Genomic DNA, 57,671 nt, shown 5'->3' with positions numbered 1-57,671 from the left:
ATGGCGGCGTGGTCAGCGATCCCGCGTAGCTGTAATAAGCTTTGTTGTTAGGTAAGAGATTAGCCACATTAATCAGGCGATCGCTAACCGTTTTAGTTGTGCCAACATCAGGAATCTGCTCCCAAATTTCGGCGATTAGAGGATTTGACTTACCTTCATTGAGCATAACTCCAACCACTGCAAGTTTTCCTGTCTCATTACGATGGACAAGATGCAGTTCCATAGCTGAAGCGCGATCGTTAATTTCATGTTCGCTGGGAGTATGGAAATGGAACTGAAGTAATGAGTATTTCTCGCCATTAATATTCACAGTACTACCCTGAGCATAGTTCACCTGAATAGTATGACCATTGTTGACGACACTCAAGGGAGAAGGGTGATAATCAAAACTGATTTTTGCTGGACTATCTTCTATTGCATTTTTGATATTAATCGGAGATTGATCTTTACCTAATTCACACATAGTAAAATCGTTGCTGAGTTTCCCCCATTGAGTAGGATTTGCAGCACCGCCATAGCTCCAATGGGGTGAGTCTGCGGCTAAAACAGGTTTTGTGAGTAGTGCTAATGTCACCAGAGCGATCGCTACTAGAGCCATTAACTTTTTGCCATAATTCCTATTAAGGGTATCCATAGACTTACGATCTCTTCTGTTAAATTTCTGGGTAATCATGTCAAGTGGTTGTGTGATGAGCGCGAAGCGCTCATCACACAACCACTTGGCAGCAATATTAACTTCTGAAAGTTAAAGTCAATATATAACAACCATTGAGATTTGCACCGAATTGTTACAACTTAGAGTGTTCTGCGAACGAGTAATACCAAAACACAAAATGGCTACGCCATTTTGTGTTTTTAAAACCCTTACTGGGTTTGGTTTTCAATTCACAAAAGTGTTGTCACACTTTCGTGAATTGGTATAAAACGCGAACAAAGAATTTTTGTAAATAAGGGGCGAGCAGTACAAGTGAGATATGAGCAGCGCTAAGCGCTGCTCATATTTATAAGTGTATTTAGTGTGATGCGGCGCGAAGCGCCGCATCACACTATTTGGGTTTTATGTCTTAACAAGAATGGCGACAGCTATAAAGTTGTTCATGACTTTTTGCAGCTTGCAGAGCAAAGCGCTATAAAATGAATTTAGTAGTTATTTAAAAATTCACAAAAAATTAATTTATGTCGCTAACGCCTGCTTTATTTGGTCAACTCGCACAAGCAATGGGCGTATTTGTATTAGTTTGCGCCTTAATTACAGGACTAGCTGTAGCTTTTAAGTGGAGTTGGCGCTATCGAATGGTAGGAGCAACTTTGTTTTCAGTCGTCTTGGTTGTGGGGCTTTTTTCTCTGAGTTTTGAGCCAATTACCCGCTCATCTATTGAAGGAGCTGTTCCATTTAAGCTGGTCTACGATCGCTTTGGTCCCCAAGCCACGATCGCCGTTGCACCCACAATCACACCTGAACAGCTTGAGTCAACTTTAAAACAAGCTAGTAGTAACTTATTTTCTTCGGGGCGCAATGGTCAAGGTGAGTCACAACTAACTATTTACGCCAGAACCGTTGTTCATGTGCGTGAAGGAGTATCCAAGCCATTATATTTAGGACGTGTCAAGCGATCGTTAAGTTTACGGAATGATCCAAATATTGAATTAGATATATTTACCGATAAATTCGCAGAATTACCCAAAGATACAACTTCATAAAAAAGTAGAGAGATTACTAAGTATCTATCTGCTTTTTAGAGCATCTACTACTTTTTTAAGAAAGATATATAGCAGTCCTATCATTTGTGGATTTTTTCGGTTTGTGGAATGACACCCCGATGGAGTGTCATTCCACAAACCATTTAGAATTGCTATAGCACTTTTCAAGCAAGTGAGATGCAAAGGTTTACTTCCCCGCCGAAGGTGGGGAAACAAACCTGTACTTTACTAGACTGATAAACGCTATATGGTTTAATATCAATTCACGAAAGTGTAGTTACACTTTCGTGAATTGAAAACCAAACCCAGTAAGGGTTATAAAAACACAAAATAGCTTAGCCATTTTGTGTTTTGGTATAATTTAAGAATTATCCATGCAAGGCTTCTTCTAAAACTATGCGAGACATTTTCTCTGAAACATTATCAGCCTTGTTAAATTGTGTAAATCGTGTAAGCGAATCTGAGTTATTAACTAAAGAGCAGCAAGATGATTTGCAAAACATTAAGTCTCTTAGTGCAACTTTAGCCCTCTGCTTTAACAACTTAGATATAGAGACAAGTAGCCTGAGACAAAAAATCAAAGAGCTTAATCAATCTATACTAAGCATAGAATTGAATAATGAATATGAAGATGAGGGCTATACTTTATTAGCCTTGATTTTTGCGCGTTTAAGACATGCAATAAATCTTGATGAGTTGCTTGATTCTGTTGTTTTAGAAACATATCAATTGTTACAAAGCGATCAAGTTATTGTTTATCAACTAACCGAGCAATTAGAAGATATTCAACCAATTCAATACGAAGTTGTTAGTAATTCTCGTTACTCACTTCAGGGGCAAGCGCTCCCATCCATCTATACCGATTCCCAATGGCTCGAAACTTTTCAAAAATGTATTAGTCACGTTATTCACAATATTAACGATGAGGCTGTTGATCCTAAATTTTCAACATCACTAGCTCCGTTAGGCATCCATTCCGCAATTGCAATTGCTATTCCTAAAGGCAATAAACTATGGGGATTGTTAATAATTCATCAATATAATAATCCACGCAATTGGCATAACTGGGAGATAGAAATACTTGAAAAACTAGGAACTCAGCTAGCAATTTCTATTCATCAAATCCAATTACTTACCAAGTCTAATGAAGTTAGACTTGAGAGGGATCAAATAATTGCTAAGTTACACCATAACCAGCTTCATGACTCATTAACAGGTTTGCCAAATCGCAACTCATTTATGGAGTCCCTAGATTTAGCATTTGCAAAATTGCAAACTGATGCTAGTCGTAACTTTGCTGTTCTGTCTATAGATTGCGATCGCTTCAAATCAATTAATGATGATTTTGGTGTTGCCATTGGCAATAAGCTATTACAAGAAATTAGTAAACGCATAATTGCATATCGTAGTGCCAATATAACTATTGCCAAAATTGACAGCGATGAGTTTGCGCTTTTAGTTGAAAATATTGATAGAGACAATCTTGGTGGTGAAAGTTTTGCGATTGAATTAGCTGAGCAAATTTCCGAAAGTATTAAACAGCCATTTCTGATTGATGACAATCAATTTTTTATCTCTGCTAGCACTGGTATAGCTATTAGCGATGCTGATTATATCTATGCCAATGAAATTTTGCGAGATGCTCATATTGCTATGCATCATGCCCGTGGTCTTGGTCGAGGTAAGCAAGCCTTATTTAGAAATAATATGAATCAAGGGGCGAAAATACGCTGGCAGTTAGAATCGGATCTACGTCAAGCGATTGTCCATGAAGAGTTTTATTTAACCTATCAGCCAATAGTTTCATTACATCAACATAAGTTAACAGGATTTGAAGTTTTACTGCGTTGGATGCATCCATTACAAGGGCTGATTTCCCCACAGGAATTTTTACCAATTGCTGAAGAAACGGGGGAGATTATTCAGATTGGGTATTGGGTTTTTGAAACAGCTTGTAAGCAGTTATATCAATGGCAGCAAGCATTTCCTGATATTCTATCTCTCACCCTAGGAATTAATGTTTCCACAATCCAAGTTGTCCAGCCAGATTTTGTAGAACGCATTCAAGAAATAATTTTAGCTAATCAAGTTTTACCTAGCTTAATTAAACTAGAAATCACTGAAACAATTTTGATGGATAATATAGAAATCTCTTCTCAAAAACTTGAACAACTTCGAGAAATTGGAGTTCAAGTGTATATTGATGATTTTGGTACTGGTTATTCTTCTTTTAGCTATTTACAAAATTTGCCCATCGACGTTTTAAAAATAGATCGGAGCTTTACGAGTAAAGTCTCTACTGACGTTAAAAGCCAAAGAATTATTCAGTCAATTTTACGCTTGGCAAACAACCTTGGTATGGGAATTATCGTTGAGGGTGTAGAAACAGCTCAAGAGTTAGATTATTTTGAGGGGCTAGGTGGCAGTAGTATCGAGGTACAAGGCTTCTTTATTTCGCATCCTTTAGATAGTGAAAGGGCTACTCAATGGATTCAATCAAATATCTAATACCAAGTTAAGAAATAGCTACGCCATTTTTTAACTTTAAACCCTTACTAGGTTTGTTTTTTAATCCACAAAAGTGTCGTCACACTTTTGTGGATTTGTGTAATTTATAACAATGCAAGTTTTGCTTCAATCCAAAAGAGTAACGGCAGCGCTTAGCGCTACCGTTACTCTTTTAAAACGATTCACAAAAAAGAAGGTATGCGTTGCATACCTTCTTTTTTACAACTCCCCAGGCGGGATTCGAACCTGCGACCGATCGGTTAACAGCCGATTGCTCTACCACTGAGCTACTGAGGAAAGTAGCGGTTTTGCTGCGTCAATGACTTCAGCGTTAATAACTATAGCGTATAAGTGTGCCAATCGTGCAACCTTTTTCAAAAGTTTTTTAATTATCTAGTGAAAATGTCTAGCAGACTGGCTTTTATCCCAAAACAAGTTTTGCTTAGGACATAAAACCCAAGAATCGAGTGGCGGCGCGAAGCGCCGCCACTCGATTCTTGGGTTTTGGTTTGTACTAGCTAACTCTGTTTTTGCTATAAAATCCTTACTGGGTTTGGTTTTTAATTCACAAAAGTATTGCCACACTTTCGTGAATTGGTATTATCCCAAAAACAAGAAGTGAGGGGCGGCACTTTGCGCCGCCCCTCACTTCTTGTTTTTGGGGTTTTTAGTGTTGTGTAATCGGTTAGCTTTATGCTTTTATCTACATTACAAAGTGAAGCATGGGATTGAATATGACAAGATCTGCCTCTTTTACTGTTGGCTTAGTTTTATTGGTTACAAGCGCTTGTACGCCATCTACCATAAATAGCGAAAATCCTAACCAAACTAAACCAATAACAAACTCAAATACATGGCAAGACTATACCTCTGAGGCTGGAAAGTTTAGCGTGCAGATGCCGAACAAGCCAGAAGAGAGAGCTGAGGAGAGAAAAACTGAAATTGCCACAGTGAAGATGAATATGGCAGTTTCTGAGTTTAAGGATTCAGCTTACTTTGCTAGCTATGCTGATTTCCCTGAAAAATTTCCTGACGATGAAATTCAGCCGCGATTGGATGAAGCGATGAAAGGGATTGTGGGTGGATTGAAGGGTAAAGTGACAACTTCAAAGGAGTCTAAGCTGGGTAAAGCTTCATGCCGTGATTTTGAAGCTAGTGGGAAAATACAGGCTATTGAGGCTTTATTTAAAGGTCGCATTTGTCTTAGTGACAATCGTCGTTTCTATCAAATGTTTGTATTAGCTCCTGCAACTAAATTTTCAAATGCTGATGTTGATCGCTTTCTCGGTTCATTTAAAATTAACGAGTAATAACAAAACACAAAATGGCTTAGCCATTTTGTGTTTTTAAAACCCTTACTGGATTTGATTTTCAATTCACAAAAGTGTTGCAACACTTTCGTGGGTTGGTACAAATTAAGGAGGCGCAAAGCGTTTCTTTAGGTTTTAGAAGTTGAGCTTAAAGAAATAATCATCGAGCCAAGTACTACGGCGATCGCCCCTGTATAGCCCAATAAACTTAGAGGTGATGGTGGTAAAAATTGCGGAACAAAATTAGGCAGGATCGCCGACGCAGCTAAGGTGACAAGGGGCGCAAGGGTAATCACCGCACTGACCCGCGAGGCTTCCCAATGTTCGAGCGCAGCCGCAAATGCACCATAGGCAATCAAAGTATTGAAAGCGCAAAAAATGAGGGCGATCAACGGTAGCCCCGATAGAGTCAAGAGTCTATCGGGGTGAGCCATTGGTGCAAATAGCATAGCTGCACTGAGATAGAGACATAACAATACAGAAGTCGAAGGCAGATTAAGTAATAGCTGCTTTTGAGCAAGTCCATAAAAAGCCCAAACGATCGCCCCTAGGACTAGAAGAGTATTACCCCATAAATATGTGTCGAGGGTAGTAATGAGCGATCGCACTTGATCATGGGAAAAAAGCAAAAGCCCACAAACGAGAATTGCCACCCCACCCCATTGGCGATAGTTGTATTTTTCTTTAAAAATGACCAATGAAGCCATTCCCATCATCACGGGTGCGATTTGGGTAATTACTTGAGCATTATTGGCTGAGGTCTTACCTACGCCAATTAAAAACAAAATATAGTTGAGCGAGAGTCCGCCCACAGCTACTAAAAACAATGGTAAGGAAACTTTCTGCAATTGTTGCCATGTTGGCAGTTGCTGGCGTAGCGCTAAATATATTCCCAGCACAACCCCTGAAACAGTAAAGCGAAACCAAGTAACGGTGAAGGGATCTAGCTCTTGGAGGACAATCTTGAGAGCGATCGCTAAAAATCCCCATAGTAAAACTGTGAGCAACGATAGCGCTAGCCCTAAACGCGATCGCCCAGAAACTTGGTGTAAAAGCATTGAAATTTGGTCACATAAAATTAAAAGGGGCGCAATGCGTCCCCCTTTTAATTTTATGCAAAATTTTATGCAAACATTTCGACACTAGAGGAGTAAATCGGCTCAACATGAATGGCAATAACGCGCTTAGGACGGACTAACAAAATTTCATTTAATTCGGCCCGCACTGGAATGGGCATAAGATCATCCTCATTTGCCTTTGCCTTGAATTGCGATGCATACCAAGTTTTAACTTCTTCGATAGTTGTAAATTTTGTGGTGACTTCCTGTCCGCCTTCTAGCTTTAAATGCACGATGTATTCATTAGGCTTTCTGGGTTCTCTCGGCATCTCGATCTACTCCGTCTAGTTTTCACGTAATCATGCTGAATTATATAGCAAATGATAGTAGGGGCAATTCATGAATTGCCCCTACTATCATTTGCTACTCCCCCTCAAAGATTATTGGTGCAGCGCTTCGCGCCGCACCAATAATCTTTGGAGGCGCAATTAAATATAAAAAGCCAAAACTCATGATGTACGCGCAGCGTGCATCATGAGTTTTGGATCTAGTTTTTGATTATGCCCAGATACTGATCATTTGTGTTGCGATAATATTGATGGTCAAAACCAAACAATTTTTCAAATCCTTACAAAGTAAGGATTTGAAAAATTGTTTGTACATTAAACAAAGGAATCTAGAGTGAAAATTCATAAGTGGGCGATCGCCATATTATTGTGGGGTTTCCTGTTTAGGGCTGTATGCGCGATCTATCTCAACATCGGCTTTGACGAAGCTTACTATTACCTATATACCCAAAATCTAAACCTAAGCTATTTCGATCATCCACCACTAGTGGCTTTTACCGCAGGAATTGGGATCTGGCTGACGGGTGCGGTTACGCCCTTAACCTTACGAATTGGGGGCGTTTTACTGTATACGGGGACATTAATTTTTTCCTATTTGGCTAGTCGTAAACTGTTTGGTGATCGCACAGCCACTTTAACTCTGGCGATTTTGACCACAATTCCGATTTTCCAGATTGCCTTTGGTATTCTGACCTTGCCTGATAATGCCTTGATGTTTTTCTGGGCAGCTTGCTTATGGGTTGCCGCTACAGAATTTTTTCCGCCTGATCAAGTTGCTAATCAAGTTCATGATTACAAACCGACCTATCGCCTTGCCATTATTGGTTTACTAGTCGGTCTCGCATTTCTAGGTAAATATCATGGAGTGCTTCTCGGTGGCGGATTAGTACTATTTTGCTTGTTCAGCCGTCGCCATCGAGTAGCTTTATTCTCAGGATGGACTTTAGTAGCGATCGCTTTATTTGCGATCGCCATTTCTCCCGTGCTGATCTGGAATTACCAACATGAATTTGCCTCATTTCGCTTTCAGAGTGGGCGGGCTGTGCCTTCGCAGGGCTACAACCTAGAGCGATTGTTGGTAACCATTCTATTAGCGCTGGGTTATCTGTTCCCTACTTTCGGGTTTCCTTTATGGTGGACAAGTTTTCGGACATTGGGGGAGTTGGTAAAAGTTCCTACAAGACAAGAAAAAACTGATGAAAATAGCCATGAATTAGCGATCGCCGACGATATCTTACGTACCAAAAGATTGCTAATCCTCTGCGTATCAGCACCAATTTTCTTTGGATTTACTTTTATGGGTGGATTTATCCAAATCTTGCCCTCATGGCATATGCCAGGATTTTTTGGGGCAACACTTTTACTGGGCGAACGGGCTGCTCAAGTGCAGTTAAAGCGTCCCAAATTTATTCGCAATTGGCTTTGGGGATCGGGGGTAGTAATTTTGCCGCTGTTGCTAATTGGATTACTACATGTGCATTTGGGGATCGCGCAGAAAGGAGGAGATGCGGCGATCGCAGGTGGTTTCTGGGAAGCTAAAGATGATCCTTCCACCCAGATGATTGACATTGAGCAGTTACGTCAAGCCTTTGTTGATTCACCCATGCTCAAAGCAGAATTAGCAAAATCAGATTTTGTATTTAGCAATAATTTCTTTGTGGCAGGGCAAGTGGGCATGGCGATCGAGCCACTGGGCAAGAAAGTTACCTGTTTTGATGAAGATTTACGCGGGTTTGCCTATTGGAGCAAAGCTGAAGATTTTGTCGGTAAGACTTCGCTCTACATCACTTCCGAGCAATTTCTAAAAGATGAAAGATTCCCACAACCCTTAGATAAATATGCAGGTTACTTTCAATCGCTAGAAAAAATTGCGGATATTCCCATTAAACGTGGCGGTCAAGCAGTTCAAATTTTTCCAGTCTATCGCGCCTCACCCATGCTAAAAACCTATCCACGACCCTATGGATAAAAAGCAATAGCAGTGCGGGGCGAAGCACCGCACTGCTAACCCTAAATAAGAAAATAGCGGCGCTTTGCGCCGCTATTTTCTTATTTAGGGTTAGCAGCTTGCAACTCATTGAGTTGAATATTTTGGCTGCGAATACGACGGGATAGTAAGCGAATAATATTTACCGCAATATCAGGTGTTTCATCGATCGCTTCATATAGCTGTTGCTGCGTTAGCACCAGACAATCACAACTCGAAATAGCCGTTACCGAAGCCGATCGCGGTTCTGCATCAAACAGCGACATTTCCCCAAAACAACTACCCTTATCTAAAAGAACCAGATCCTTATCCCCCAAATGCACCCGCACTCGCCCCGCAACCACAATATATAGCGATCGCCCCTCTTGACCTTGGGCAAAGATCATTTTGCCAGACGGATAGGAAACCTCGTTCATGATCGAAGCAAGGCGTACCAAGAAGTCATCGCGCAATTCCTTGAAAATTGGAACTCCGCGCACCAATAGCAATCGATCAATACTGGTTAACATTGCCTAAGACTCCCCATACCCATTTGGTTTGCCGCCCATTCTGGCTTTTATCTCAGTATCTATATCATTACTGTCATGCAAATTATCACTTAGATTTAGGATGTTTTTGCCATTATTTTGAAAGTAGTAGGAAATAGCCCTTGCTTGGGCAAGCACCAAAGAATCACGATCCTTTAGTAGACGTGGCAAAACCTTAAGCAGCGATCGCGGCGAAGCAACTTGCAAATAAGAAATAACCGCCTCCCTCACAAATCCTGTGGGATGTTCTAGACATTTCAACATAGACTCCGCAGGCACACTCCAATATTGTGTCCGCGCCACATGAAAACAGCAAGCCAACGTCCAGTCTGATAGGCAATAACGCAAATCCACAAGTTGGTGTAACCGTTTAGATGGCAGCAGAGGCTCATAAGGATGAATGCTCGCAAGAACGCTTAATTTATCAGCGATCGAGCGATTGTCAACCACTGACAAAATAATTTGTTTAACGCTTAAGTCAACGGTATTGTCTAAGATTTCCATGCCGCGAGCCAAACTGCTCTTGGAGTCAGAAAGAATATTAAAAGCCGCCGCCTGAATTGCTGATGCTGAATAAAGTAATTTCATCATCAAGAAAATTCGTTCTAAGCTACCGATCGCTTCATTCTGCAACGACTCGATTAATAGACTAGCCTCTGTGGTCGAGAATTGCTCCACCGACAGATCGACTACACCCGCCCAAGCCTCAGTCATCACCCCCAGCTCTTGCACCACCATTTTCTCGATACCACTACGCCCGATCAGTTCAAGGATCGCTTCAATGCCTTGCTCTTGAGGTATGCGTATAAGCGTCCGCAAAATTTGTCGTCGATGCTTACCCCAAGATTTAGCCAAATTATTGGCTAGCACCGCAATGGAAGCCTGTGAGCCTATTTCACCCAAAATATCCCATGCAATTATGCGGACAGTGTCGGGGCTGCGATCGCTAAAGGATAGTTCTAGCAAAGAGGGAATCGCGTCATCACCAAGGGTTACTAAAGCCTCGTAAGCCGCTTTGCGCGTTGCTTTGTAATGTAAACCCCGAATAATCGATGGGAAATATTCGCTAGTACGAGTAGCAGCGATCGCTCTAAGCAAAGCACAACGCACTTCAATCGATGGATCTTGCAATAATTGCGGTACATAAAAACGCAGAGACTGCATAAAGGCGGCTTCAGCTAAAGCTCGACAACCTAACACCCGCTCAGGTTGTGATGAGCTGGTAATCATATGCCGCAAAGTATTAGTAGCTTCAGCAACCTGTGACGAAGCCCCCAGTCGCATCATCAAAGCCACCGCAGTGCCCCGAATAATCGGATTTTGTTCTGGGCCTAAATACTTGCGTAATCCATCAATATCACGATTTTTTTCATCGGCGATCAATACGTAGCGCAGACATAGAGCTTGTACCTGCGGCGATGCATTAGGAGACTGCATCACTTCGCGTATATAGGACAAATACTTAGACTCAGGATTTTCCAGCATGGCGGCAATGCTTTGCGCCTGCAAATCTGGGGTCATTTGTGACAACATCGGCGCAAGGGTCTCACCTACAGCTTGCGGCACAATTTGCGTCAATAGGTCAATACAGACCGATTGCTCCGTCTGGGTTTCGGCTCTAGTCATCGACTCCGACACCGCCCGACGCACTTCGCGAGTATCAACAGTTAGCAAGCTCAATTGCCCACGCTCCACACTCTGGATCAAAAGCTCCAGATATCCACGTCGCAATAACCAAATAACTATTACCCAGACAATAGCAACAAGGACAATTACTCCTGCAAACCACTGAGCAGAAATAGCATCACTGACATCATTAAGCCTAAAAATCTCACTGACAACCCAGATTAATACTCCTGCTCCACCCGTCGCCAAGGGATCGGCAATACCCCGCACAAAAGATTGAATCTGGCTACGAAATATGTCTGGTACAGCCTGAAAGAGTGTAGGTGCTGTCGCCGCCACAATCGTAAACCGAAATAATTCATCAAAGAATTTCAGAACCACAAAACCTGTCAACAGACCAAATGGAGCAAACCCTGCGATCATACCTGTGATGATGATGCCTATAGGGGGCATCAATACCGCAAAAAACACCCCAATTCGTTCAATAATTCGACTAGAGCCAAAAAGCTGGAGAGCCAGCTTAAAAACCCCCATAATTCCGCCAAAAATACCCAGAAAGCTGCCGATCGCTTCTTCAGTTTTTAGATGAATTTCCAGTTGTGACTGATACTGAAACTCAATCATAAAAAATAAAACTTGAGCAGCAATAAAGAAGCCAAACAACAGCCAAACATACTTGCGGATGTTGCCTTTTAGCGTACGGGTAGAAATTTCGCGATCTTCTTCACTGTTATAAACAGAGTTAGGAAAAGCTTGTTTATAGCGGGTACTCAGATAAAACAGTACGCCAGATCCGATCGCTAACATCAAACAAGTGGCAAGGGTCATATTCGTTGCCCCACCCCAACTTACCAACAGTGGATAGGAAAACCCCGCTACTATTTCCGCAACAATAATGCCTGTACTAATTAGGGGAAAAGCTCGTTTAATTTCCCGAATATTAAACAACTGGTTGGCTGCAATATCATTATTAATATTGCTTAGTACATAAATCCCCTCAACCCACAGGCGAATCCCGAATACCGCCGCCATATATATAAATGATTTGCCTTCTTGCATGAGTCCCATCCATGCCAAAGGCAATGGCAGAGCCAGCAAGCAGGATATGCCTAGCATCACCCAACGCAAAGGAAATATTTTTTGCAGCCATGAATAAAACACACCTAAAGCCGTCACCACAAAAGCGGTGGCAATGTATACCCAAGTCAGATTTTCGGCTGTGTAGGCTTGAAGGAACAAGGTAGAACTAGAATACTCAAGCCATACTGCTCCAATCGATGTTGCACCGTAAAATAAAAACATCAAAAATGTGCGTTCAGCTTCGTCTGGACGCAGGTTGACGATTTTTAGAAATCGGCGCATCGAAGAATTAGAGTTAGGAATGACGGGTGCAGTCATCTGGGTGTATTCATGGATGGTGGCGATCGTTTGACGATATGGTACTACAAGAACGCAAATCTGCAATGACAGCTATTTCGCCAATTACTTCAATTTCACAGGGACATCTCAATATTTGGGAAATTTGTCAGCGTAAATATCAATATAGTTTTCTAGAGGAGTTGAGTTTACCTGAAGCTGATTTGCAGAGCAAAAAAAATTTGCTGTTAGGCTCTAATTTTCACTTGCTAATGCAGCAAAAAGAGCTAGGACTAGATGTGACAGTACTAGCCAGTAGTGACCCCAAGTTGCAATCGTGGCTATTGGCTTTTGAGCATCAACCTCCAGCAATGATTGTTGGCGATCGCCTCTGTGAACATCGACGCACCTTAGAAAGGCAAATCGAAAGGTCGCTGCATCATAGTCAGAATAGTGATTATGGTCAAGGGTATTTTGTCTTAACCGCAATTTATGACTTTTTGATTTTGGGCGATCGCCAAGCCCAAATCCTCGATTGGAAAACTCATCAAATTGCGATCGCTGCGGAAAAATTAAAAAACAATTGGCAAACCCGACTTTATCTATATTTACTAGCTAAAACAACTAGTTATGCGCCTGAACAGTTATCAATGACCTATTGGTTTGCCAATACCGCCGAGTCAGTGATCATTCCCTATTCGCAGGTAGAGCATGATCAAACTGAAAAAAAATTACAGCATATTCTGGGGCAGATTGCCCAAGCTCAAGACTATCCAAAATTAGCAGTTGATAGTTCTGAGTGTGTTTACTGTGAGTTTCGCGATCGCTGCGATCGGGGTGATATGTTATCTAACTCTGCATCTAGTAATATCGCCGATATTCCCGAAATTATAATATAGCAATGTAAGAGATAGCTCGGACAAACATCAAAACCCAAAAGATGAGTGGCGGCGCTTCGCGCCGCCACTCATCTTTTGGGTTTATACCAATTCACAAAAGTATGACGACACTTTTGTGAATTAAAAACCAAACCCAGTAAGGGTTTTAAAAGCACCAAATAGCTCTGCCATTTGGTACTTTAGTATAACTATGAATTATTTTCCTGATCATCGATATTTTGCTTACCTCACGTCACCCGCGATCGCCTCAATGCCAGACAAGCAAAATGTGGTGATCATTCAACCCATGGGGGCGATCGAGCAGCATGGCGCACATTTACCATTGATTGTCGATGCGGCGATTAGTATTGGTGTGCTAGCAAAGGCTTTAGAAAAATTAGACCCTGCTATTCCTGCCTATGCTTTACCCCCTCTGTATTATGGCAAATCGAATGAGCATAGTACTTTTGCAGGTACAATCACGATGCGATCGCAGACAATGTTGGCGGTCTTAACGGATATTGCCGAAAGTGTCTATCGAGCAGGATTTCGGAAGTTGGCTCTGATGAATTCTCATGGGGGACAGCCGCAGATTTTGGAAATAATTGCTCGCGATCTCCATGAGAAATATCCTGATTTTGCGATTTTTCCACTTTTTACATGGCGCGTTCCCAATGTAGCTAAGGATTTATTGACTGAAAAGGAATTAGAATTTGGAATTCATGGTGGAGATGCTGAAACCAGTCTAATGTTGGCGCTTTTGCCTGAACAGGTACAAATGGATAAAGCTGTTACTGAATATCCCTATGGATTGCCTGAGCATAGTTTGCTCAGTATGGAATCGGCAAACCCCTTTGCATGGGTAATGCGTGATTTGACGAAAAGCGGCGTATTGGGGGATGCTAAAGCAGCGACCCTAGAAAAAGGTGAAAAGATTCTTGATTCTTTAGTTGATGGTTGGGTGCAATTGATCGAAGATATTTATAAATTTGAGCAACCGAAAGCGTATGGCAATCATCTCCTCTAAACCAAGTCCCAATCCTGAAGGCGATCGCCTTGCGAATCAGGTTGACTCTCCCAATCCATCGGCAGCAATTCCAGAAAAGGATAAAAAATCAACTCCCCGATCGCCTAAAAAATCCGCTAAAAAAGAAGTAACATCGCCAGAAATGCAACAGGCGTTAGATTTACTGCAAGCAGAAGCCACGCCAGAGGAGAAACTCGAAGATCAACTAGCAAAAGATGCTCCCGCTCAAGTTTCGGGCGACATTAATATCCGTCCCAAAAATCTCGAAGACTATATTGGACAGAAAGATTTAAAGGAATTGCTTCATATTGCGATCGCGGCGGCAAAGTCGAGGTCATCCGCTCTCGATCATTTGCTGTTATATGGTCCCCCTGGATTAGGGAAAACCTCTCTTGCTTTGATTATTGCTCAAGAGATGGGCGTGCAATGCAAAATTACCTCGGCTCCTGCCCTAGAGCGTCCCCGTGATGTCGCTGGTTTGTTGGTTTCTCTGCAACAGGGAGACATTCTCTTTATTGATGAAATCCATCGCTTACCGAGTGTGACCGAAGAGATTCTCTATCCTGCGATGGAAGATTATCGGCTGGATATTACGATTGGGAAAGGTCAAGGAGCAAGGATTCGCAGTGTGCAGTTAAATAAATTTACACTGATTGGAGCAACTACGAGAATTGGGGCTTTATCTTCACCATTGCGCGATCGCTTTGGCTTTGTGCAGCATTTTCGCTTTTATGAGCAGGATGAACTAACGCAGATTGTCTCTCGCAGTGCCAAGATCCTTGAGACTCCAATCCATGATGATGGCGCGATCGCGATCGCCGCCAGATCAAGGGGTACGCCTCGGATCGCCAATCGCCTCTTAAAGAGAGTGCGGGACTATGCCGAAGTTAAGGCTAAGGGTGAACAAATTACAGGGGCGATCGCGGAATCGGCTCTGGAGTTATTTAATGTTGATCCGAAAGGACTTGATTGGATTGATCGTAAATTGTTAACGGTTTTAATTGAGAACTTTAATGGTGGTCCCGCAGGTTTGGATACCTTGGCGGCGGCGACGGGTGAGGATGCCCATACCATTGAGGAAGTGTATGAGCCATATTTATTGCAGATTGGCTATATCAATCGCACGCCTCGCGGTCGGGTGGCTACGGCGGCGGCATGGAAGCATTTAGGTTATTCTGTGCAAACGGCGATCGCAGGTTTGCTGTAGTATGCGATTGCCCCTAATCGCATACTATAATAAATCACTGCAAAAAGCTTCTACTAATTCATCTTCAGTCATGCCAGTTTCTAATAGAACTTTCTTAACTGTGCGATCAAGAGAATCTATGGCGCTAGTATCAATATTATTTTGGGTAGCTCTTTTGGCTTCGGTGATTTCTTGACCTAGTAATTTCCATAGCTTGATTTTATGTTCAATATTTAGGGTGGTGACGGCTTCGGCTAGTAGTTCAAAGGGGATGTTAATTTGGGCGGTGGCAGTTGTCATAATGTTTTTTTACTCGCATGGTAAGGTTTCCTTAGACCCGTTTGTTGTAGGTAAACAGCGATCGCCTGACTAATCGTCCATAATCCAACCACATTGCAAATAGCTATCAAAAGTGAATTTATTGTGTATTTAGGTGGGTTGAGATACACTCTTAATCAGTGAATTTGCGGAGTGAGTGATGTTTAAAAAAGACAAGGACTCTAAAGATAAAGCAACCCAATCGATCAGTATTGGTGGTGGTACATTTACGAACTCGCCGATCGCTCAAGCAGGAGGAGATCTTCAGATCAGCCAGCAAATTGTCTCAAGTCCGACAAATACAGGATTGACGGTGGATGAGGTGTTGGGACTAATTGATCAATTTGCCGCTATTGTTCGTGAGTCGGATTTGTCGGAAAAGCAGAAAGAAAAAGTACTGCGTCATGTTGCTTCGGGCAAGGATGAAGTACAGGAAAAGGAACCAGATAAAGAGACTGTGAAGAAAGATCTGCAAAGAGCCACGAAGGTAATTAAGGATGTGGATGAAGCGGTTAGCGCTGGACAAGGTTTATGGCAGAAATTAGAGCCTGTTGTCACTAAGTTGGCGGGTTGGTTGGGTGTGGCGGTAAGTACTTTCTGGGCTTAACTTGATGTCAAAGGAACAGTCTCAGGAATCGGAGCAGGGAATTGAGATTGATAAGGCTTCGTTAACGGATTCTCCTATCGGTCAAGCTGGGAACGATCTGGTGCAAGGCGATCATAATTCCTTTGTTAAGCAGGTTTTTAATTTTGTGGGATTGTCTCAACCTGAGAAAATAGCGGGTAGGGATGAGGCGGAAACTTTTTTATCAGGGGAGGTGAAAACGGAGGTTAGATATCGACTGAGACATTCTTTGCATCGTGAAGTGGCGATTACTTTGGATAAGGAGATGCAGTTGGATCGGGTGAGAACTTGGAGCGCATCGGTAAAAATCGGAATGCGGGTAATCGAACAAATAGAAAACGGGACGAGCATTCTCAATGTATTTCAAAGAGAGGATGTGGCGGGGCGATTGCTGATTTTGGGTAAACCGGGGGCGGGGAAAACAACTACTTATTTGGAATTGGCGAATGATTTGCTAGACATTGCCGAAAGCGATCTAAAGCAACCGATCCCCATTTTGTTTAATCTGTCATCTTGGAAGGACAATGAGCAGAGCATTGCTGATTGGGTTGTAGCTGAGGCAAAAAGTAAGTATGGGGTTTCCATAGAAGCCGCTCAAAATTTACTCAAGCGTAAACGACTGTTGCCGATGTTGGATGGTTTGGATGAGTTGGAGCCACACCGTCAGGAGCCATGTGTTCTTGCCATAAATCAATGGATGGTAAGCGAACATCGTCCGAGATTTTTGGTGGTATGCAGTCGTAGTGAAGAATTTGATAGCTATAACGCCAACTTTCAACTGAATGCGGCGATTTATTTACAACCATTGAGAGATGTGCAGTTGGCAGAGTATTTTCAGGTCATTTCTCAACCCGATCTATGGCAAAAATTACAACAAGATTCTGAATTATTAGAAATTTTGAGAACGCCGCTCTTTTTGAGCATCACTTTGCTGGCAATGCGACAAATATCTCTGACTGAATGGGAACAGTTAGCAACTACTGATGAGCGTAAAACCTATTTGTTGTCGGCTTATGTGCGGCAAATGTTGGCGCGAGATATCGAGAATTGGTATTACAAAACAAAACCAATGCCTACCGAGGACCAAACGAGACATTGGCTGAGTTGGCTTGCCCAGCAGCTACAACAGAAGTCAAAGGATGAGTTTCTCATTGAAGGCTTGCAACCAACAGATTTAGAGAATCGTACGCAACAAAAAATTTATAACTGGATTTTGGGATTAATTTGGGGGGTAATTTTTGGGCTGATTTTTGGGCTGATTTATAACTGGATTTTTGGGATAATTGGTGGGGTAATTATTTGGCTAATTAGTGGGCTAATTGGTGGTCTGATTGATGGGCTGATTAATGGGCTAGTTTATGGACTGAATAGTGGATTTACAGAAAATCGGATAAAACCTTTGGAAACTTTTGAATTTTCTTTGGCACCTGCAAAGATCAGAAAATTTTTCCGTGTGCTGATTTTTTGGCTAATTTTCGGGCTGATTGTTGGGTTGATTTATAACTGGATTTTCGGGCTAATTTTCGGGCTAATTTTCGGGCTAATTAATGGGCTAATTTTTGGGTTGCAAGCTGATTTCGTGTCGAGAAAGCATCCAAATCAGGGGGGCTTTGCAACCTTCCAAAATACTATATGGGTTACATTGTTTTCAATTCCAATTTGGAGTTTTGGGATTTTTTTTATCAGGCAATTTAGAGGTATCCAAGTGATAAATCTATCTAGCTTAATTTTAGGGATTGTCATTGCTATAACATTTGGATTTTGTTTGAGTGGAGTCGAAGCCCTGAAACACTTTATTCTGCGCTGTCTCCTCTATCGCAATGGTTCTATCCCTTGGAACTACGCTCGATTTCTTAACTACAGCACCGAGCGAATGCTATTACAGCGCGTTGGTGGACGCTATCGCTTTATCCATCGTCTCCTCCAAGAGCATTTCGCCGCCCAGAGTAGTGATAAATAGGCGATTACACCGTAGATTTAGCGATCATCGATATAAAATATAACCACGATAAGAGGATGATCACTATAGCGATCGCACCATCCAACGCACTAACAGATAACCGTACATCGCTTTTTGATGCCACTGATCTTTTGGGAAAAGCAAAGCTATCCAATAGCAGGTATCACCAAAGATTACTTTCATAATTTGTGCTTATGATTCGTAAGAACGCTTAGGAGAACTATTCTAAATAGCCGAGATAAAGATCCCCGACTTTTTCTATGCAAGCGCAGCTCATTTTAGCAAGTCATAGAAAAAGTCGGGGATCTGGGCGATCACAGGTTACTTGAGCTTTCCCAATTACTCACTAGAAAATGCGATCGCCTAATCAAACAGGCTGCTTTTTTGGTTGCTTCCTCATTCAGTCGAAAAGGCGATCGCTAATAAACCAAACATCTAAAATCGCAATAAATTCACATTATTACGCAAAAAGCTGACCCACTCAATAGAATGAGATATTATAGGAGTAGCAATAGAGGCAAGCAGTTATGGTTGCAATAGTTGAGAAAGAAAAAGTTTTAAGTCAAAGCTTTATTCCGAAAGGATGGATATCAGCAACTTGGGAAGATTTCTTGCAGATATCTCAGGCAGTAAGCAATGACAAAGCAAAATTTTACTATTTTCAAGGGAGTTACTACAGTGAGAATTCGTTCAGTGCTGAGCATGGAGCGAACCATTACCTAACAAGTTTTTTAGTAAACCTTTACTGCATGATGTGCAAAATTCCTCTCAAGGGCTATACGAACTGTAGCTATCGCAAAGTGGGAATAAGAGAATGTCAGCCAGATATTTCTTATTATGTAGGCGATCGCACTCAGAATGCACCTCAAAGTAGTGCGATCGTCGATCTTGACGAGAGTTTACCCCCTGATATCGTGATTGAGATTGCCGATACCTCATTGGGCTACGACCTCGGCGCAAAGCGCTTACTATATGAAGAAGTGCGCGTCGGTGAATATTGGGTAATCGATGTCCAGAACATGAAAATCACTGCATTCCGTATTTTGCAAGGTTTAGGAAGTGAAAGGATTACAGAATCCTCAGTATTAGGAGGATTACGATTGAGTTTATTAGAAGAAGCTTTACAACGTAGCCGTGAAATAGATAATACCCAAATTGGTTCTTGGTTTATGGAACAGTTAGGTTAAAGTGATGGATTTTCCCTGATTGCTTTTAATTTCTTTCCATACTCGTTAGGGAACGCGATATTTAATAAAAAAGCAGTCTGTTTAACAGGCTACTTTTTTATTAAATATCGCTTGAAAAGCTCAATAAAAAATATCTGATAAAATATAGCTGATGATAGTTATAGGCAAACTTAAAAACCCATGCATCAGGAGAAGCCAGAGCGTGACCGTCACTATTCCCATCAAATCTATTGACCTACGACATGGTAGTGCGATCGCCATTCACTCTTTGAGTTGGCGTGATTGTGAAGACATCCTTAATGAGCTAGGTGAAGATCGCCATACTCGCATTGCATACTATCAAGGCACTTTAGAAATTATGTCCCCATTATCCAGACATGAACGTCCCCATCGCCTCGCGGGTTATATTGTGACGGCAATTTTAGACGCACAGGGTCGAGATTGGGAAGATTTTGGCTCAACGACCTTTTATCGAAAAGGAATGGCTGGTGTGGAACCTTATACTTGTCTGTATGTTACCAATGCGGCTTTAGTACGCGATTGTCAAGAACGTATTGATGTGGATATTTATCCGCCGCCTGATTTAGCGATCGAGTCGGATGTCACCTCTAAGACCTTATTATCTGCTTACGAAGCGATCGCCGTGCCTGAAGTTTGGATTTATCGTAATGATAGTTTGCAGATATTTTTGCTCACTAATGGACATTATCTGGAGTCAGAGAGTAGTCTGCTTTTTCCAGATATGGCAATCAAGACATTGATTCCACAGCTTGTTAATCAAGCGATCGAGATCGGCACAAGCGCCATGTTAAGAGAGTTTCGTAAATCTCTAATAGGAGTATGAAAATGACTACAGTGATTCAATCGCCAGTGATAGAGACAGTCACATCACAGCGAATGACATTGGCGGAATTTTTGGCAAGTCCTGAGTCCGATCAGAATTATGAATTTATCGACGGTCAAGTCATAAGAAAAATGTCGCCAAAAAGATTTCATGCATCTTTACAAGCAGAATTATTGATTTTTTTGCGAACTCTGTTTGAGGGCAAAGGTTATGTTTATCCTGAATGGGGGATAGTGCTAACACGCAACGATCAAGATTGGTGTCCCGTTCCTGATTTGACCTATATTTCGATAGAGAGATTGCCTAGTGATGTCGGTAATGAAATGTGTCCAGTACCGCCAGAGCTAGTAATTGAGATTATGTCAGAAGGACAGACTTTTAAGGAATTTGTGGCGAAGGCTGGTGATTATTTGAAGGCTGGGATATTACGAGTATGGGTTATCGATCCGATGAGCAGAACTTTCACAGTGTTCTATCCCGATCGCCCACCTGAAACTTATCAAGGCGATCGCCTATTAACCGATGAGTTATTCCCAGATTTAGCAGTGACAGCCGAGCAGTTTTTTGTAAAAGCAAGAATTTGAGAATTAGAGACAAGTAATTATGGTAGCAACGTATATTGCTGCACAAAAGTGTTGATACACCTTCGTAAATAGGTATTAATCCCACCATAGTGGAACCGTTTTATTGATCACAAGCGATCGCTTAAGTAGCTCAAATCCATAATCATCATCAGTGAGATCAATATCTTTAATCAAAGTTTGGATATCTTCAGAAAGCTCCTTGCCGAATCCTTCTGTAATAGCGATCGCTTCAGCCATACAGCCAAAATGTTGATCAATAGTATCTGGACAGAACTCATAAATCTCCACGGCTAAGTCTGTTAGGTCTTCAGGCAAATTATTAAAAGTTACTGTTACTGAATCAAATTCAATATCGCTCAGTTCAATTCCATACTTTGCATCCCAATACTTGAATTGCTCAATGAGATCTTCAGTACTAAGTTCGTAATTATCGCCATTTGTACCGACTTCTCTTACCTGTTGATATTTATCCATATATTTAGCGCGGTTGTGGTAAATTATGCCCTGAGCCAACGGGTTGTACCATCTTTTTGATCAACGAGGGTAATCCCTAAAGCTTTTAACTCATCTCGAATGCGATCGCCTTCTTGATAATTCTTCGCTTTCTTAGCTTCAATTCTTTGTTGAATTAGCGATTCTATTTCTGTATCACTAATGTTCTCCACCTTGACTTGGCGATCGCTAATATCCGCAACAAAACCCAAAATACTGGTCATATAACTAAGAGCTTGCCAATCTTGAAATAGAACTTCAGAACTTGCAGCAGTTTTACCTGCATGGGATAGTGAGTTGCGCTCTGAGCGTAATTTCTTGGCTAGTTCAAACACATGGGACATCGCCACAGAAGTATTAAAATCATCCTCCATCGCTTCTTCAAAACAGGCGATCGCTTCTCCCACATCGCTTCGAGCAGGAATCTCTATGTTTTCCCATCCTAACTTTGCACCAAAATCTGCGGCAAACAGCATTCCATCGCGAATGGTTTCCCAACCCTTTGTTGCCGCATTAATCGCCTCTTCGGTAAAGTCAATCGGTTGACGATATTGCGCTTGCAAGATAAATAAACGGATTGCCATTGGGTCAAAATGAGTAACCAGATCCCGAATAGTTGTGAAATTATTTAGCGATTTCGACATCTTCTCGCCATCAATATTCACAAATCCGTTATGCATCCAATAGTTGGCAAGTGGCTTTGCATAAGCCGCTTCGGACTGAGCGATTTCATTCTCATGGTGGGGAAACTGTAAATCTGTGCCGCCAGCATGAATATCAATGGTTTCACCCAAACGCGATCGCACCATTGCCGAGCATTCGATATGCCAACCAGGTCTTCCATTTCCCCAAGGTGATGACCAAAAAGGCTCATTGGGCTTAGCCGATTTCCATAAAGCAAAGTCAAAGGGATAGCGCTTTTGTTCTTCCTGTTCATCAACTCGACCACTTGCCCCTGCTTGCATATCTTCAAGTTTGCGTCCCGACAGCTTGCCATAGCTAGGAAACTTCTGCACAGCATAATAGACATCTCCTCTAGATGAATAGGCATAGTCGCGATCGATCAACTGCTGGATCAAATCGATAATTTCGGGAATCGTCTCTGTAGCACGGGGATAATCATCGGCTTGGGCAATATTCAGCTTTGCCATGTCTTCATCGTAGGCAGCGATATACTGCTCTGCGATCGCCTGCATTGTGGTGTTGTTTTCCTGCGCCTTTTTCAAGATTTTGTCATCAATGTCCGTAATATTCTGAACATACTTAACTTGATATTTTGTCGCCAAATAGCGCCGAATCATGTCCCAAACCACATAGGCTCTAGCATGACCTAAATGGCAGTAATTATAGACAGTTACACCACAAACATACATTTTCACAATCCCCGTTTCGATGGGAATAAAGTCTTCTTTGCGTCTGGTGATTGTGTTATAAATGCGAAGGGTCATGGATTTGAGTGTTTTGTGGTGATCTAGGCGCGAGGCAATTATACAGCAAAGCCATAGCGTAAGGGCAATTCATGGATTGCCCTTACGCTATGGCATGAAGCACCGCTCTAGTTTAATAGGGGGAAAGCTTTGTAATAACAATCTTTAACCTTCAACAAAATTAAAGCTAGTGTCACCGACTTCAGATAAACTAATAACTGAAAGTGACTAAAAGTGTTATGACGACTGTTTCTGAGAACCTGAAAATTACCCAAAACGGCACACAAAACGCTAAAGCCGAACCAATTATCGATGGTAGCGAAAACCTTGGTGTAATCGTCAGACGCAAAACCCGACCCGTACAAGTGGGCAATATCACCATTGGCGGTGGCTCTCCTGTCGTGGTTCAGTCGATGATTAATGAAGACACCCTTGACATTGATGGCTCCGTTGCAGGAATTCGCCGCTTGCATGAAATTGGCTGCGAAATTGTGCGTGTCACTGTCCCTAGCATGGCTCACGCTGCGGCTCTTTCAGAAATCCGTCAAAAGCTCAAACGTACTTACTTTGATGTGCCTCTAGTAGCCGATGTCCACCACAACGGCATGAAAATAGCTCTCGAAGTTGCTAAGCATATCCACAAAGTCCGCATTAACCCAGGGCTATATGTATTCGAGAAACCCAAAGCAAATCGCACCGAATACACCCAATCAGAATTTGACGAAATCGCCGAAAAAGTTCGTGACACCCTTAAGCCCCTAGTTTTGAGCCTTAAAGAGCAGGGCAAAGCCATGCGAATTGGCGTAAATCATGGTTCTCTAGCGGAACGAATGCTCTTTACCTACGGTGACACTCCTCAGGGCATGGTCGAATCAGCGATCGAGTTTATTCGCATTTGTGAAGATCTCGACTTTAGAAATATCGTTATCTCCATGAAGGCTTCCCGTGTGCCTGTGATGATCGCCGCCTATCAACTGATGGCTAAGCGCATGGATCAACTTGGTATGGATTACCCTCTACATTTGGGCGTAACCGAAGCAGGTGATGGCGAGTATGGTCGGATTAAGTCCACCGCAGGCATTGCCACATTACTTGCTCAAGGTATTGGTGACACTATCCGAGTCTCCCTCACTGAAGCACCCGAAAAAGAGATCCCAGTTTGCTACAGTATTTTGCAATCCCTTGGATTGCGTAAGACTATGGTTGAGTACGTGGCTTGTCCATCCTGCGGACGCACTCTATTTAATCTTGAAGAAGTCTTGCACAAAGTCCGCGAAGCTACTAGCCACTTAGTGGGTCTAGATATTGCGGTCATGGGTTGTATTGTAAACGGACCGGGAGAAATGGCAGATGCTGACTATGGCTACGTCGGCAAAACCCCTGGTATAATTTCGCTGTATCGCGGCAAGGAAGAAATTAAGCGCGTACCTGAAGCCGAAGGTGTAGAGCAGTTAATCGCGCTGATTAAATCTGATGATCGTTGGGTCGATCCTTAAGGTAACGCAATATTTATAGCATTGAATTCTTCTATTGAGGATTACACCTGTAGAAATAAAGAGTAGTCCTCAATAGATCAATCTACTCTGTTTAAGTAGTTAGGTATAATTAGTTGCAAAGTAAAACCCGCAAAGTTGCACCCTTAAGGAGTTAAACTTTGCGGGTTTTGGTAATTTATTTTTCATAAGTATATAATTAATATATAACAATTGTGAACTCAGGGTTTTATACAGTAACATCAGTTAATTAAAACCTTTACAAAAAAGATAATCAGAACAGAAGCTTAATAATTATTTGATAAAAGTCTTCTATTATTAAAGCCTCTGAAAGCACCAAGAAAAGCTAGATAAGCAGAAATAGGATTTAAAAATATAGCAATAAACACAAGTCCTAAAAATAAATAGAAAAAAATCTCATAAATGTACATAGAAATATATCTAGAAGAATTGGATAGATGATTAAAGAAATTCAACAATAACTTTAATGGCGGAAACCACAAAATACAAATGCCTAATACTCCCATGTCAAATAAGATTGTCAAAAAATGGGAACTTAAAACATCTAAAAAGCCACCTTCAAAAACCCCTGCTCTTCCAATGAATTCCTGACTGAACAGAAAGTTATAGTTACCTAAACCTACTCCAAATATAGTTAACTCAGGCTTTCTTAATATGAGATCTAAAGCATAATATTCAATTCTTCTTGTGTTAAGTTGATTGCTGATCCGAGCCTCAAATATATCATCAAAAAATTTCAGTTCAAACAATGAATAAACAGTGATAAAAACTACAACATATAATATTATTAAATTAACAGATTTACTAAATCCATTTTTTGAAATGTTTATAATAAGATAAAAAACAAAAAATATAGATATTGAGATATATGTTGAAGAAGAATAAGTTAGAAAAAAACAAATGCCATGAATAAGTATTAACAAATAAGAAAAAAAACTCTTGGAAAACAGCTTGAATTCACACTGCTTTTGCTGTATATCAAGACAGACTATTAGTAATATTATGGAAATAGCGAGAGTTATAGAAAACTGTTTGGGTTCAACACAAAATGAATTAACTCTGAAAATCAAATCTTCAGCAGATCTAAAAGCTCCAACACCAACTTTATCAACATTATAAACAATACCTCTAAAAGGTAAATTAATATTAGATGCAAGAATTTGATAGCCTGCATAGATACACAAGAGAGTTGTAGTGCCTATGTAATATTTAAAAAAAGATATTAGTCTTGTAATATTTTTTGAGTTGTACCAAACAATTGCATAAATCAATAAATAATTCAAATATGTAAACATTTGAATTATTGTTCTAAAATATGGAGATTGAAAACCAAAATTTTGAAATCCTGAAACAGGATAGTTTTCACTACTAAATAAGCCCCAAATAGTAGCCATGAAAATCATTGTTAAAAATGACCTAAACCAAGAATCATTAAATATTTCCAAGTTTAATTTTATGTAGGGGTTTAATATTAGTGAAACTATAAATATTGAAGGTACTATCTTCTCAGGAGTCCATCTAGTTCCGAGTTCAATAAAAAAGTAGAATGTCAAACAAGCAGGCAAAATATAAATAATGCGATGAGGTTTGGTGAATGCTATCCAAATAGTTAAAATAGCAAAACTTGCAAGAACAATATAGTCCCAGATACCTTGTCCATATAATTGAAATGATTCAGGTTGCATTAGAAGTTAATACTTTATAAGTTTCTATCATTTCATCTGCTACTCGCCGCCACGAGTATTTTTGTCTAATAGCAATAAGTGTATCCTCGGTGTAGACATATTCAGGAATCAGATTCCATGTATGTGTAATTGCATGAGCAATAGAAGGTGAATATGATTCTGTTAGCACGCCTCTAGCTTGTTTGATAATCTCAGGAATAGCTCCTTGAGGTGTACCAATAATAGGTATTCCATAAAAAGCAGCATCTAATGTGGCAAGACAGAACCCTTCTTCTAGAGAGGTCTGTACATAAATATGGCTGTTATAATATGCTAACTGCAATTCTTGTTCAGTTATATTTAATCTAAGATTAACCACCTCATTTAACCCTAGTTCTACAATTTTATCTTGCAAATATTTATAATACCTTTGATTGCGAGATGCTCCAATTATTGTCCATAAAAACTGAAATTTATTGTCTAATAATTGTGAAGCTACTTTTAAAGATATATGATACCCCTTATGAGGAACAAATCCTCCAACTGTTAATATTTGACATTTTTGATCAATCACAAGTTGAGAGTAATCTGGTGAAATAGGTTTGGGAGCTTTTGCACCTAGTTGAATTTCTACGATCTTTTTATTTGGTAATATTGCTGACAAAATCTGTTTTGTGTGAGAGCTAACGGTTATATAAGTATCATATTTGTGAATTAGCAATCTGCGGTGATTAATCCATCCCACAGCTTTTTTCCTTAAGATATCCCCAACGTATCTCCAAGGGCTATCTCCTAGCCACGAAGTCCCACATTCTCTAGGGGGAATATTATGTATAGTCACGCAACAGGGAATACTGAATTCTTCAATTTTGAGCCCTTCAAGTAAGAACATACCAAAAAGTACATGAATAATATCTGGCTTGATTTCATTAACTACTTGATGTAGATAAATATTGACATTTTCAACAAATTTAAATCTCAGATTTCGAGGGATACTAGTGAGACTACATCCCAATCCAATATAATGAATTCTCCAGTTTAAATTAATTTCTACAATATCTAATTTGCCAATAGTTGTATTTTGAGGTGCAATCAACTCTACTGATTGACCTAGGTTTGACATCTGTTCACAAATAGACTTTACATAGGTAGTAGTACCTCCTAGGATTGGCTCATAGTGTTCAGAAATAAAAATAATTTTCATCTGTTTTGATATTTTAGGATTTTCTGAGCTTGATTAAAGCCTTTGAATAATTTCATGAAAGCAATTACTATTAGCCAAGGATTTTGTAAGTTTCTATTGTTAAATACAAAATAACGTAATGCACAAAATAAATGATCTGGATATTGGGAAATAGGTATATTTTTAAGGATAAAATATGCACATCCAAAAAAATGGTGATCTGGCATGACTTGCTGATTACTAATCCAATTACGACAACCACCTTGAGGATTACCAATATGAACTAAATCTGCTTCTGGATCATAAAAAAACTGACCATGTTTTTTCTTTACTCTGAGACAGAAGTCTGATTCTTCTCGATGAGCCCCCCTAATATAATTCTCATCCATACAGCCAACATCTAGCGCAACTTGCCGACGGACTGATAAGTTGCATGAGCGACCACTATCTACAGAACAAGCACAACCATAGTTCTGAGGAAAGTACAACCAACCAACATTGGGACGATAGCTCATCCAATGACGAGTATAACGCTTGGTTTGATTTTGAGATAAAACTAATCCTACAACTCCTGGAATAGCTAAATCTTTGTAGTGGCGAATATGATTACGAATAAAGTCTTTATTCGTAATCATGACATCATCATCTAAAAATAGAACTATTTCTCCTTTGGCTTCCTGTATTCCTATATTTCTAGCAAATGAAGCTGAAGGAATTTCAGAGTGGTAATAGTGAATTAGTAATTCACTATTAGTAATTATTTGGGCTTTTCCAATTGGGGTTTGATCAATGATAATAACCTCAAAATCGGTATGGGTTTGATGACTTAGATCTATTAAAGTATTATTCAAGTCGTTATAACGGTTAACAGTAGGAATAATAATAGACAATTTCATTGCAGTCACTTCAAATTAAGTAAACATTTATAATTTCCCAAAAGAGCTTTCTCGTTTGGAACTAGGAAAACATGATCAACAACATTACACGAATCAAAGTCTGTTATGATTTCCCAGCTAGTTTCATCTTTTCTATAAATGATATAGTTGTCAGGAATCAATGAAAAAAACACTTTGTTTAGTTCAACATTTCTAGATTGATAGTATGGTTTGTTTACTTCCATTAATATAGTTGGGCGATCTATTTTAATAGTCTCTTGTCCACCCATTAGACAAAAATCTTCATGTCCTTCAATATCAATTTTCATAAAATCAATTCTCTTACCATTAGTTCCGTAGGTCTTCCATATGTCATCCAACTTTTCTACCTTGATTAGTACTTTTGTGAAACCATTATCAAAGTTACTGTCAGTTGCTATAGAAGCATTACCAGTAATAGCTCCCTCTAAAAAGTCTTCTCTTAATACTAATAAGTCCTCTCTTGAATTATTTGAAAGTCCAAAATTGTAGACAGAACACCAGTTTGTAAGACTATTATCTTTTATATTTTCAATAGTCCTATTGAAGTTTGCTGCAAATGGTTCAAATGCTATAACATGACCAGAAGTAGCATTTCTTCTAAAGAAATCACCTATAGCAATTGTATAAAATCCAATATTTGCTCCAATGTCTAAAAAAATTGAGTTAGGATCAATTAAAGATAAAACAGCGTTGATGAAATCTGTATCATATTCACCTCGATAATACGCAAGAAACTCTGTATGAGATCTTAGATCAACACGTATTAGGGTTCCATTTTTCATCTTTGATGTGACAATTGGCTCTGTAATATGATTTAGTATTAATTTGTTGTAAATTCTAGATATTTTACTAACACCAATAAAATTAGATAAGAATCTAATTGACTTAGCACCTAAATATATTGCAATATCTACTAACTTCATATGTATATTTATATTGAATTAGTTTTATATTGATAGTATAACTGTTGAATACGAATGGCTAGTTTCCAGCCTAAAATATCACGAATGATTTTAAAGAAGATCCCACCATTAGGTTTTAAGTCACATCCTCCTAAAGCTCGGATTTTCTCTTCGGCGCATGTTACTAAGTCGATGAAACGTGGATACGAGGCGAAAACAAAGTTTTGCCAGTAGCAAGCTGAAGCGTAGCAAGTACGAGGACTGTTTTCGGTATCTAATAGTCTTTGCGTGCTGAGTTGTATAGACTGATAGTAAGATGAAAAAGCTTGATGAGATCGCTGTCGACTTAGGCTGTTTATCATTCCAGAGCGATAGTGGCTTCTTGCACCATTACAAAATTTTATGCCCTTACTAGCTAAAATTACACGGCAAAAATACTCACCATCATCATTAAGTGAAAGATTTTCATTCCAAATTCCTGCTTGATCTGCAATGTTACGCGGCACTAACCAACTATGGGAAGGCATCATTTCTCTTTTTTTCCAACAATCAATTAACCAATCAATGGAAGACTTATCTTGCCAAAGTAATTTTCTTGTAAAACTCGTTTCAATCGGAGAATTATAAAACCTTCCCCATTCTCCTGCAATCACATAATCGCTATGACCTCGCTGTGCCAAATTTATTTGTAGTTCTATTTTATCAATCGCTAATAGATCATCAGCATCTAAATATTGGATAAATTCTCCTTGAGCGTATATTAATGCTTGGTTTCTAGCAGCACTAGCTCCTCTATTTTCTTGACTAAGGACTTTGATGTTTTTGGATTCAAAAGTTTTCGCGATCGCTAGACTACTATCCGTCGAACCATCATCAACAATAATAATTTCGATATTCTTCCAAGTCTGGTCTAGTGAAGATTTGATAGTCTCTGATAGCCATTTCTCAGCGTTATAACATGGGATAAGAATTGAAACGAGAGGTTGATGCATAAATTGTTTTTATAATTAAATATGAAAGAATAAGATAATAGATTCCCTGAATCTGAACTAAATTAAATGTTAGATATTAGTAATCTCCGAATAGCTCCTAAGGTAAATCGTGAGATTCTAATGTTAGGCTCCATCCATGAATATTGGATGATTTTAAATATCTTTTTAGGCTTGCTTAATTCTGTTGAATCAAGAATCTTTTTGACTTTAAAATACCATAGCTGAGTTTTTAGATAAATCTCAATATGCTTATATAATTTTTTGTATGCATCATTATGCAAAATGTTAACTAAAGAGATAGTTCTTTCTTTAAGAATCTCACTGTAGTCAATATTTGTTTTAGACTTTGAGTGTACTCTAAAATTAACTAAAACACTTTTAGAATAAGTTACTTTAGGGAAATGGGTGAGATACCTAATTGTTAATTCCCAATCAAAACTAAGATAGAGGTCTTCTCTAAGAACGCCTATTTTTTTGATTTTTTCGGTGCACAGCCATATTCCAGGTTGGTGATAACAGTATTTGTTTTTGAGCAAATTAATTGCAGACAAATTATGATGAATATGTATTTGTTCTTGCTCATTAATTTCACTAAAGTCATTTACTTTTCCTGCTAGAACATCAAAATTTTTAAATTCTGTAGAAATATTCTGTAATCCACCAAGCTCCAAAAAATCATCTGAATTAATCCAGTTAAAAAATTTACCTGTACATCTCTCTAACCCCTTGTTAATTGCGTTAGATTGCCCTGTATCTTTCTCACTTACCCAATATGAAATCCACTTTTCGTACTTCTTAATTATCTCGATAGAGTTATCTGTACTTGCTCCGTCAATAATAATATATTCAAGATTGGGATAGCCTTGCAATAAAATGGAACGTATAGTTTCTTCGATAAAATGCCCGTAGTTATAGTTTGGAGTAACAATACTAATACGTGGCCAATCAGAACCATCAGGCATCTTGTTAGGCAGTACTTCAGTTTGCTCTGTCCAAGGCCAGCCTGTTTTGCTTTCTGGTGGATTAGGTAAGTCTTGTAATGTCAAAGCAGTATTTATAAGTGCCATTTTATATATTCAAAATTAAACCTAATTGCTTGGCTTGAAGCGCTATCTTAGAGTTTATTCTAAAACAATCTTTTTACTTCCCATAATTACTTCTAGCTATATAGCTATCCTAAATGGTTGGTTATAGCTGAAGAGGTTGAAAATAAACGATCGCGATAGTTTCGCAAAAAAGCTAGGATCGTTTTAGAAGTAACCAATGAGTGCGATACAATTAAAAACTGTTTGAATTAGTATACAAACACAAAATATTAGAATTAGGATTGTAAGCCCTGAATAACTTTACTTTTAAATTAGAGTGTCAGTGCAGTAGGACTGATGCCAGAGTTGGACAATTTCATACGCCACATGGAGTTGTGCATACCCCCCGTTTTATGCCAGTTGGCACATTGGCGAATGTAAAAACTGTCACGCCTGCACAGCTTAAAGACTGCAAAGCCGAAATGGTTTTAGCAAATACCTATCATCTCCATCTCCAACCAGGTGAGGATATTGTTGCCGAAGCAGGGGGACTACATAAATTTATGAACTGGGATAGTCCAATCCTGACTGATTCAGGCGGATTTCAGGTTTTTAGCCTGAGCGAGATTCGGTCAATTAGTGAAGATGGAGTCCAGTTCCGATCGCCTCGTGATGGCAATATGATTAATCTCACGCCAGAGAAATCGATTCAAATCCAGAATCAACTGGGGGCAGATGTGATCATGGCTTTTGATGAATGTGCTCCTTATCCTTCTACCTATGAAGCAATCAAACTAGCGGGACAACGCACAACACGATGGCTAGAGAGATGTATTAAAGCGCACGATCGCCAGAGTGATCAAGCTTTATTTGGTATCGTCCAAGGCGGTGTTTATCTAGATTTACGTCAACAGTCAGCACGAGAACTAATTGAGTTTGATTTACCAGGTTATGCGATCGGCGGAGTAAGTGTTGGTGAACCACCAGAATTAATCGAAAAAATTGTTAAAGCCACAACTCCACTGTTGCCAGTTGATAAACCTCGCTATCTCATGGGTGTTGGAACATATAAAGAAATGGCTCAAGCCGTGGCCGCAGGCATTGACTTATTTGATTGTGTTATTCCTACAAGATTTGCAAGGCACAGTGTTGCGCTGGTCAGAGGCGATCGCTGGAATCTCAAAAACCAAAAATTTAAGCGTGATTTCACCCCCATTGATTGTGAGTGTGATTGCTACGCTTGCCAAAATTTCTCGCGGGCTTATATTAGCCATTTAGTGCGATCGCAAGAAATTTTGGGCTATACGTTACTATCAATTCACAATATTACTGAATTGATTCGATTCACTCAACAAATGCGCCAAGCAATTATCGACAATCAATTTGTCGAAAAGTTTGGTCGTTATCTCACGGAATCTTCGTCTTCTACTGAGGAGCGTCATCCATGATTCGCTTATCTCTCTATCTTTTTCTATGGATCGCATCAATGGCGATCGCGATTTTCGCAACCCAAAATATTCATTTAGTCAACTTGCGATTTTTTACGCTTGAGTCAATTAAGTTGCCACTAGGATTAGTATTAATTTTTTGTGCTGGCTTAGGTGCAACCTGCATTAATCTTTGGCAAATATCAGTAGGTTTTGAATTACCAACAGTACCGAAATTTTCCGTTTTTTCTGCGGGAAATAATCCTGTAAAACGTCAAACTGTGGCTCAGCCATCAACATTTAAAAAAGATATTTCTAGGTCGAATAATAGTATTAAAGATGACTTTGATGATGACTGGGATGATGACTGGGGATAGTTTGTATTCGTGAATACATTTGTGATTGACTGATTTTGTTAGCTTCCAATATATGCATCCTAGCAAGTGTAACCAAGTTTATTAAATACTAAGATTTAGTAAACTGTTTGTTCACATTTGTTTAAACATATTTCTTTTATGGTGTGAAGGAATGAAAAAAGTCAGTAATCTCTCGGTGATATTAGGCTTGAGCTTGTTAGCTACGGCTACAGGCGCAAACGCTGAGACGCAAAATCCAGTTCAAGTTCAGCCTCAATCGACCTCTGTTCCAGTAATGCAGTCATCATTGCCTGCAACAGAAGTGAAGTTGAGCGAGTCCGAAACTATTCGTGCAATTAATTCGGAATCAATTCGTCCAAAGACTCTAGCTCAAAATGTTACCTCGGTATCTCAATTGAGCGACGTAAAACCCACTGATTGGGCGTTTACAGCTTTACAGTCTCTAGTCGAGCGCTACGGCTGTATCGCAGGTTATCCTGACAGTACTTTTCGTGGTAGACAAGCAACTAGCCGCTATGAATTTGCTGCTGGTTTGAATGCTTGTTTAGATAAGATCAACGAAATTATCTCCGCAGGTTTGGCTGACAAGGTCAGTAAAGAAGACCTCGCGACATTGCAAAAGCTTCAAGAAGAGTTTGCTGCTGAACTTGCTACCCTTCGTGGTCGTGTTGATGCCCTTGATGCCAAGGTTGCTAAGCTAGAAGCTCAGCAGTTCTCCACAACCACTAAGCTAAGTGGGCTAGCTTTCTTTAATGTTACGACTGGTTCAGGAAGTGGCGTTCTTAGAGATGGTGCTACTCCTGGCAACGCTCCTAATACGACCATGAGTGGATTAGTATGGTTGACTCTGAACACCTCTTTTACGGGTAAGGATAGCTTAATAACTCAACTCGCAGTTGGTAATGGTAACTCGGCTTACTCCAATGCCTATGGTTCATCTGGGTTTTTCAACACAACTGCTACCACATTCACAGATCAAACTGCTGGAGCCACAGCTAACACTTTTGTACTGCGTGAACTATCCTATACTTTCCCTGTATTTGAGAAAGCTAGCTTAGTAGTTGGTCCTCGCGTCAACTTCTACAAGTACTTCGATGGAAATCGTTTTCTCTATCCTTGGAATACTACATTTAGCTCTATCAACAGCTCTTTATTGAGTGATGCTAAGCGTGGTGCAGGTGCTGTATTCATGACTCCTTTAGGGGACATGTTTGACTTCAAAGTTGGCTACTTGGCTGAAAGTAATGAATTTTTCACTACTAACTCAGCAGCTAGCCCAACTCAAGGTCTAACTGGTGGGACTAACAATATAACTGCCGAACTTGGTTTCAAACCAAGTGATTCCTTCAAGCTTCGCTTGCTCTATGGTTACGGCAATATTGCTGGAAATAGAAATGCTGCTGGAGCACTTACTGGTACTGTAGGTGGTTCTCCTTCTCTTCAAGCTACTACAATCGCTGGCTTTAACAACGGTCAATCTAACGTTTTTGTAGCTAACTTTGATTGGTTAGTCACTAAAGGCTTTGGTCTGTTTGGTCGTTATGGATATGGAACCACTAACCTTAATAGAACTGCTGGCGGTTCTACTAATGTCAATCAGTATACTTTCCAAATTGGAGCAGCTTTCCCTGACCTATTCAAAGAAGGCGCTCAAGCCATGATCTCTTTTGCCGTGCCTTACAAGTTTGGGGACACTGACAATGTTCTTGCTTCTGGTAGGGGTAATGATGGTACACAGTACGATCTTGAGTTTTCTTACATCTATCCTGTAACTAAGAATATATCTCTAGTTCCTTCTGCTTATTTCATCTTTAATCCTAATAACTTCTCTGGCAACCCAACCGTATTTATTGGTAACTTGCAAGCAGTGTTTAGCTTCTAATCACGAGGTGTAAACCTTCCAAACACAAAAGGGTGTGCTTAGCACGCCCTTTTGTGTTTGGAAGAAGAGATTGCTAATTAACTCAAGTAGTTAGTGATACATTTGTTACAAATAATGTTTGCTAAGTTCTAATTCAGTGTAGATTTTTCCTAATCAGTTTTTCTTAACTCGCGGTACATTCAATCTTTCTAAGGTGTGAAGGCATGAGTCCAATCTATATTCCCCGTCGCAAGTTTATCAGAGGCGCGATCGCTACAGCCGCTTTTGGTGCAACCTCTCAACTTTGGGTAGGCTGCTCAGAGCAGGCTCCTACTAACACAACAGGCACTACAGGCTCGCCTAGCGCACCAGGTTCTCCTGCGGCGACACTATTAAATATTGGTTTTATCTATGTTGGACCAAAAGATGATTTTGGCTACAGCCAAGCTCACTTTGAAGGTGAAACAGCGATCTCCAAGCTTCCTGATGTGAAAACATTCAGTGAAGCAAGTGTTGCAGAAACTGCTGTAGTTCAAGAAACTATGCTCGGCATGATCAACCAAAATGGGGTCACAGCTCTTTTCCCCACATCTTTTGGCTACTTCGATCCGCACATTCTCAAATTAGCGCCCGAAAACCCCAAAGTGCAATTCTTCCATTGCGGTGGACTGTATACGGAAGGCAAAACCCCCAAGAATATCGGTAGTTACTATGGCTACATCGATGAAGCGCAATATGTGGCTGGGGTCGTTGCAGGACTAACAACCAAGTCTGGCAAGTTAGGGTTTGTAGCTGCCAAGCCAATTCCGCAGGTAGTTCGCAATATCAACAGCTACACTCTTGGCGCTCGTAGCGTTAATCCTAAAGCTACAGTACAAGTAATCTTCACTGGCGATTGGTCAGTTCCAGTCAAAGAGGCTGAAGCAGCCAACAGCATGGTTGATCAAGGTGTAGATGTCTTAACCTGTCACGTAGACAGTCCAAAAGTTGTGATGGAAACCGCAGAGAAACGGAAAATATTCTGCACGGGCTATCATACTAATCAAGCATCACTTGCTCCAAATGGATATCTAACTGGTGCAGAATGGGATTGGACTAATGTCTACACCAAGTATGTAGAACTCCTCAAAGGAGGTAAGACGCTTATGGATGGAGGTATTCCTCACATTTTGCGCGGTGGTCTGAAGGAAGGTTTCTGTAAAGTGTCTCCGTTTGGAAGTGCCGTTAGCGCTGCGACTAAGAAGGAAGCCGAAACTGTGATGGCTAAGTTCAAAGATGGCAGCATGATCATTTATGCTGGTGAAATGAAAGATAACACTGGCAAGGTTGTGATTGCTAAGGGCAAGGAATACAAACAGACAGAACCTGATCTAGAAAAGATGGATTGGTTTGTTGAAGGCGTGATTGGAAGCGTTAAAGGCTAATCAAATAAAAAGATTGAAAACTTGCAAAGCAAGTTTTCAATCTTTTTATTTGTAATTTCATTCATTTGAGAACTAACTATATGAATATCCGCGATCGCTGGCGTTCAACATCTGAGAATTTTCTTCTTCCCTTAGGAGCCTTACTTGCTTCGTTAGTAATTTTTGGGATTTTTTGTGCTATCCAAGGGAAAAATCCGATCGCAATTTATGGAACGATTTATTCATCTGCGTTTGGTAATAGTTTCTCTTGGCAAGGAACCTTAATTCGAGCAGCTCCTTTAATGCTTACCAGTCTATGCACGGCTCTACCAGCGATGCTGGGATTGACGATCATTGGCAATGAAGGAGCTTTAATTGTTGGTGGACTGGGCGCGATCGCTGTTGGTCTATCGCTTGCTTCTTTACCATCTATTATGGTTCAGATAGCGATGGCAATGGGCGGTATTATTGCGGGTGGTCTATGGATTATGTTTGTAGGTGCGATTAAGTACTATCGCGGTGTTAATGAAACTATTAGTAGTTTGTTGATGAATTACATTGCGATCGCGGTGCTTAACACCCTAGTAGAAGGACCAATGCGCGATCCTTCCACCTTGAATAAACCCTCTAGCTTTCCACTTGCAGCAATTAATATGCTGCAAAGTATTCCCAATACGAGAGTGCACTATGGTCTAATTTATGGACTAGTTGCCTGTGTGATTGCTTATTTTTTGATTCATCGCACCACTTTTGGATTTTCAGTACGCACGGTCGGTGGCAATATTCGCGCTGCTAAAATCGCAGGCTTACCAGTTGGCAAACTCACATTAATTGTGACCTTCTTGGGTGGTTCTTGTGCAGGGCTAGCAGGGATGGTGGAAGTGGCAGCTATTCATGGCAGTGCCAATGCCTCGCTAATTTCAGGCTATGGCTATAGTGGCATTTTAGTTGCTTTTATCGCCAGACAAAATCCTTTAGTTGCGGTACTTGTTGCTGTATTGATGGGCGGCATTCTAGCTAGTGGTAGCGCTCTTCAGAGGTCGTTTGGACTGCCAGATGCTACGGTTTTACTATTTCAAGGCATCGTATTCTTAGCTATTCTCTTTAGTGAATCTCTTTATGGTCGCTTGGACTTCTTTAAAGATAGAGAACCTGAAGTTAAGATTGACGCATCTGCAACCACAGTTTAGCCACTTGCTGAGAAGCAATATTTTTTTAAGTGATGCTTTACAGCGCATTTAACAGAAATATTAGTTTTCTTAATCACAATTTTTTTTAAGAATTACCAATTACCATGGCAGATACATCTACAACATTAGGTTGGATGAGTGTTCCCCTAGCGATTATCGCAGGGACACTCCGAGGGAGCGCCCCATTTCTATTTGTTAGCTTAGGTGAATGTCTTACCGAAAAAGCTGGCAAGATTAATCTTGGTCTAGAAGGAACTTTGCTAACTGGGGCAATGACCGCGTATGCAGTTTCTTTTTTGACTAAATCACCTTGGATGGGAGTCTTAGCAGCTGGTTTATCTGGTATTGGTTTGGGGTTAATTCATGCATGGTTATCGCAACGCCCTAAGGTAAGCGATGTCGCTGTTGGTATTGCGATGATTATTTTTGGTAGTGGAATTGCTTTCTTCTTTGGTAAAGCCTTTATTCAACCCAAAGCGATTCCTTTGCCTGTACTTGAGTGGGGCAATTGGAGCAGCTTTCCTCAAGTTCAAGCCGCTCTGAAAGTGAGTCCTTTGCTATTAATTGGTATTGCGATCGCACCACTAATGCAATGGTTTTTTAGTTCAACTCGGTGGGGCTTATATGTACGTGCTGTAGGTGATAGCCCCAGCGCCGCTAGAGCTATGGGAATTTCCGTTGTTGGTGTGCGTACCTGTGCGATCGTCGCAGGTAGTTTTCTTGCAGGTATCGGTGGCGCAAGTTTATCGCTGTATTTCCCTGGGCTATGGGCTGAGAATATTTCTAGCGGTCAAGGTTTGATGGCGGTTGCCCTTGTGATCTTTGCTCGATGGCAGCCAATTCATTGTTTATGGGCAGCTTTGCTATTTGGTGGAGCGCAGGCTATTGGACCAGCTCTTCAGGCTGTTGGATTTGACTCTTACTATTACTTGTTCAATGCCATGCCCTACATTATGACTTTAATCATCACGATCGCTACTTGTTCACCACGAAGAACATTAACTGGTTCGCCAGGAGCATTGGGTACAAACGAATGAGTAATACTAATAACTGATGTTACGTGGAAGCTTCTAAGACCCTCACCCCTAGCCCCTCTCCCAAAGGGCGAGGGGAACAAGATTTTCTGGATTTTGCTCCCCCTCTCCTCTCTGGGAGAGGGGGCTGGGGGGTGAGGGCAATCTTTATTCCACGTAACATCAGTAATAAACGCAAGTGTGACAACATTTGCATGTATTAAAAAACTTGACCCCATAGAATGAGAGGAGGCGCGAAGCGCCTCCTCTCATTCTATGTTTTGGGGTAATTGATAGGCGATCGCGATCCATTCGTTCATGTGAATGCGATCGCACAGTTCAAACCCTGCTTCAATCATGGACTGAGTTACATCTTCGGCGCGATCGCTGGTATAGCCTGCGGTGATTAAGGTTCCTGAATGTGTAGAAGTATTGCGAAGAGCCTTGTAAAATTCTGCGGCAAGGGAAATGTGAACTCGCGCAAAAATATTCGCAACGATCAGATCGAATTGTCCATTAGCTTGAATTTCAGGAACAGACTCAATGCTATCACCACCCATCCAATGCCCTAGTTGGCTAGCACTGCCAAGACTCGCACATGTGACTGTGACCTTTTGTGATACTTGGTTGCGTTCCACTGCGTCCTGAGTGGCGGCTACGGCAATACGATCATTATCAATTGCCAACACTGTCGCACCGAATTTTGCTAAAGCTACACTAAGAATTCCTGAACCTGAGCCAAGATCGAGCGCTTCAATGGATGGCTGAGTATGGTTTTCTATTAGGCGTTCTATTAGTTGCAAGCTCAGGATGGTGGCAGGATGGAGACCACTGCCAAAGGCGAGACTATTTTGGAGACGGAGAATAATCTCTTGGGAATTAATAGTTTGATAGTCAGAGTCAGCAGATAGAACCACAAAGCGATCGCCTATGCGCCGAATTAAAGAATGCTCAGGATTCTGTTCTATTTGAGGAGGCTTTTGGTCAACGATGAAGGTTTGCAATTCACTGGTCATGCCTGTGCGATGGAGTGGCTTGAGTAGATCGGCGATCGCCTCTATGCGTTGATGGATTTGAGCATCTTCGAGCAGGTACATTTGAATCGTGTATGTCCATTGAGGATGGCGATCGCGATATTCGCTGATGTGCATATCTTCGGCTGCGATCGCTTTGGCGAGTAAGGTACATATCCAATCAACGGCTTCGTTGGTGGTATCGAGGTTCAATTCTATCCATGACATAATTATGCTCCTAAAGAAGAGGGTTTAGCATTTGCAATTAAGATTTCTGCGGAGAGTTTGAAAATTGTGTTGCAAATGCTAAACCCCTACGATTACAGATGATACCAAAACTCAAAATGGCGTAGCCATTTTGAGTTTTGAAAACCCTTACTGGGTTTGGTTTTTAATTCGCAAAAGTGTTGTCACACTTTCGTGAATTGGTATGAGATATATGTGGTAGGGGCAAAGCATTCCCGTAGCAATTTTCCAATTTTCAGATCGGTTCAATTTGGGAATGCTTTGCCCTCTTTTATTATTGGGGCTGGTGACAGGTGATGCAATGGAATGCGCCACCACCTAGGAGAATATGCTTTGCTGAAAGCCCGATCGCTTTGCGGTTGGGAAATTGCTTGGCGATTTCCTGCACTGCTGACGCATCATTCTCTGCGCCATAGGTGGGAATAATCACACTGTCATTGGAGATATAGAAGTTGAGATAACTGGCGGGCATGATTTCGCCTTCGTCATCGAGAACGAGACTTGGTGAAGGGATTTTAACTACATTTAATTTATGCCCTTGTGCGTCGGTCATCGCTTCTAATTGAGCAGCAATATTGTTGAGAACTTGATAATTAGGATCGTCCTCAGAAGTTGGCTGCATACACATGACGGTATGGGGTGCAATAAAACGGGCGATCGTGTCGATATGCCCGTCAGTATGGTCATTGAGAAGTCCTTCTTCAATCCACAGTACCTTTTCTACGCCCAAGGCATTTTTTAATCCCAATTCGATCGCCTGTTGATCCATCTGCGGATTGCGATTGGGATTGAGGAGACATTGCTTAGTGGTGAGACAGGTTCCTGCTCCATCGACTTCGATCGCGCCGCCTTCGAGTACCCAGTCAAATTCAAATTTAGGTATGCCAAGGGTTTCGAGAATATTTGTAGCTACGCGATCGTCATGTTCTAGCAGATATTTGCCGCCCCAACCGTTCCATTGAAAATGCAAAGCCCCCAGTTTTCCATCGGCATTTTTGACATAGATCGGTGTGATATCGCGCATCCAGATGTCACCAAAGGGAATCTGATGAAAGCGCACAGGCAAATCTCCGAGTAGTTCCTTTGCTAAAGCCGCAGTTTCTTCGAGTACTAGGATTTCTAGCTGTTCAGATGTGGCGATCGCTTTGGCAAGGGCGACAAATTCGGCTTGGACGATATCGAGATATTCTAACCACAGGTCGCGATGGCTGGGGAAGGCTAGCCAACAGGCGGTGTGGGGTTGCCATTCGGCTGGCTGTGAGTAGCCCAAGGTTTTGGGGTGATCCATGTCGGTTGCGGTGTTGTTAATAATCCATCGGAAATCCTACCTTTATTTTGGGTGATCGCGCTATTGCTAAGGCTACTTGCCTTAAAAAAATTAGAAAACGGGACGCAAAAGCATTATCCTAAAAATAGTGGGTGTGGTGGTTTAATTTTAGGTTTGATTTTTTGCTTTTAAAATATATAGTTCAGGTTTGCAGCCTAATAAATAACAATGAGTACAGTTAATAACGAGATTCGTTTGCTTCTAAATTTATGGGGCTTGGGAAATGGTCAGGGGCTAGTCAAGAAAAGTGAGCTTTTGCGCCCCTATAAAGGTAAGGAGAAGAAAGCTGTTTATGAAGTTAGTTTGAACGATCTAGCTGATAGTGGGGCGATCGCTTTGACGATGGATAAGAAAGTGCCGAAGTTGTCGTTGACGGATGCGGGTTCGCAACAGTTGGCGGCGGGTTTGCTGTCGGCGGATTTTGGGTTTGAGGGGCAGTTGGTGGGCAGTCGGTTGGCAAATGCGGCTTTGAGATGGTTTAGGCAATATCAAGGTGTTGGGGTAAGTGTGGATGCGATCGCGCCTAAGATCTCGACTTACGATGAGTTTAAGGCTGTGGCTTTAGAGACTTACGATCAGCTTAATCGTGATTACAACTTTGATAATCTTGTGCCTATTTATCGGATTAGACGAGCGATCGGTGAACGTGTAACGCGATCGCAGTTTAACGACTGGATGCTAGAGCTTCAGTCAAAAGAGATTTTTCAGTTTATTACAGGTAGGGTTACAGACCTTACACCAGATAAGGAACAAGATTCGATTACTACAGAACTGGGTGGGCTACGTTACTACGCCAAGCTTTTATAAAAGTATTGCTCTGTGTTGATTTAACTCAATTTAAAAAATAATTTAAAGAGGTTTGTAATGTCTACAGCATCATCTTTTGATGAACTTTATGAGGTCATCAACAAAAATAATCCATTTGACGTACCACCAATCATCACAGGTCAAGATATTTGGAATGGTAGTTTTCCAGATCTAACAACTTTAAACGCTCATGCTTCGGATGCAGTATTTGAAACAATTGAGCAAGTTCGTTCAGGCAAGCCCAAAGTAACATCTATTGCCTTTAGTGCTGAAATTGGGGTTGGTAAAAGTCATGTAATTAGACGAATCCGCAGAGGATTACAAGCAGACAACAAAGCTTTTTTCATCTACGCTAACAAATATGGTGACTTGAATTTGATTCATTACCAATTTCGCCAGATTCTCGCTGACAGCTTCAAACAGTCTAACGGACATGGAGTTACTCAATGGCAAGAATTAGCTGCGGCAATGGTTAACCAAGTCGTTGCTAACAAAAGACCTGCATTAGAGCTAGTTAATAAGCTTCCTCAAGCATTGGCTAATAATCGTAATCTAATCGATCAACTCACCAATGCGATTCTTAAAGTCAAGCCGAAAGTTGGTGATCCTGATATTGTTAGAGCGATTATCTGGACATTAGGAAGTGCAGCCCATGCACCTTTTGCAATTAAATGGCTTGCAGGGAAAGAGTTGTCTGATGCAAAGGCAAAAGAGCTAGGTTTACCCAACCCAACGAAGGAAATTAAACTGTTAGAGGCGGATGCGCTAAGTGCTGCACTACAGATTATCAGCATAGCGTCTGACTACAATCCTATTCTCGTGTGTTTTGACGAATTAGAAGGGCTGGAAGTAAATGAGGCTGGCTATTTCAAGTCTCAAGTAGTCGGTGGACTAGTCAAAGATTTATTTGATGCAATTGAACAGTCTGATGTTACAAAAGGAGTAGTTATTTTGTCAGTAATACCTCCTGTTGTTTGGAGAGATCTCTTGAAAAATATAGCAGTAGGTGATGTAACAGGAATAAGAGATAGATTTTCTTCAAAGTATCCAGAACCACTGGAACTAAAGTATGCAGATGGAGAAGCTGTCGTTAATGTTGTAGAACTTTGGCTTCAAGATTTTTATCAATCTCACAACCTTGTACCACCAAACTCTGTATTTCCTTTTGAGGAAGATAAACTGAGGTCTTTAGGAAATGAAAGACCAGCTATCAGACAACTACTAAAATGGTGTCGTGATAACTTTGCAATTTCTCCACCACCTCTTGATCTAAAAGAGTTGGTTCAAAAAGACTATGACAGAGAACTTGCTCAAATTAATGAAGATTTCTTGGATGATAGTGATCTCATCGCTAGAGCGCTTTATCTCGGATTTACAGCACTAAAGGGACAGATAATTGAGAATGTTCTCATCCAAGATGTCACGGATCAAATTACTCCCATTTCATGGAATAAAGGTTCAATTCAATTTAAGATTATTGCAACTGAAAATGGAAAAGAAGAGGTGATCGGTGTTGCTGTAATTCAACATACTCACGGAATGACTGTTGGCTCAAGAATGCAAAAACTGACATGGTACGACAAATTTAAGCTTACTCGTGGTTGCGTGATTCGTTCTGAAGATAGAAAGATTAAAAAGCAATGGGAAGCTCATAATCTACGAGCCAAGTTAGTTGACGAACTGGGTGGCGAATATATCTATCTAGTTGCCGATCATGTAAAACCACTCATCGCAATTCTTGCTGTATACGACAAACGCGAAATTTACGGTGTTAGTGAAGATGCCATTCTAGCTTTTATTACAGACTCACAAATTGCTTTTAATAATCTCTTGATTAAAGATATCTTAAGCAATCCAGCAAGTGTGATTTCTGATGATGATAGTGAAGCTGATCCAGTAATTGAGAACGAAAGTGATGAAGTAAAACCAGCCTTTATTGATATTACTGATGAAGTGAATATTGATTTAGATAGCTTACTTGAATAAACAAAATAGTTTTTAGGAAATTTTATGATTTCTATCGCCAACGGTTTACGCATTTCAGCAACAAATTTAGATGCTTTAAGAAGTGGTGCGATCGTTGGCGCTTTTTCTAAAACATTTCTTGCTATTGATAGATCCTTTGCTCTCTATCCTGATTTACAAGTTGAAAACGCAGATCTAGTAACTGTCGATCTTTGGGCAGAATGTAAAAGCTGTGAAAGTATTGATAATACTTTTGAACTATTAAAAATTTCACAGCTAACAGCCTTACCTATCGAAGAATTAGAATTAATCTTTCAACAACGTGCAAGCATATTTCTAGTAGTTTTGCGCGTTTATAAACTATCTAATCCCATTCAAGTTCAGCAGCAATCAACAGGAAATTTTGTCCCTCTACCTGAGTCAATTACTATTTTCGAGAAGATTCCTATTCTTGATGATGAACAATTTCAACAAATTCGAGATCAATCAAAGGATTTAGAATTATTAATTGTTTCTAATCAATCTACAGATATTATTTTGGATGATGACGATTTTTTAAAAATCAATCCTAACATATTGAATGTAGAACCTCAGGAAGTTATAGATGAGGAAAATCAAACTAATAATAGTTTAAGTTGGATTAAAACAATTTCAACATTAGGCGATCGTAGTATTGAAGGAGCCGACAAAAAAAGTACAGTTAAAGCTGGCACTGATTTTGAAAATATTGTTAAAAGAAGTTTAGAGTTTCTTGGTTTTACTATAGATAAAGCTCACAAAGGCGGTGCAGGAGGCTTAGATTTATGTTGTTCTCAACCTTATCTACTTATTGGCGAGTGTAAAGCGGGGAAAAGTATTCCCAAAGGTACGACTGAAGAAATAATGCGAATTGGGATGACCAAGTTAGCAACTGAATCTGAATTTAAAGAGGCAGCGAAGTTAATAATTGGCTCTGGAAAGCCAACTCCTGATGTAATCAAATTTTCAACCAAATGGAAAATAAGCATTATAAAGACTAAGACATTACAAAAACTCGTTGAATTCAAAGCCAAATATGATGGCGCGATCAATCTATTTGAACTCAAGGAATATCTGCAAGCAGGTCAAATTGACGACAAAATTGATGAATATATCCAAAAAGTTGAAAGTGATATCAAACTGCGATCTCGTATTGTTCAATCAGTAAAAAAACTAGCTTACATGGGAACAACACAGCCAAATTTTGAGAGAATTTGTACACAATACAATGCAATGTTTTTTACAGACAATGAATCTGTGCTTCATGATCAAGAAGGAAAAGATATACTCATAGAGCTTTCTTCGCCATTGGCGGGATATTTGGGAAGAGTGAAGGGTAATGGAGGAAATAGCGATCGCTTTTACTACCTGCGAGACTTACCGATAGAAAAGGAGACATAACATGACACTCAAAGAACTACAACCACAACTACTATCCCTAACCCCCGAAGAAAAATCTCAAGCAATCCAAATCCTAGTCCAAAGCCTCAGCAACACATGGCAAGGCATCGAAAAAAATCCAAGAGTCATGGGTGGTGACGCTTGCATCCGTCAAACTCGCATACCTGTATGGCTGCTAGTAAGCCTACAACACCAAGGCGCAAGCGAAGCCTACATCCTCGAAGACTATCCCACCCTCACCGCAACCGACCTAGCAAACGCATGGCGCTACGCCGAAACCCATCCTGATGAAATAGAAGCAGCCCTTCATAGGCAAGAGGCAGCTTAACATGGCACGACTCTATGCCGATGAGCAATTCCCCAAAATTGTCGTCAAACTACTACGCGAGCTAGGACATGATATTTTAACAGTCCAAGAAGCAGGCAAAGCCAACCAAAGAATCCCTGATGAAGATGTCCTAGCCTTAGCGATAAGTGATAACCGCACCGTATTAACAATTAATCGCAGTGACTTTATCCGACTGCATAACCTACACCCTATCCATACAGGTATAATCGTCTGCACAGAAGACATCAACAGACAAAGACAAGCCACCCAAATTCATGAAGCAATTAACAATACAGTAGATTTAACCAACCAACTAATTCGCATAAATCGTCCTAGTAAATAGAGATCTATTCTCCATGAGTGGGATATTTGGGAAGAGTTAGGGGAGATGGAGAAAAAGGCGATCGCTTTTACTACTTGCGAGACTTACCATGCGATGAGAGTTAGGATTTATGGATTTAGGAGTATGGCGATCTCTGGTTATGGTAAAATATACCACTACTATATTCTTCCCCAAAAAGGTGTTTATAATGATTGTAAATTCATTAGATAAAGAGAGTATATTGAGTGAGTTAAGCTCCCTAAAAGATGATTTGGCTACTCACTATGAAGTCAACAAAATTGGTATCTTCGGCTCAATCGCAAGAAATGAAGCAAATGAGAATAGTGATATTGATATTGTTGTAGATATGCAGCCAAATATCTTAAAGCGAGTTAACCTCAAAATTGAATTAGAAGCAAAATTTGGGAGAAAAGTTGATGTGATTCGATATTGGTATGGAATGAATAAATATCTAAAAGCGCGAATCGATCGTGAGGCTGTATATGTATGATCGCTCAATGCTTTTAGAATTATTTTTAGAAATTCAAGAAGGAATTAGGAGAATTGAACGCCGTTTTTCTGGGATCGACACAGCCTATGACTTTATTCGTAATGACGATGGGCTAGATCGCCTTGATGCGATCGCCATGATGTTAGTTGCGATTGGTGAAAACACACAGAAACTTGATAAATTCATTGATCCAAAATTGTTTGAGCAATATCCTGATATTGATTGGTCAGGGATTAAGGGATTGAGAAATATACTGGCTCATAATTACTTTAGTATTGATGCCGAAGAAATATATCGATTATGTTCCAACGAAATAGAACCTTTCAAAAATGCTATAGAACGACTCCGTAATGATTCTTTTTGATATGAAAAGCGATCACAGTTGACGTTTTTTCATTAGCCTAAGATATTTGGGAAGAGAGAAGAGTGATGGAGGAAGGGGCGATCGCTTTTACTAACTACAAGACTTAGCGATCTGAATTGTTAATTTGGTGATTAGATAGGCAACAATGTTATGTGAAATAATTAGAGCAATAGCGATTTAGTAATTCATGCAATCTGATTAAAATCAAAGAAAAATACAGCCATGAAACGAGTAGAACTTCTCAATCGTATCTCAGTTAATCCAAATATATGCTTTGGAAAACCCTGTATTCGAGGACATCGCATTTGGGTATCCCTAATCCTTGACTTTCTAGCGAATGGTACTAGCATCCCTGAATTGCTAGAAGACTATCCCCAACTACAACCAGAAGATATTTATGCCTGTATTGCCTATGGAGCAGCTATGTCAAGCGATCGCTATGTTGATATTCCCATCGAGAAATCAGCATGAAATTCAAACTAGATGAGAATATTGGTCAAAGAGGCATAAACCAGCTAAAACAAGCAGGCTACGATGTTTCTACTGTCCTTGAGCAAGGACTAACTTCAGCTTCAGATCCCACCGTCATAAAAGTTTGCCAGCAAGAAGATCGCTGTCTAGTTACTCTCGACTTAGATTTTAGCAATCCTCTACAATATGTACCTTCACAATACAAAGGAATAGCTGTTTTAAGATTACCTCCTAGAGCAACTATAGAAGATCTGACAGATGCGATTCAGACTCTAATTAATGGATTAGAACGGGAAGATATTACAGGCAAACTCTGGATCATTCAACGTGGACGCATTCGTATTTATCAGCAAAGTGATGATTAAAAATTTATTGCAAGCAGTATCTGCATTTGGGAAGAATTAAGGGAGATGGAGAAAAAGGCGATCGCTTTTACTACCTGCGAGACTCACCGAATTGACTTACTCAATGCATTGATTGAATAGACGATAATGTTACGTGAAATAATTAGCGAAATATCAATTTAATAATTTATAAAATGATGTTCCACATAACATCATTTTATAAAAAGAAGATCACCGATAGTGAAGATGCAACTTAAGGAAAATGGTTGCTTTTACAAACTTAAAACAACCATTTTCCTTAAGTTGCTAATCATAAAATCAGTATTCACTGATTTTATGATTGCTATATTTTTTTCACTAAGGCTAATTCCTCCGCCGTGAAATCTTCAAAGGCGGCTTGCTGACTAGCTAATAGCTCAACCGTCGCATCGGCAATGTCATTGTTAGCAGCAGAGCGATCGCGTAAACGTTGCTCCAAAACTTCCAAGGGCGCAGTGCAGTAAATGATTTCTACAGGGACGTTTTGAACTTGAGCAGCAGCGATCGCTTGACCTCTTAGACTAATGCGATCGTACTTCGCATCCAGAATGACAGTAAAGCCTTTGCTAGCTAACAAAGCACCTAACTCTGCCAATCTGGTATAGGTTTTCGCAGTCATCTCTGGTGTGTAAATGTCATCACTACCACGCTCCATTAACCCAATACCTGCAATCTGCTTACGAATTGCATCCGATCGCAGATAAATGGCATCTTGCTCAGAGGCGATCGCTTTTGCCGTTGTACTTTTACCAGAGCCAGATACACCCGACATAATGATCAACTTGCCTTGCTTGGGTTGCGTATATTCCCACGCAAGTTTGTAATATGCCGAAGCTTCTGTTTGAGCATTCGCTTTCACATCCGCAGGAATATTCGGATCGTCGAGCAAGAATGATGTCACCTTAGCGCGAATATAAGCACGCATACTGCAATGGAGCGGTAATAGCACGGCTCCTTCATAGTCGCCAGTGCGCTCTAGGTAAGTATTCAAAAAGATATTTGCAAGATCGCTTCTGCCGCGAAATTGCAAATCCATTAATAGGAATGCAGCATCATACAGCACATCACTATTGCGGAATGGCTCATTAAATTCGATACAGTCAAAAATCTGGATCTGATCTTGATAGAGACAAATATTTTTTAAATGGACATCGCCATGACATTCACGGACTTTGCCCTTAGCAATGCGATCGCTAAATAAGTCAGCATTCTCGGCGAAGAATTTATCTGTGTAGGCACGGGTTTGAGCAAGCTGCTCCTCAGTTTGAGCAATGCCAACATATTTTTCAGTGGAAGCATAGTTATCATTTGCAACTGCCCGAACGGATTCCATTGTACCGAAGCCATTGATATGGTCATTGGTTAGTGCATTCTGATGGAATACCGCCAACTGTTCGCCAATCTGTTTCACATGGTCAGCCGTCAGCCTACCCGAAGCAAACATCTCAATGAGCAAATCCTCTTGCGAAAACTCTGGCATGGCGATCGCATATTCCACAGGTGTTCCAGTCCCAGTCTGATCAAAATGGTATTTCTCATCTGTTTCGATAATTGGCAAAACGGACAGATATAAGTCAGGAGCTAGACGACGGTTCAGCCGCAGTTCTTCTTCACAGAAATATTTGCGCTTTTCTAGGGTAGAGAAATCTAAGAATCCAAAGTTCATTGGTTTCTTGACTTTGTAAGCATAGGAGCCTGTGAGTAGCACAAAAGAAATATGGGTTTGCAAAAGCTGGATGGGCTTCGTAACAGGATGCTCGTAGAACTCAGGCAAGAGCATTTGCTCAATGATTGGCGGTAATGACATAGTTAAATTGATAGTTGGGTTTGATACTTCAAGGCTTGCAAAGCAAGCCTTGACGATTTAGTTAGCTAGGCTTTTTATAGCGTGTTAGCCATGTGAAAAAGAGAATTGGCATTGAAACAGCCACGAGCGACTCAGCCCAGAAAAATGAGAGAAAGTCTGACAAACCGCCAAGAGGAGGAACATTGGGCTGAAGATTTCGCACCGCAGGTAGGGCAAATAACATACCTGCAATGAGAGTAAACATCCCAAATTCAATTGGACGGGGTTGCCAAACCACAATCATTGTCATCGTAAAAATTACCAAGCCAATCAACCACATGGCAATCATCAAAAAGATTGAGAATGACTTAGTGATGACCGATCGCGACACAGTTACTCTCAAGCCAATATAACTGTCAGTAGACTCAAATTCAGTTTTGGGAATGTAATCGACATCAATGTTATAGCCAGATATGGCTCCGTAGAAATCAACTGACATGGGAATTTCTTCTTTCTCATCCTTAGGATTAGTAAAAAAGAGATAGAAGTCGGAACTATGCACATCAAAAGGATAGTCGCTAACTCTACCTTTAGCTATGGATAAGGAACCTGTCACAGCATCAGGTATACGATTATTTTCAAGGGTAACTTCAGCCTTACCGCTTTCGATACCTGTAAAGAATTTTAGATCTTTAGTGAGGCGTGCATCTTTAACGTATGTTCCTTCGGGACTCAGTGCAAACCTAAGATTTATCTCGGATTTAATAGGATCAACTCCTAGCATAGTAACAGCAACGTTGATCCGATTTGGTTCTTTGTCATCTCCAAAGGTTAGATTAGCCGATCGCTGCGTGCCATCGTTTTGGTAAAAATAGAGTGCACCCGAAAATGCGCCAATAAAAAGCGTTAGAAAAAGCAGCATGATAATGATGCGCTTAATTAGAAGCTTACGACTGGTGTCTGCCATATAATTTCATATAGAGAGTAATGATTTGCATAGCAAATCACTAATCAGACTACCCCACTTTGCGCTCAGTCACTAATGTCAGACTAGCCCATCCTCCTTTGTGATCATAAGCCCGAATTATTCGCTGGTGCAGGTTTGATTCTAACAACCACGAAATAGATAGGCGAAATGGCTGACGAGTGGCGATCGCTACAGGACAAGTTATCGATGCACCATCTGGTAAAAACAAGGTTTGGATTGGCAAAGTATCCTGATCAAAGTTCAGTATTTGGGGATTATGTGGATCAATCTTCGCGATCGAGGTAATCGTCTTTGCGCCCATAGGTGTTTGCATTTGCAAAGACATAATTACTCGATCGCCTTCCTGTTGCCATTCAGTAACTGTTGATATGACTTCTGGTTCTAACCAATCAGCAGCGATCGTAATTGCCTCACCTTCCCATTTGCCTAACAAATTATTTAGGGTCAAGGCTGGACGTTCAGATATGGCGCTATTGGGTAAATGTTCGCGAATGAAGGTAAGGCGATCAAGTTGGCTAGCTTTGTCATAGAGCAGAACCACACGCAATCGGCGATCGCCATAAATCAAGCCCAACTCTGCCCCAAACTCAGTGTAGGGGGCAAATTGCAATGATCCTTGCGAAAAAGCGCCATTCTCAAAAAAAGTTGTACTTTTATTGAGAGAGCGATATTCCAAAGCCAAATCCTCTGGCTGACCATCATAAAAGCGCCGCACAACCTGACGGATTGTTTGATTGTCGGCTTTAAGTTCCAGACTAGTTTCGCTGGGAATATCTTCTAATATTTCACCCTTTGTCGATAATCTCGTAAATGAACCTTGCCAACAGCCAAGGTTTTGCAACAAACATTCCCATTGCGATCGCATATTTTTTGTCACATCATTTTGTACTGAAGTATATCCCAAAGATAATGGCAGCGCTTCGCGCTGCTATTATCTTTGGGTTTGGTTTAAAGGAATCTCAATTGTAAATTCTGTACCTTTGCCCACTTCTGAGCTAAAGGATAGCTTACCGCCATGATTTTCCGTGATGATCTGATAGGCGATCGATAGCCCTAAGCCTGTACCTTTCCCCACAGGCTTAGTAGTGAAAAACAAATCAAACAAGCGATTGCGTAACTCGTCGGGAATGCCATTACCATTGTCAGAAATTTTAATGACTAAGCGATCGCAAAGTTGATCGCTATTTTGAGAATCTGCAAGAATTTCTGTCTGAATCAAGATTTTAGAAACCTTGCCATCTTTCCTAGTCCACAGTGGTTTCTCATTCACAATCTGCCAAAATCCATTAGCTTGAGCATCGTCTTCAAGGGCATCGATCGCATTGGTCAGTAGATTCATAAACACCTGATTTAGCTGCCCCGCATAGCATTCGACCTCAGGAAGACTTGCATATTTTTTCTCGATTTGAATCTCAGGACGATGTGCTGTAGCCTTGAGGCGACTTTGCAAAATCATCAAAGTGCTATCAATTCCCTCATGGATATCGACATATTTACATCCTTCTTCATCACTTCGCGAAAATTTATTTAGTGATTGCACAATCTTTTGAATTCTCTCAGCCCCAATCCGAATTGAACCGACTAATTTTACAAAGTCACTAGCGAGAAAATCTATATCGATTTCTTCTAGCTTGGTCTGCACTGCTTCAATAGGTTCTGGATAGTGAGTGCGGTAAGTTTCGACAAGACTTAAGAGCTCAGAGGTGTAGGTGTCAGCGTAGGAGAGATTCCCATATATAAAATTCACAGGATTGTTGATTTCATGGGCTATTCCCGCTACTAGTTGTCCTAAGCCCGACATTTTCTCAGCTTGAATCAACTGTGACTGTGTACTTTTTAGCTCTTGCAAAGCATGTTCGAGCTTTTCGGCTTGCAAGCGATATTTTTCTTCGGAAGCCCGAACTAGAGCCTCAGCCGCAAGTCTTTCGGTAATGTCGCGCAAACTCCAAACTCGACCTGCACAACTATCCAAAACATTTTGTGGTTGCGAATAGCATTCTAGCGTTCTGCCATCATCTAACTCGACAATCTCAAAGCTATTCTGATCAGTACTGAGTCCTTTACCAAAGTTCTGCAAATATTTTGCCGAGCTAATCCGCTTAGCCACATATTTGAGGATATGGGAGTCATCATGGGAGCGAAAAATGCGATCGGGAATCCGCCAAAGATCCACAAATTTTTGATTACAAATAATAATATTACCGATCGCATCTAGCACCAAAATACCATCGGCTGTAGCTTCAAGGGTTGCACCAAGGGCTACAAAACTTTTGTTAATTTCAGCTTCAGCAGCTTTGCGATCGCGGATGTTTGTACAAATATAAGTTGTGCCAATCACCTCACCCGATGGACTTTTGACTGGATTTACCCTTAAGGAAATGGGGATACGCTGATGATCGCGATCGAGCATTTCCAACTCACTTGTCCAAGTTCCACCATGCATCACCGCCGAATGAATTACTTTAGATGCTTGCACATCTGTAAATAGAGGTTGTAAATTAGTCGATTTTTGTAAGGCAGATAAGCTATAGGCAAATAAATCACTAAAGGCAAGATTGATATAAATTGGTTGTCCTGTCCCGTCGGTAATACAGATTGCATCATTGGCACTTTCAATCGCTGTACCAATTTTCGTAAAAGCATCTTCAAGATATTGGCGTTCAGCAATTTCTTCGGCTAGCTGGCTCTTGAGCAGTTCTGTTTGCTGTTCTGCCAAAGCATGGCTAGAAACAATGATTCCACCCACCGATCCATCATCGGTATACCAAGGTTGGACATCCCACTGAAAATTATGGGTTGATTCACCCCGAAACGCAATCTCAATTTTTGTGGTGTAATGCATCTGCCCGCCACTTAAGCAGCGCTCTAGTCCATGTCTATGAGCGATCGCAATCGGTAATGATTCATAGAGATTTGTGCCAATTAGCTTTAGGCGTGGAATGCCTAGCATTTTGACCCAAGGTTGACTAACTAATACGTAGTCCAGATTGCTATCAAACATAGCGATCGGTACAGGACAAAAATCAACGAACCATCGCAGATATTTTTCTACGTGATTTGCACGGCTTAGAACTGATCCCCACTGGGCTTTCGGGTTGGCTTTTGCCATCCTAACCTGACTTATTTGACGATTTTAGAACTTAACTTCAAAATTGTAACGGGTTCGAGATTTTTAGAGTGTGTTATCTGAACCATAAACAGTAATTCTTGTTTGAAAAGATAAAATGGCAATTTTTTGCGGCAAGACAAAGGGCTGAAGCCCCTTGCTCACAAAGATTTACATTGTTATAGGATTGATATATAGCGTTGTGTTTGTTTCCCCGCCGAAGGCGGGGAAACAAACACAACGCTATATATTTTGGATTTTCTTAGTAAAGAAGCCAATTTTTAGCGGCGCAGCTTCACTGCGCCGCTAAAAATTGGCTTCTTTACGTTACTGCGCGTCCCTAAGTAGCCAAAGCTATAGTATGAGCATGTTAAGATCAGGATTAAGGATTTCATCCACTTATATAAATCATGAGGATAGTCACCTCAGTGCAGCAATATCCGATTTTTGGTTCTGAAATTAAATGTCCCCATTGTCGGCAAGTTATTCCTGCCTTGATTTTGACTGACACCTATCTTTGTCCGCGTCATGGAGCTTTTGAAGTTCAGCCCAATTGCAAAGATTTAGTCCACCTGCAATCCGATCGCCAATGGCGACTATGGAACGACGAATGGTATCGCCAACATACCCATCCCGATGGGATTCGGTTTGAAATTCATGAAAGTATTGATCGGCTCTATACCCAAGGTTATCGAGCGATTAAAGTTACTATTGCTCTCCGCTACATGGATTTAGTCAAACCTTATCTTGAAAATACATCCATTATTTCCAATGTCCAGAGCTTGTATGGCTTAACCGTAGAATTTAGTCCCCCTGAAGAGCAAGAACCACGTTGGGGCATTATCAATTTTGAATTAGATAAGGAATTGGGCGTACCCAAAGGTTATCCATATTTTCGCTCCTTTTAGATAAGGTGGCGCTTCGCGCCGCCTCACCTAAAAGAATAGCTTAAGGGTGTGTGGTTTCACCACACACCCTAATTATTTACTGAGCCTGTAAGTCTGCCATCCTTCCCACCGCCCAAGCCAACAAGCCCATAATTTTTGTCTTACCACATTCCCATCTTTGGGTAAAAATCTTAGGGCTTGCAATAAACCAAAGGCTTCTGATGTGCCGATCGCGATCGCCCAGATAGCAAACACCAATTTTTGGGATGGGGATAAATATCCCAATAGTGCTACCGTCTCATTATGCACAGCATTAATCGAAGCTTGAGCATTAAAAGAATTGCGCTGATCCTCGTCAAAACGCTGAGCAGGAAAGTGATCTACTGCGATTTGCGGATCGTAAATTAGCTTCCATCCCTGTTGTCTCAAAGTCAAAGAGAAAACTACTTCAAAATGCACCTGTGCGCCCGATCCTCGCATTCTTTGATCGAAGCGTAAATCAGCGATCGCCTTACGCCGAAAACTCATATTCACGCCCTTCAGTACATCCACTTCGCGTCCTGTGCCAATGCCAATATGGTGATTGCCGATCAAACGCCCAAACCACTGTAATTTGCCCACTACAGGCTGAGAGCCATCTTCCAATTTTGTACCGTGATAGACCCAATCACGCCCACCAACTCCACCAACTTGCTTATCAGCTAAATAGTAAGTTTCTATCCTTTCTAACCAATCATGATGAGGAGCAGCATCATCATCGGTAAAAGCCACAATATCACCAGTCGCTGACTCCAGCCCGATATTCATCGCCGCAATTACTCCTGAGGCTGTTACTGTGGCTGTATGTAAAGGTAAAGCCCCACGATCAAAAGTTTCTAAGAATTGCCAAGTTTGGCGATCGGTATCACGCACAATTACCCACAGTTCATCGACAGGACGATTTTGCACTTTGAGAGCAGCTAAGCAACGAGCCAAGTCTGCTGGACGTTGATAAGTCGGAACTACTACAGATATCTTCATTGTTTTTTATGTCCTTCTATCTCCAATAGCTCATGCATAAAATCAGCAAAGCGATCGCTGATGACATCATAGTCAAAATGTTTTTTTGCGACCTCTGGAGCAATTTTTGCCTTTGCCTCAAGTTCTTGCCATTGTAAATTGTCTAACCATCGCGCACAACGCATATGAAACTCTTTACTTGCGGGATGATATGCGGGCAAAGCCCAACCAGCTGAAGCTGCATAATCATAAAATCCGGGAATAGGACTCATGGCAACAGGTACACCACAGGCTAGATATTCAGGTAGTTTCGTGGTCAATCGAAAACTTCCTAACTCATCAAGGGTTTGGGTCACAAACCCAATGTTCATCACATTCATCGCCTCCACAACTTCCATTTGAGGCAATCTTCCCGTAAAGATAACCCGCGATCGCAGAGCTTCAGGAACTAAAGACTGAAGCCGCCCTTTCGCACTTCCATCTCCTACAATTAAAACCGTAATATCATCACGTTTTACCAATTTCAAAGCTTCAATCAATTCATAGCCATAGCTATAGGATTGACGATTATTCCATAACAAACTACCCACCACGCCACAGACTAAATGATGTTCAGGAACACCAAACTTTTGGCGGAAACTAAGGCGCTCAGTAGCAGATTTGGGCTGAAATAGTTCAAAGTCTGCTCCTCCTTCAATGGTAATTGCTCGCTTTGCCCCAAGTTTAATCGCCGCTCCTGTCAGATAAGGAGTCCACCCCAGAAAAGCAGTGCAATTCTTGTAAAGCGATCGCTCATAGATCTCCATCATATTACCGATTAACAATCCCTTAGTCACCCGAAAGAACCCACCAATCGGATCACCAGTAGAGATCACATAGGGCTGTTGCCAAGATTTCGCCGCCCTGATCAGATTGATGCCACCCGCAATGCCAGAACCTTCTTGATAGATCAAATCCCATTTAGACCCAGAAATGATCTGCCAAACTTCCTGACTAGCTGCAATCTTACCTATCTTAAGGTTCAGATCATGATAAGTAACTTCGGCTTGCAATTTCGAGCCAAGGCTTCTTGATCGTCTAGAATCAAGACTCCCTTCCCCGCCAGTATTCAGGCACAAAACTTTGGCAATTTTTAACATGTAATTTGCTCTTACAATTTTTTGTTACAAGATGTTGGTAAAACTTTTTGGATGATATCAAGTCATATCTATCTTAAACCTTGTTACTGGCAAAGCTTTCAAATAGATCTAGATAAGTTGTGGCTTTACTTGTCCAACTATGTTGTTCAGCGATCGCTCTTGCGACCTGCCCCATTTGCTTTCTCATCTCAAAATTATTGGTTAGACGGAGCATCGCATTAGTCAAAGCCAAAATATCTTCTGAGTCAGGCAAAACGATCCCACATTCAGGTGTGATGATTGCAGCAACTCCCGAAACTGCCGTAGTAATTACAGGCAACCCAGATGCCATAGCTTCACTAACTACCATCCCAAATGGCTCATAGCGTGATGGAAACACAAAAAAATCAACAGCTTGCATAATTTTGGCAATATCAGATCGATATCCCAAAAAGTGAACCCTCTCCTCCAACTCCAACTGTTTAGCTAATTGTGGATAGGGACTATCTTCGATACTTCCCACTACGGCTAGATGCAAGCTCGGAACATTCACTAAAGCCTTCAAAACAGTATCTAAGTTTTTACGATTTGTCTTAAACTCGCCAACAAATAGAGCCAGATCAACATTTTCTGGCAGTCCAAACTGATTACGTTCTTGAGAGATTGGTTTAAATTCATCTATATCAACGCCATTCAGGACAACTTTAATCTTATTTTCATTGATCCCAATGTTAATCAATTCCTGTTTGATAGTTTCTGATACAGCTATCAAGATTTTTGATTTTTGGAAAGCTTGTTTCTCCAAGAAGGTATTAATTGATGTATAGAGCCACTGATAAACTCCATACAAGTTTTTACTCATTCGTGATACATGAAATGGAGAATTTAACCATGCACTATGGACAAAATGGACAACGTTAATATCTGTTTCTTTGGAAGTTACAGCTCCACAAGACATAACAATATCAAATTCATGAGCATGTTTTATCAACCAATTATCACTTAAACGAGTAAATATAATTCCTCGCAACAATTCAGTTGGGATATTCCTTAAAGGAAAATAAATACATTTAATCAATTCGTTATCTTTGAGTTCAGGCGCAACTTGTCTAACAACTAATGTAACGTTATGTTTTCTTTGGATAGCAGTTTTAACAATTTCATAATTTACCCTTGCTTGCCCATCTCCTAGCCTAACATTGGATGTGATAATAC

General features: G+C 40.7%; 52 protein-coding genes and 1 tRNA gene (2 of these 53 running past the window's edge). 29 read left to right on the top strand and 24 right to left on the bottom strand.

Annotated features, from left to right (window positions below):
• On the bottom strand, positions 1-634 hold the 5' portion of the coding sequence (locus H6G05_RS01405) for a carbonic anhydrase (protein WP_190575631.1). The gene continues 143 nt to the left of window position 1, outside the view; the window shows 634 of its 777 coding nt (coding positions 1-634); it begins with the start codon at positions 632-634; the stop codon falls past the left edge of the window.
• Between the two features lie 542 nt (positions 635-1,176).
• Between H6G05_RS01405 and H6G05_RS01400 the strand changes: the two genes are divergently transcribed.
• Together H6G05_RS01400 and H6G05_RS01395 are read left to right on the top strand one after the other, a co-directional pair.
• A complete protein-coding gene (locus tag H6G05_RS01400; RefSeq protein ID WP_190575629.1) occupies positions 1,177-1,701 on the top strand; it encodes a Ycf51 family protein in 525 nt (174 codons plus the stop codon).
• A 396-nt stretch (positions 1,702-2,097) separates the two neighbouring features.
• Positions 2,098-4,209: a putative bifunctional diguanylate cyclase/phosphodiesterase gene (locus H6G05_RS01395; protein ID WP_190575627.1), complete on the top strand. Its 2,112-nt coding sequence runs from the start codon at positions 2,098-2,100 to the stop codon at positions 4,207-4,209.
• Between the two features lie 225 nt (positions 4,210-4,434).
• On the opposite strand, the gene H6G05_RS01390 is transcribed toward H6G05_RS01395, so the two are convergent.
• A tRNA-Asn gene (locus H6G05_RS01390) sits at positions 4,435-4,506 on the bottom strand.
• 437 nt (positions 4,507-4,943) lie between these two features.
• Between H6G05_RS01390 and H6G05_RS01385 the strand changes: the two genes are divergently transcribed.
• Positions 4,944-5,519: a hypothetical protein gene (locus tag H6G05_RS01385; protein ID WP_190575625.1), complete on the top strand. Its 576-nt coding sequence runs from the start codon at positions 4,944-4,946 to the stop codon at positions 5,517-5,519.
• Between the two features lie 128 nt (positions 5,520-5,647).
• Here the strand turns inward: H6G05_RS01385 and H6G05_RS01380 are convergent, their stop codons facing one another.
• Positions 5,648-6,577 carry a DMT family transporter gene (locus tag H6G05_RS01380; protein WP_190575623.1) on the bottom strand — a complete coding sequence of 310 codons (930 nt, stop codon included), beginning with the start codon at positions 6,575-6,577 and terminating at the stop codon, positions 5,648-5,650.
• A 65-nt stretch (positions 6,578-6,642) separates the two neighbouring features.
• Entirely contained in the window at positions 6,643-6,906 is a 264-nt protein-coding gene (locus tag H6G05_RS01375; protein ID WP_094535344.1) for a hypothetical protein, read from the bottom strand.
• A gap of 352 nt (positions 6,907-7,258) precedes the next feature.
• Between H6G05_RS01375 and H6G05_RS01370 the strand changes: the two genes are divergently transcribed.
• Positions 7,259-8,893, top strand: coding sequence for an ArnT family glycosyltransferase (locus H6G05_RS01370; RefSeq protein ID WP_190575621.1), 1,635 nt, complete (start codon positions 7,259-7,261; stop codon positions 8,891-8,893).
• 80 nt (positions 8,894-8,973) lie between these two features.
• On the opposite strand, the gene H6G05_RS01365 is transcribed toward H6G05_RS01370, so the two are convergent.
• Both H6G05_RS01365 and H6G05_RS01360 read right to left on the bottom strand, forming a co-directional pair.
• Positions 8,974-9,420 carry a Crp/Fnr family transcriptional regulator gene (locus H6G05_RS01365; RefSeq protein WP_190575619.1) on the bottom strand — a complete coding sequence of 149 codons (447 nt, stop codon included), beginning with the start codon at positions 9,418-9,420 and terminating at the stop codon, positions 8,974-8,976.
• A gap of 3 nt (positions 9,421-9,423) precedes the next feature.
• A complete protein-coding gene (locus H6G05_RS01360; protein WP_190575617.1) occupies positions 9,424-12,462 on the bottom strand; it encodes a hypothetical protein in 3,039 nt (1,012 codons plus the stop codon).
• On the opposite strand from H6G05_RS01360, the gene H6G05_RS01355 reads away from it, so the two are divergent.
• The 3 genes from H6G05_RS01355 to ruvB all read left to right on the top strand — a co-directional run bounded on the left by H6G05_RS01355 (position 12,453) and on the right by ruvB (position 15,532).
• Positions 12,453-13,319: a PD-(D/E)XK nuclease family protein gene (locus H6G05_RS01355; protein WP_190575615.1), complete on the top strand. Its 867-nt coding sequence runs from the start codon at positions 12,453-12,455 to the stop codon at positions 13,317-13,319. The two genes, H6G05_RS01360 and H6G05_RS01355, sit on opposite strands and share 10 nt — an antisense overlap.
• 190 nt (positions 13,320-13,509) lie before the next feature.
• The gene (locus tag H6G05_RS01350; protein WP_190575613.1) at positions 13,510-14,325 is read left to right on the top strand and encodes a creatininase family protein; all 816 of its coding nucleotides are present in this window, start codon (positions 13,510-13,512) and stop codon (positions 14,323-14,325) included.
• A complete protein-coding gene (ruvB, locus tag H6G05_RS01345) occupies positions 14,306-15,532 on the top strand; it encodes a Holliday junction branch migration DNA helicase RuvB (protein WP_190575611.1) in 1,227 nt (408 codons plus the stop codon). The genes H6G05_RS01350 and ruvB overlap by 20 nt, the downstream gene beginning before the upstream one ends.
• 24 nt (positions 15,533-15,556) lie before the next feature.
• Here ruvB and H6G05_RS01340 read toward each other — a convergent pair whose 3' ends face one another.
• The gene (locus tag H6G05_RS01340) at positions 15,557-15,811 is read right to left on the bottom strand and encodes a hypothetical protein (RefSeq protein WP_190575609.1); all 255 of its coding nucleotides are present in this window, start codon (positions 15,809-15,811) and stop codon (positions 15,557-15,559) included.
• A gap of 178 nt (positions 15,812-15,989) precedes the next feature.
• Here H6G05_RS01340 and H6G05_RS01335 point away from each other — a divergent pair, with 178 nt between their 5' ends.
• From H6G05_RS01335 to H6G05_RS01315, 5 genes are all read left to right on the top strand, one after another.
• Positions 15,990-16,436 (top strand): hypothetical protein, encoded by a 447-nt coding sequence (locus tag H6G05_RS01335; RefSeq protein WP_190575607.1) that lies wholly within the window; start codon positions 15,990-15,992, stop codon positions 16,434-16,436.
• 4 nt (positions 16,437-16,440) lie between these two features.
• Entirely contained in the window at positions 16,441-18,414 is a 1,974-nt protein-coding gene (locus tag H6G05_RS01330; protein WP_190575606.1) for an NACHT domain-containing protein, read from the top strand.
• Between the two features lie 527 nt (positions 18,415-18,941).
• Positions 18,942-19,601: a Uma2 family endonuclease gene (locus tag H6G05_RS01325; RefSeq protein ID WP_190575604.1), complete on the top strand. Its 660-nt coding sequence runs from the start codon at positions 18,942-18,944 to the stop codon at positions 19,599-19,601.
• 202 nt (positions 19,602-19,803) lie between these two features.
• Positions 19,804-20,445 carry a Uma2 family endonuclease gene (locus tag H6G05_RS01320; protein WP_190575602.1) on the top strand — a complete coding sequence of 214 codons (642 nt, stop codon included), beginning with the start codon at positions 19,804-19,806 and terminating at the stop codon, positions 20,443-20,445.
• Positions 20,446-20,447: 2 nt separating this feature from the next.
• Positions 20,448-21,029, top strand: coding sequence for a Uma2 family endonuclease (locus H6G05_RS01315; RefSeq protein WP_190575600.1), 582 nt, complete (start codon positions 20,448-20,450; stop codon positions 21,027-21,029).
• Between the two features lie 75 nt (positions 21,030-21,104).
• Here the strand turns inward: H6G05_RS01315 and H6G05_RS01310 are convergent, their stop codons facing one another.
• Positions 21,105-21,503 (bottom strand): DUF4253 domain-containing protein, encoded by a 399-nt coding sequence (locus H6G05_RS01310; RefSeq protein ID WP_190575598.1) that lies wholly within the window; start codon positions 21,501-21,503, stop codon positions 21,105-21,107.
• A 23-nt stretch (positions 21,504-21,526) separates the two neighbouring features.
• Entirely contained in the window at positions 21,527-22,969 is a 1,443-nt protein-coding gene (gene cysS / locus H6G05_RS01305; protein ID WP_190575596.1) for a cysteine--tRNA ligase, read from the bottom strand.
• Between the two features lie 218 nt (positions 22,970-23,187).
• On the opposite strand from cysS, the gene ispG reads away from it, so the two are divergent.
• A complete protein-coding gene (ispG, locus tag H6G05_RS01300; RefSeq protein WP_190575594.1) occupies positions 23,188-24,444 on the top strand; it encodes a (E)-4-hydroxy-3-methylbut-2-enyl-diphosphate synthase in 1,257 nt (418 codons plus the stop codon).
• Positions 24,445-24,728: 284 nt separating this feature from the next.
• Here the strand turns inward: ispG and H6G05_RS01295 are convergent, their stop codons facing one another.
• The 6 genes from H6G05_RS01295 to H6G05_RS01270 all read right to left on the bottom strand — a co-directional run bounded on the left by H6G05_RS01295 (position 24,729) and on the right by H6G05_RS01270 (position 31,187).
• Positions 24,729-26,147 (bottom strand): O-antigen ligase family protein, encoded by a 1,419-nt coding sequence (locus H6G05_RS01295; protein WP_190575592.1) that lies wholly within the window; start codon positions 26,145-26,147, stop codon positions 24,729-24,731.
• Positions 26,137-27,330, bottom strand: a complete 1,194-nt coding sequence (locus H6G05_RS01290; protein WP_190575590.1) for a glycosyltransferase family 4 protein — start codon at positions 27,328-27,330, stop codon at positions 26,137-26,139. The genes H6G05_RS01295 and H6G05_RS01290 overlap by 11 nt, the downstream gene beginning before the upstream one ends.
• Positions 27,327-28,205: a glycosyltransferase family 2 protein gene (locus H6G05_RS01285; protein WP_190575588.1), complete on the bottom strand. Its 879-nt coding sequence runs from the start codon at positions 28,203-28,205 to the stop codon at positions 27,327-27,329. The genes H6G05_RS01290 and H6G05_RS01285 overlap by 4 nt, the downstream gene beginning before the upstream one ends.
• A gap of 5 nt (positions 28,206-28,210) precedes the next feature.
• Complete coding sequence (locus tag H6G05_RS01280; protein ID WP_190575586.1) at positions 28,211-29,149, bottom strand: FkbM family methyltransferase; 939 nt, start codon at positions 29,147-29,149, stop codon at positions 28,211-28,213.
• Positions 29,150-29,157: 8 nt separating this feature from the next.
• Positions 29,158-30,120: a glycosyltransferase family 2 protein gene (locus tag H6G05_RS01275; RefSeq protein ID WP_190575583.1), complete on the bottom strand. Its 963-nt coding sequence runs from the start codon at positions 30,118-30,120 to the stop codon at positions 29,158-29,160.
• Positions 30,121-30,182: 62 nt separating this feature from the next.
• Positions 30,183-31,187 carry a glycosyltransferase family 2 protein gene (locus H6G05_RS01270; RefSeq protein ID WP_190575581.1) on the bottom strand — a complete coding sequence of 335 codons (1,005 nt, stop codon included), beginning with the start codon at positions 31,185-31,187 and terminating at the stop codon, positions 30,183-30,185.
• A 269-nt stretch (positions 31,188-31,456) separates the two neighbouring features.
• On the opposite strand from H6G05_RS01270, the gene tgt reads away from it, so the two are divergent.
• From tgt to H6G05_RS01240, 6 genes are all read left to right on the top strand, one after another.
• Positions 31,457-32,593: a tRNA guanosine(34) transglycosylase Tgt gene (tgt, locus tag H6G05_RS01265; protein WP_190575698.1), complete on the top strand. Its 1,137-nt coding sequence runs from the start codon at positions 31,457-31,459 to the stop codon at positions 32,591-32,593.
• Entirely contained in the window at positions 32,590-32,949 is a 360-nt protein-coding gene (locus H6G05_RS01260) for a LapA family protein (RefSeq protein ID WP_190575579.1), read from the top strand. Before tgt ends, H6G05_RS01260 begins: the two co-directional genes overlap by 4 nt.
• 151 nt (positions 32,950-33,100) lie before the next feature.
• Positions 33,101-34,831: an iron uptake porin gene (locus H6G05_RS01255; RefSeq protein WP_190575577.1), complete on the top strand. Its 1,731-nt coding sequence runs from the start codon at positions 33,101-33,103 to the stop codon at positions 34,829-34,831.
• 203 nt (positions 34,832-35,034) lie between these two features.
• Positions 35,035-36,234, top strand: coding sequence for a BMP family ABC transporter substrate-binding protein (locus H6G05_RS01250; RefSeq protein WP_190575575.1), 1,200 nt, complete (start codon positions 35,035-35,037; stop codon positions 36,232-36,234).
• Between the two features lie 65 nt (positions 36,235-36,299).
• Positions 36,300-37,403, top strand: coding sequence for an ABC transporter permease (locus H6G05_RS01245; protein WP_322096304.1), 1,104 nt, complete (start codon positions 36,300-36,302; stop codon positions 37,401-37,403).
• Between the two features lie 104 nt (positions 37,404-37,507).
• On the top strand, positions 37,508-38,440 hold the full coding sequence (locus tag H6G05_RS01240; protein ID WP_190575573.1) for an ABC transporter permease: 933 nt from the start codon (positions 37,508-37,510) through the stop codon (positions 38,438-38,440).
• Positions 38,441-38,685: 245 nt separating this feature from the next.
• Here H6G05_RS01240 and H6G05_RS01235 read toward each other — a convergent pair whose 3' ends face one another.
• Positions 38,686-39,657: a 50S ribosomal protein L11 methyltransferase gene (locus H6G05_RS01235; RefSeq protein ID WP_190575571.1), complete on the bottom strand. Its 972-nt coding sequence runs from the start codon at positions 39,655-39,657 to the stop codon at positions 38,686-38,688.
• 292 nt (positions 39,658-39,949) lie between these two features.
• Positions 39,950-40,963, bottom strand: a complete 1,014-nt coding sequence (locus tag H6G05_RS01230; RefSeq protein WP_190575569.1) for an agmatine deiminase family protein — start codon at positions 40,961-40,963, stop codon at positions 39,950-39,952.
• 207 nt (positions 40,964-41,170) lie between these two features.
• On the opposite strand from H6G05_RS01230, the gene H6G05_RS01225 reads away from it, so the two are divergent.
• The 9 genes from H6G05_RS01225 to H6G05_RS01185 all read left to right on the top strand — a co-directional run bounded on the left by H6G05_RS01225 (position 41,171) and on the right by H6G05_RS01185 (position 47,554).
• Positions 41,171-41,809 (top strand): GNAT family protein, encoded by a 639-nt coding sequence (locus tag H6G05_RS01225; protein ID WP_190575567.1) that lies wholly within the window; start codon positions 41,171-41,173, stop codon positions 41,807-41,809.
• A 57-nt stretch (positions 41,810-41,866) separates the two neighbouring features.
• Positions 41,867-43,795 carry an ATP-binding protein gene (locus H6G05_RS01220; protein WP_190575565.1) on the top strand — a complete coding sequence of 643 codons (1,929 nt, stop codon included), beginning with the start codon at positions 41,867-41,869 and terminating at the stop codon, positions 43,793-43,795.
• Between the two features lie 24 nt (positions 43,796-43,819).
• Positions 43,820-45,193, top strand: a complete 1,374-nt coding sequence (locus tag H6G05_RS01215) for a DUF1802 family protein (RefSeq protein ID WP_190575563.1) — start codon at positions 43,820-43,822, stop codon at positions 45,191-45,193.
• A gap of 1 nt (position 45,194) precedes the next feature.
• Positions 45,195-45,521, top strand: coding sequence for a DUF433 domain-containing protein (locus H6G05_RS01210; RefSeq protein WP_190575561.1), 327 nt, complete (start codon positions 45,195-45,197; stop codon positions 45,519-45,521).
• 1 nt (position 45,522) lies between these two features.
• On the top strand, positions 45,523-45,864 hold the full coding sequence (locus tag H6G05_RS01205; protein WP_190575559.1) for a DUF5615 family PIN-like protein: 342 nt from the start codon (positions 45,523-45,525) through the stop codon (positions 45,862-45,864).
• Positions 45,865-45,973: 109 nt separating this feature from the next.
• Positions 45,974-46,354: a nucleotidyltransferase family protein gene (locus tag H6G05_RS01200; RefSeq protein WP_242025175.1), complete on the top strand. Its 381-nt coding sequence runs from the start codon at positions 45,974-45,976 to the stop codon at positions 46,352-46,354.
• Positions 46,347-46,718 (top strand): HepT-like ribonuclease domain-containing protein, encoded by a 372-nt coding sequence (locus H6G05_RS01195; RefSeq protein WP_190575557.1) that lies wholly within the window; start codon positions 46,347-46,349, stop codon positions 46,716-46,718. The genes H6G05_RS01200 and H6G05_RS01195 overlap by 8 nt, the downstream gene beginning before the upstream one ends.
• Before the next feature lie 222 nt (positions 46,719-46,940).
• Positions 46,941-47,189 (top strand): DUF433 domain-containing protein, encoded by a 249-nt coding sequence (locus H6G05_RS01190; RefSeq protein WP_190575556.1) that lies wholly within the window; start codon positions 46,941-46,943, stop codon positions 47,187-47,189.
• Positions 47,186-47,554 (top strand): DUF5615 family PIN-like protein, encoded by a 369-nt coding sequence (locus H6G05_RS01185; RefSeq protein WP_190575554.1) that lies wholly within the window; start codon positions 47,186-47,188, stop codon positions 47,552-47,554. The genes H6G05_RS01190 and H6G05_RS01185 overlap by 4 nt, the downstream gene beginning before the upstream one ends.
• Before the next feature lie 322 nt (positions 47,555-47,876).
• Here the strand turns inward: H6G05_RS01185 and H6G05_RS01180 are convergent, their stop codons facing one another.
• The 4 genes from H6G05_RS01180 to H6G05_RS01165 all read right to left on the bottom strand — a co-directional run bounded on the left by H6G05_RS01180 (position 47,877) and on the right by H6G05_RS01165 (position 53,455).
• Positions 47,877-49,379 (bottom strand): bifunctional aminoglycoside phosphotransferase/ATP-binding protein, encoded by a 1,503-nt coding sequence (locus H6G05_RS01180; RefSeq protein WP_190575552.1) that lies wholly within the window; start codon positions 49,377-49,379, stop codon positions 47,877-47,879.
• 61 nt (positions 49,380-49,440) lie between these two features.
• Entirely contained in the window at positions 49,441-50,325 is an 885-nt protein-coding gene (locus H6G05_RS01175; protein WP_190575550.1) for a DUF4436 family protein, read from the bottom strand.
• 49 nt (positions 50,326-50,374) lie between these two features.
• A complete protein-coding gene (locus H6G05_RS01170; protein ID WP_322096303.1) occupies positions 50,375-51,223 on the bottom strand; it encodes a DUF3598 family protein in 849 nt (282 codons plus the stop codon).
• A 54-nt stretch (positions 51,224-51,277) separates the two neighbouring features.
• Positions 51,278-53,455, bottom strand: a complete 2,178-nt coding sequence (locus H6G05_RS01165; protein WP_190575548.1) for an ATP-binding protein — start codon at positions 53,453-53,455, stop codon at positions 51,278-51,280.
• A 413-nt stretch (positions 53,456-53,868) separates the two neighbouring features.
• Here H6G05_RS01165 and H6G05_RS01160 point away from each other — a divergent pair, with 413 nt between their 5' ends.
• The gene (locus tag H6G05_RS01160; protein ID WP_408962455.1) at positions 53,869-54,360 is read left to right on the top strand and encodes a TIGR02652 family protein; all 492 of its coding nucleotides are present in this window, start codon (positions 53,869-53,871) and stop codon (positions 54,358-54,360) included.
• Positions 54,361-54,432: 72 nt separating this feature from the next.
• Here H6G05_RS01160 and H6G05_RS01155 read toward each other — a convergent pair whose 3' ends face one another.
• From H6G05_RS01155 to H6G05_RS01145, 3 genes are all read right to left on the bottom strand, one after another.
• Entirely contained in the window at positions 54,433-55,359 is a 927-nt protein-coding gene (locus H6G05_RS01155; protein ID WP_190575545.1) for a glycosyltransferase family 2 protein, read from the bottom strand.
• Complete coding sequence (locus tag H6G05_RS01150; RefSeq protein ID WP_199310236.1) at positions 55,356-56,477, bottom strand: glycosyltransferase; 1,122 nt, start codon at positions 56,475-56,477, stop codon at positions 55,356-55,358. The genes H6G05_RS01155 and H6G05_RS01150 overlap by 4 nt, the downstream gene beginning before the upstream one ends.
• A 73-nt stretch (positions 56,478-56,550) precedes the next feature.
• Positions 56,551-57,671: the 3' portion of a glycosyltransferase family 4 protein gene (locus H6G05_RS01145; RefSeq protein WP_190575543.1), read on the bottom strand. 10 nt of this gene lie beyond the right edge of the window; 1,121 of the gene's 1,131 nt are visible here — the last part of the coding sequence; the start codon falls outside the window, past its right edge — the gene reads right to left on this strand; it ends in the stop codon at positions 56,551-56,553.

The sequence above is a fragment of the Phormidium tenue FACHB-1050 genome (assembly GCF_014696925.1).
GTDB lineage: Bacteria > Cyanobacteriota > Cyanobacteriia > Pseudanabaenales > Pseudanabaenaceae > Pseudanabaena.
The sequence above is the reverse complement of the archived record's forward strand: the minus strand, read 5'-3'. Positions and strand labels throughout refer to the sequence as shown.

Excerpts from the sequence above, each read along its gene's own strand:
- H6G05_RS01400 (WP_190575629.1), top strand. The coding sequence starts at position 1,177 with ATGTCGCTAACGCCTGCTTTATTTGGTCAACTCGCACAAGCAATGGGC.
- H6G05_RS01395 (WP_190575627.1), top strand. The coding sequence starts at position 2,098 with ATGCGAGACATTTTCTCTGAAACATTATCAGCCTTGTTAAATTGTGTA.
- H6G05_RS01385 (WP_190575625.1), top strand. The coding sequence starts at position 4,944 with ATGACAAGATCTGCCTCTTTTACTGTTGGCTTAGTTTTATTGGTTACA.
- H6G05_RS01380 (WP_190575623.1), bottom strand. The coding sequence starts at position 6,577 with ATGCTTTTACACCAAGTTTCTGGGCGATCGCGTTTAGGGCTAGCGCTA.
- H6G05_RS01375 (WP_094535344.1), bottom strand. The coding sequence starts at position 6,906 with ATGCCGAGAGAACCCAGAAAGCCTAATGAATACATCGTGCATTTAAAG.
- H6G05_RS01365 (WP_190575619.1), bottom strand. The coding sequence starts at position 9,420 with ATGTTAACCAGTATTGATCGATTGCTATTGGTGCGCGGAGTTCCAATT.
- H6G05_RS01360 (WP_190575617.1), bottom strand. The coding sequence starts at position 12,462 with ATGACTGCACCCGTCATTCCTAACTCTAATTCTTCGATGCGCCGATTT.
- H6G05_RS01350 (WP_190575613.1), top strand. The coding sequence starts at position 13,510 with ATGAATTATTTTCCTGATCATCGATATTTTGCTTACCTCACGTCACCC.
- ruvB (WP_190575611.1), top strand. The coding sequence starts at position 14,306 with ATGGCAATCATCTCCTCTAAACCAAGTCCCAATCCTGAAGGCGATCGC.
- H6G05_RS01340 (WP_190575609.1), bottom strand. The coding sequence starts at position 15,811 with ATGACAACTGCCACCGCCCAAATTAACATCCCCTTTGAACTACTAGCC.
- H6G05_RS01335 (WP_190575607.1), top strand. The coding sequence starts at position 15,990 with ATGTTTAAAAAAGACAAGGACTCTAAAGATAAAGCAACCCAATCGATC.
- H6G05_RS01330 (WP_190575606.1), top strand. The coding sequence starts at position 16,441 with ATGTCAAAGGAACAGTCTCAGGAATCGGAGCAGGGAATTGAGATTGAT.
- H6G05_RS01325 (WP_190575604.1), top strand. The coding sequence starts at position 18,942 with ATGGTTGCAATAGTTGAGAAAGAAAAAGTTTTAAGTCAAAGCTTTATT.
- H6G05_RS01315 (WP_190575600.1), top strand. The coding sequence starts at position 20,448 with ATGACTACAGTGATTCAATCGCCAGTGATAGAGACAGTCACATCACAG.
- H6G05_RS01310 (WP_190575598.1), bottom strand. The coding sequence starts at position 21,503 with ATGGATAAATATCAACAGGTAAGAGAAGTCGGTACAAATGGCGATAAT.
- cysS (WP_190575596.1), bottom strand. The coding sequence starts at position 22,969 with ATGACCCTTCGCATTTATAACACAATCACCAGACGCAAAGAAGACTTT.
- ispG (WP_190575594.1), top strand. The coding sequence starts at position 23,188 with ATGACGACTGTTTCTGAGAACCTGAAAATTACCCAAAACGGCACACAA.
- H6G05_RS01295 (WP_190575592.1), bottom strand. The coding sequence starts at position 26,147 with ATGCAACCTGAATCATTTCAATTATATGGACAAGGTATCTGGGACTAT.
- H6G05_RS01290 (WP_190575590.1), bottom strand. The coding sequence starts at position 27,330 with ATGAAAATTATTTTTATTTCTGAACACTATGAGCCAATCCTAGGAGGT.
- H6G05_RS01285 (WP_190575588.1), bottom strand. The coding sequence starts at position 28,205 with ATGAAATTGTCTATTATTATTCCTACTGTTAACCGTTATAACGACTTG.
- H6G05_RS01280 (WP_190575586.1), bottom strand. The coding sequence starts at position 29,149 with ATGAAGTTAGTAGATATTGCAATATATTTAGGTGCTAAGTCAATTAGA.
- H6G05_RS01275 (WP_190575583.1), bottom strand. The coding sequence starts at position 30,120 with ATGCATCAACCTCTCGTTTCAATTCTTATCCCATGTTATAACGCTGAG.
- H6G05_RS01270 (WP_190575581.1), bottom strand. The coding sequence starts at position 31,187 with ATGGCACTTATAAATACTGCTTTGACATTACAAGACTTACCTAATCCA.
- H6G05_RS01260 (WP_190575579.1), top strand. The coding sequence starts at position 32,590 with ATGATTCGCTTATCTCTCTATCTTTTTCTATGGATCGCATCAATGGCG.
- H6G05_RS01255 (WP_190575577.1), top strand. The coding sequence starts at position 33,101 with ATGAAAAAAGTCAGTAATCTCTCGGTGATATTAGGCTTGAGCTTGTTA.
- H6G05_RS01250 (WP_190575575.1), top strand. The coding sequence starts at position 35,035 with ATGAGTCCAATCTATATTCCCCGTCGCAAGTTTATCAGAGGCGCGATC.
- H6G05_RS01240 (WP_190575573.1), top strand. The coding sequence starts at position 37,508 with ATGGCAGATACATCTACAACATTAGGTTGGATGAGTGTTCCCCTAGCG.
- H6G05_RS01235 (WP_190575571.1), bottom strand. The coding sequence starts at position 39,657 with ATGTCATGGATAGAATTGAACCTCGATACCACCAACGAAGCCGTTGAT.
- H6G05_RS01230 (WP_190575569.1), bottom strand. The coding sequence starts at position 40,963 with ATGGATCACCCCAAAACCTTGGGCTACTCACAGCCAGCCGAATGGCAA.
- H6G05_RS01225 (WP_190575567.1), top strand. The coding sequence starts at position 41,171 with ATGAGTACAGTTAATAACGAGATTCGTTTGCTTCTAAATTTATGGGGC.
- H6G05_RS01220 (WP_190575565.1), top strand. The coding sequence starts at position 41,867 with ATGTCTACAGCATCATCTTTTGATGAACTTTATGAGGTCATCAACAAA.
- H6G05_RS01215 (WP_190575563.1), top strand. The coding sequence starts at position 43,820 with ATGATTTCTATCGCCAACGGTTTACGCATTTCAGCAACAAATTTAGAT.
- H6G05_RS01210 (WP_190575561.1), top strand. The coding sequence starts at position 45,195 with ATGACACTCAAAGAACTACAACCACAACTACTATCCCTAACCCCCGAA.
- H6G05_RS01205 (WP_190575559.1), top strand. The coding sequence starts at position 45,523 with ATGGCACGACTCTATGCCGATGAGCAATTCCCCAAAATTGTCGTCAAA.
- H6G05_RS01200 (WP_242025175.1), top strand. The coding sequence starts at position 45,974 with ATGGATTTAGGAGTATGGCGATCTCTGGTTATGGTAAAATATACCACT.
- H6G05_RS01195 (WP_190575557.1), top strand. The coding sequence starts at position 46,347 with ATGTATGATCGCTCAATGCTTTTAGAATTATTTTTAGAAATTCAAGAA.
- H6G05_RS01190 (WP_190575556.1), top strand. The coding sequence starts at position 46,941 with ATGAAACGAGTAGAACTTCTCAATCGTATCTCAGTTAATCCAAATATA.
- H6G05_RS01185 (WP_190575554.1), top strand. The coding sequence starts at position 47,186 with ATGAAATTCAAACTAGATGAGAATATTGGTCAAAGAGGCATAAACCAG.
- H6G05_RS01180 (WP_190575552.1), bottom strand. The coding sequence starts at position 49,379 with ATGTCATTACCGCCAATCATTGAGCAAATGCTCTTGCCTGAGTTCTAC.
- H6G05_RS01175 (WP_190575550.1), bottom strand. The coding sequence starts at position 50,325 with ATGGCAGACACCAGTCGTAAGCTTCTAATTAAGCGCATCATTATCATG.
- H6G05_RS01165 (WP_190575548.1), bottom strand. The coding sequence starts at position 53,455 with ATGGCAAAAGCCAACCCGAAAGCCCAGTGGGGATCAGTTCTAAGCCGT.
- H6G05_RS01155 (WP_190575545.1), bottom strand. The coding sequence starts at position 55,359 with ATGAAGATATCTGTAGTAGTTCCGACTTATCAACGTCCAGCAGACTTG.
- H6G05_RS01150 (WP_199310236.1), bottom strand. The coding sequence starts at position 56,477 with ATGTTAAAAATTGCCAAAGTTTTGTGCCTGAATACTGGCGGGGAAGGG.